At 32.0% G+C, this 57,671-nt stretch carries 50 protein-coding genes and 1 tRNA gene (2 of these 51 running past the window's edge); 30 read left to right on the forward strand and 21 right to left on the reverse strand.

Annotated features, from left to right (window positions below; translation table 11 throughout):
- Both QVZ41_RS05540 and QVZ41_RS05545 read left to right on the forward strand, forming a co-directional pair.
- A protein-coding gene (locus QVZ41_RS05540) for a GntR family transcriptional regulator (protein ID WP_302883563.1) crosses the window boundary here: on the forward strand, positions 1 to 348 show its 3' end. 669 nt of this gene lie to the left of the window's left edge; the window shows 348 of its 1,017 coding nt (coding positions 670–1,017); its start codon lies off the left edge, out of view; it ends in the stop codon at positions 346 to 348.
- A complete protein-coding gene (locus tag QVZ41_RS05545) occupies positions 329 to 526 on the forward strand; it encodes a hypothetical protein (RefSeq protein WP_302883564.1) in 198 nt (65 codons plus the stop codon). The genes QVZ41_RS05540 and QVZ41_RS05545 overlap by 20 nt, the downstream gene beginning before the upstream one ends.
- A 70-nt stretch (positions 527 to 596) precedes the next feature.
- On the opposite strand, the gene QVZ41_RS05550 is transcribed toward QVZ41_RS05545, so the two are convergent.
- The 3 genes from QVZ41_RS05550 to QVZ41_RS05560 form a co-directional block, all read right to left on the reverse strand.
- Complete coding sequence (locus QVZ41_RS05550; RefSeq protein WP_302883565.1) at positions 597 to 1,343, reverse strand: hypothetical protein; 747 nt, start codon at positions 1,341 to 1,343, stop codon at positions 597 to 599.
- Between the two features lie 91 nt (positions 1,344 to 1,434).
- Positions 1,435 to 1,944, reverse strand: a complete 510-nt coding sequence (locus tag QVZ41_RS05555) for a hypothetical protein (RefSeq protein ID WP_302883566.1) — start codon at positions 1,942 to 1,944, stop codon at positions 1,435 to 1,437.
- Positions 1,937 to 3,037 (reverse strand): DNA alkylation repair protein, encoded by a 1,101-nt coding sequence (locus QVZ41_RS05560; protein ID WP_302883567.1) that lies wholly within the window; start codon positions 3,035 to 3,037, stop codon positions 1,937 to 1,939. The genes QVZ41_RS05555 and QVZ41_RS05560 overlap by 8 nt, the downstream gene beginning before the upstream one ends.
- A 64-nt stretch (positions 3,038 to 3,101) precedes the next feature.
- On the opposite strand from QVZ41_RS05560, the gene QVZ41_RS05565 reads away from it, so the two are divergent.
- Complete coding sequence (locus tag QVZ41_RS05565) at positions 3,102 to 4,322, forward strand: glycosyltransferase (RefSeq protein ID WP_302883568.1); 1,221 nt, start codon at positions 3,102 to 3,104, stop codon at positions 4,320 to 4,322.
- Here QVZ41_RS05565 and QVZ41_RS05570 read toward each other — a convergent pair.
- Entirely contained in the window at positions 4,319 to 5,269 is a 951-nt protein-coding gene (locus QVZ41_RS05570) for a lipid A deacylase LpxR family protein (RefSeq protein ID WP_338140792.1), read from the reverse strand. The two genes, QVZ41_RS05565 and QVZ41_RS05570, sit on opposite strands and share 4 nt — an antisense overlap.
- Positions 5,270 to 5,383: 114 nt before the next feature.
- Between QVZ41_RS05570 and ppk2 (QVZ41_RS05575) the strand changes: the two genes are divergently transcribed.
- The 3 genes from ppk2 (QVZ41_RS05575) to QVZ41_RS05585 are packed head-to-tail and all read left to right on the forward strand — an operon-like array spanning position 5,384 to position 8,114.
- Positions 5,384 to 6,241 carry a polyphosphate kinase 2 gene (ppk2, locus tag QVZ41_RS05575; RefSeq protein WP_302883570.1) on the forward strand — a complete coding sequence of 286 codons (858 nt, stop codon included), beginning with the start codon at positions 5,384 to 5,386 and terminating at the stop codon, positions 6,239 to 6,241.
- Positions 6,242 to 6,245: 4 nt separating this feature from the next.
- Positions 6,246 to 7,031 carry a polyphosphate kinase 2 gene (gene ppk2, locus QVZ41_RS05580; RefSeq protein ID WP_302883571.1) on the forward strand — a complete coding sequence of 262 codons (786 nt, stop codon included), beginning with the start codon at positions 6,246 to 6,248 and terminating at the stop codon, positions 7,029 to 7,031.
- A gap of 6 nt (positions 7,032 to 7,037) precedes the next feature.
- The gene (locus QVZ41_RS05585; RefSeq protein WP_302883572.1) at positions 7,038 to 8,114 is read left to right on the forward strand and encodes a hypothetical protein; all 1,077 of its coding nucleotides are present in this window, start codon (positions 7,038 to 7,040) and stop codon (positions 8,112 to 8,114) included.
- 61 nt (positions 8,115 to 8,175) lie between these two features.
- Here the strand turns inward: QVZ41_RS05585 and QVZ41_RS05590 are convergent, their stop codons facing one another.
- Complete coding sequence (locus tag QVZ41_RS05590; protein ID WP_302883573.1) at positions 8,176 to 9,384, reverse strand: RsmB/NOP family class I SAM-dependent RNA methyltransferase; 1,209 nt, start codon at positions 9,382 to 9,384, stop codon at positions 8,176 to 8,178.
- A 172-nt stretch (positions 9,385 to 9,556) separates the two neighbouring features.
- Here QVZ41_RS05590 and recG point away from each other — a divergent pair, with 172 nt between their 5' ends.
- From recG to murA, 4 genes are all read left to right on the forward strand, one after another.
- Positions 9,557 to 11,656 (forward strand): ATP-dependent DNA helicase RecG, encoded by a 2,100-nt coding sequence (gene recG, locus QVZ41_RS05595; protein WP_302883849.1) that lies wholly within the window; start codon positions 9,557 to 9,559, stop codon positions 11,654 to 11,656.
- Positions 11,657 to 11,966: 310 nt separating this feature from the next.
- The gene (locus QVZ41_RS05600) at positions 11,967 to 14,324 is read left to right on the forward strand and encodes an ATP-dependent helicase (protein ID WP_420896122.1); all 2,358 of its coding nucleotides are present in this window, start codon (positions 11,967 to 11,969) and stop codon (positions 14,322 to 14,324) included.
- A 135-nt stretch (positions 14,325 to 14,459) separates the two neighbouring features.
- Positions 14,460 to 15,131, forward strand: a complete 672-nt coding sequence (locus tag QVZ41_RS05605) for a DUF4290 domain-containing protein (RefSeq protein ID WP_302883574.1) — start codon at positions 14,460 to 14,462, stop codon at positions 15,129 to 15,131.
- A 9-nt stretch (positions 15,132 to 15,140) separates the two neighbouring features.
- Positions 15,141 to 16,451: a UDP-N-acetylglucosamine 1-carboxyvinyltransferase gene (murA, locus tag QVZ41_RS05610; protein ID WP_302883575.1), complete on the forward strand. Its 1,311-nt coding sequence runs from the start codon at positions 15,141 to 15,143 to the stop codon at positions 16,449 to 16,451.
- Positions 16,452 to 16,559: 108 nt separating this feature from the next.
- Here murA and aroC read toward each other — a convergent pair whose 3' ends face one another.
- On the reverse strand, positions 16,560 to 17,621 hold the full coding sequence (aroC, locus tag QVZ41_RS05615; RefSeq protein ID WP_302883576.1) for a chorismate synthase: 1,062 nt from the start codon (positions 17,619 to 17,621) through the stop codon (positions 16,560 to 16,562).
- Between the two features lie 227 nt (positions 17,622 to 17,848).
- Here aroC and QVZ41_RS05620 point away from each other — a divergent pair.
- A tRNA-Ser gene (locus QVZ41_RS05620) sits at positions 17,849 to 17,933 on the forward strand.
- A 132-nt stretch (positions 17,934 to 18,065) separates the two neighbouring features.
- Here the strand turns inward: QVZ41_RS05620 and QVZ41_RS05625 are convergent.
- The 6 genes from QVZ41_RS05625 to QVZ41_RS05645 form a co-directional block, all read right to left on the reverse strand.
- Positions 18,066 to 18,221, reverse strand: coding sequence for a transposase (locus tag QVZ41_RS05625; RefSeq protein ID WP_338140793.1), 156 nt, complete (start codon positions 18,219 to 18,221; stop codon positions 18,066 to 18,068).
- A complete protein-coding gene (locus QVZ41_RS05630) occupies positions 18,200 to 18,370 on the reverse strand; it encodes a hypothetical protein (RefSeq protein ID WP_302883577.1) in 171 nt (56 codons plus the stop codon). The genes QVZ41_RS05625 and QVZ41_RS05630 overlap by 22 nt, the downstream gene beginning before the upstream one ends.
- Positions 18,342 to 18,698 carry an ISAon1 family transposase N-terminal region protein gene (locus QVZ41_RS14585; RefSeq protein ID WP_420896124.1) on the reverse strand — a complete coding sequence of 119 codons (357 nt, stop codon included), beginning with the start codon at positions 18,696 to 18,698 and terminating at the stop codon, positions 18,342 to 18,344. The genes QVZ41_RS05630 and QVZ41_RS14585 overlap by 29 nt, the downstream gene beginning before the upstream one ends.
- 97 nt (positions 18,699 to 18,795) lie before the next feature.
- Positions 18,796 to 21,348, reverse strand: a complete 2,553-nt coding sequence (locus QVZ41_RS05635; RefSeq protein ID WP_302883578.1) for a M1 family metallopeptidase — start codon at positions 21,346 to 21,348, stop codon at positions 18,796 to 18,798.
- 170 nt (positions 21,349 to 21,518) lie between these two features.
- The gene (locus tag QVZ41_RS05640; RefSeq protein ID WP_302883579.1) at positions 21,519 to 24,824 is read right to left on the reverse strand and encodes a glycosyl hydrolase; all 3,306 of its coding nucleotides are present in this window, start codon (positions 24,822 to 24,824) and stop codon (positions 21,519 to 21,521) included.
- A 338-nt stretch (positions 24,825 to 25,162) separates the two neighbouring features.
- Positions 25,163 to 26,194, reverse strand: a complete 1,032-nt coding sequence (locus tag QVZ41_RS05645) for a LacI family DNA-binding transcriptional regulator (protein WP_302883580.1) — start codon at positions 26,192 to 26,194, stop codon at positions 25,163 to 25,165.
- 275 nt (positions 26,195 to 26,469) lie between these two features.
- Here QVZ41_RS05645 and QVZ41_RS05650 point away from each other — a divergent pair, with 275 nt between their 5' ends.
- From QVZ41_RS05650 to QVZ41_RS05690, 9 genes are all read left to right on the forward strand, one after another.
- Positions 26,470 to 27,909 (forward strand): glycoside hydrolase family 28 protein, encoded by a 1,440-nt coding sequence (locus QVZ41_RS05650; protein ID WP_302883581.1) that lies wholly within the window; start codon positions 26,470 to 26,472, stop codon positions 27,907 to 27,909.
- Between the two features lie 143 nt (positions 27,910 to 28,052).
- Positions 28,053 to 28,955 carry an alpha/beta hydrolase gene (locus QVZ41_RS05655; RefSeq protein WP_302883582.1) on the forward strand — a complete coding sequence of 301 codons (903 nt, stop codon included), beginning with the start codon at positions 28,053 to 28,055 and terminating at the stop codon, positions 28,953 to 28,955.
- 11 nt (positions 28,956 to 28,966) lie between these two features.
- Positions 28,967 to 29,962 (forward strand): DUF4861 family protein, encoded by a 996-nt coding sequence (locus tag QVZ41_RS05660; protein ID WP_302883583.1) that lies wholly within the window; start codon positions 28,967 to 28,969, stop codon positions 29,960 to 29,962.
- Between the two features lie 21 nt (positions 29,963 to 29,983).
- Positions 29,984 to 31,216 (forward strand): glycoside hydrolase family 88/105 protein, encoded by a 1,233-nt coding sequence (locus QVZ41_RS05665; protein ID WP_302883584.1) that lies wholly within the window; start codon positions 29,984 to 29,986, stop codon positions 31,214 to 31,216.
- Between the two features lie 41 nt (positions 31,217 to 31,257).
- A complete protein-coding gene (locus QVZ41_RS05670; RefSeq protein ID WP_302883585.1) occupies positions 31,258 to 32,718 on the forward strand; it encodes a right-handed parallel beta-helix repeat-containing protein in 1,461 nt (486 codons plus the stop codon).
- Between the two features lie 35 nt (positions 32,719 to 32,753).
- Positions 32,754 to 33,857 (forward strand): pectate lyase, encoded by a 1,104-nt coding sequence (pelA, locus tag QVZ41_RS05675; RefSeq protein WP_302883586.1) that lies wholly within the window; start codon positions 32,754 to 32,756, stop codon positions 33,855 to 33,857.
- Between the two features lie 5 nt (positions 33,858 to 33,862).
- A complete protein-coding gene (locus QVZ41_RS05680) occupies positions 33,863 to 34,774 on the forward strand; it encodes a pectinesterase family protein (RefSeq protein WP_302883852.1) in 912 nt (303 codons plus the stop codon).
- Complete coding sequence (locus tag QVZ41_RS05685; protein ID WP_302883587.1) at positions 34,761 to 35,537, forward strand: rhamnogalacturonan acetylesterase; 777 nt, start codon at positions 34,761 to 34,763, stop codon at positions 35,535 to 35,537. Before QVZ41_RS05680 ends, QVZ41_RS05685 begins: the two co-directional genes overlap by 14 nt.
- A 79-nt stretch (positions 35,538 to 35,616) precedes the next feature.
- Positions 35,617 to 35,925 carry a hypothetical protein gene (locus tag QVZ41_RS05690; protein ID WP_302883588.1) on the forward strand — a complete coding sequence of 103 codons (309 nt, stop codon included), beginning with the start codon at positions 35,617 to 35,619 and terminating at the stop codon, positions 35,923 to 35,925.
- Positions 35,926 to 36,039: 114 nt separating this feature from the next.
- Here QVZ41_RS05690 and QVZ41_RS05695 read toward each other — a convergent pair whose 3' ends face one another.
- The gene (locus tag QVZ41_RS05695) at positions 36,040 to 37,002 is read right to left on the reverse strand and encodes a BT_3928 family protein (protein WP_302883589.1); all 963 of its coding nucleotides are present in this window, start codon (positions 37,000 to 37,002) and stop codon (positions 36,040 to 36,042) included.
- 4 nt (positions 37,003 to 37,006) lie between these two features.
- Positions 37,007 to 37,543 (reverse strand): DUF1599 domain-containing protein, encoded by a 537-nt coding sequence (locus QVZ41_RS05700; protein ID WP_302883590.1) that lies wholly within the window; start codon positions 37,541 to 37,543, stop codon positions 37,007 to 37,009.
- 154 nt (positions 37,544 to 37,697) lie between these two features.
- On the opposite strand from QVZ41_RS05700, the gene folP reads away from it, so the two are divergent.
- On the forward strand, positions 37,698 to 38,489 hold the full coding sequence (gene folP, locus QVZ41_RS05705) for a dihydropteroate synthase (protein WP_302883853.1): 792 nt from the start codon (positions 37,698 to 37,700) through the stop codon (positions 38,487 to 38,489).
- Positions 38,490 to 38,572: 83 nt separating this feature from the next.
- Here folP and QVZ41_RS05710 read toward each other — a convergent pair whose 3' ends face one another.
- On the reverse strand, positions 38,573 to 40,627 hold the full coding sequence (locus QVZ41_RS05710; protein ID WP_302883591.1) for a M13 family metallopeptidase: 2,055 nt from the start codon (positions 40,625 to 40,627) through the stop codon (positions 38,573 to 38,575).
- A gap of 38 nt (positions 40,628 to 40,665) precedes the next feature.
- Positions 40,666 to 41,709 (reverse strand): WD40/YVTN/BNR-like repeat-containing protein, encoded by a 1,044-nt coding sequence (locus tag QVZ41_RS05715; RefSeq protein ID WP_302883592.1) that lies wholly within the window; start codon positions 41,707 to 41,709, stop codon positions 40,666 to 40,668.
- Between the two features lie 225 nt (positions 41,710 to 41,934).
- Here QVZ41_RS05715 and QVZ41_RS05720 point away from each other — a divergent pair, with 225 nt between their 5' ends.
- From QVZ41_RS05720 to QVZ41_RS05740, 5 genes are all read left to right on the forward strand, one after another.
- Complete coding sequence (locus tag QVZ41_RS05720; protein WP_302883593.1) at positions 41,935 to 42,546, forward strand: DUF2975 domain-containing protein; 612 nt, start codon at positions 41,935 to 41,937, stop codon at positions 42,544 to 42,546.
- Between the two features lie 2 nt (positions 42,547 to 42,548).
- Complete coding sequence (locus QVZ41_RS05725; protein WP_302883594.1) at positions 42,549 to 42,755, forward strand: helix-turn-helix domain-containing protein; 207 nt, start codon at positions 42,549 to 42,551, stop codon at positions 42,753 to 42,755.
- Positions 42,756 to 43,064: 309 nt separating this feature from the next.
- The gene (gene pheT / locus QVZ41_RS05730) at positions 43,065 to 45,491 is read left to right on the forward strand and encodes a phenylalanine--tRNA ligase subunit beta (RefSeq protein ID WP_302883595.1); all 2,427 of its coding nucleotides are present in this window, start codon (positions 43,065 to 43,067) and stop codon (positions 45,489 to 45,491) included.
- 104 nt (positions 45,492 to 45,595) lie between these two features.
- A complete protein-coding gene (locus tag QVZ41_RS05735) occupies positions 45,596 to 46,636 on the forward strand; it encodes a quinone-dependent dihydroorotate dehydrogenase (RefSeq protein ID WP_302883596.1) in 1,041 nt (346 codons plus the stop codon).
- A gap of 9 nt (positions 46,637 to 46,645) precedes the next feature.
- A complete protein-coding gene (locus tag QVZ41_RS05740; RefSeq protein ID WP_302883597.1) occupies positions 46,646 to 47,593 on the forward strand; it encodes a glycosyltransferase family 2 protein in 948 nt (315 codons plus the stop codon).
- Between the two features lie 54 nt (positions 47,594 to 47,647).
- On the opposite strand, the gene QVZ41_RS05745 is transcribed toward QVZ41_RS05740, so the two are convergent.
- The 4 genes from QVZ41_RS05745 to dnaB all read right to left on the reverse strand — a co-directional run bounded on the left by QVZ41_RS05745 (position 47,648) and on the right by dnaB (position 51,933).
- Complete coding sequence (locus QVZ41_RS05745; protein ID WP_302883598.1) at positions 47,648 to 48,190, reverse strand: pyridoxamine 5'-phosphate oxidase family protein; 543 nt, start codon at positions 48,188 to 48,190, stop codon at positions 47,648 to 47,650.
- 70 nt (positions 48,191 to 48,260) lie between these two features.
- Positions 48,261 to 49,463, reverse strand: a complete 1,203-nt coding sequence (locus QVZ41_RS05750; RefSeq protein WP_302883599.1) for a sensor histidine kinase — start codon at positions 49,461 to 49,463, stop codon at positions 48,261 to 48,263.
- A gap of 539 nt (positions 49,464 to 50,002) precedes the next feature.
- The gene (locus QVZ41_RS05755; RefSeq protein ID WP_302883600.1) at positions 50,003 to 50,317 is read right to left on the reverse strand and encodes a YbjQ family protein; all 315 of its coding nucleotides are present in this window, start codon (positions 50,315 to 50,317) and stop codon (positions 50,003 to 50,005) included.
- A gap of 101 nt (positions 50,318 to 50,418) precedes the next feature.
- Positions 50,419 to 51,933: a replicative DNA helicase gene (gene dnaB / locus QVZ41_RS05760; protein WP_302883601.1), complete on the reverse strand. Its 1,515-nt coding sequence runs from the start codon at positions 51,931 to 51,933 to the stop codon at positions 50,419 to 50,421.
- A gap of 233 nt (positions 51,934 to 52,166) precedes the next feature.
- Here dnaB and QVZ41_RS05765 point away from each other — a divergent pair, with 233 nt between their 5' ends.
- Positions 52,167 to 52,970 carry a Cof-type HAD-IIB family hydrolase gene (locus QVZ41_RS05765; protein WP_302883602.1) on the forward strand — a complete coding sequence of 268 codons (804 nt, stop codon included), beginning with the start codon at positions 52,167 to 52,169 and terminating at the stop codon, positions 52,968 to 52,970.
- On the opposite strand, the gene QVZ41_RS05770 is transcribed toward QVZ41_RS05765, so the two are convergent.
- Positions 52,967 to 53,599, reverse strand: coding sequence for a hypothetical protein (locus tag QVZ41_RS05770; RefSeq protein WP_302883603.1), 633 nt, complete (start codon positions 53,597 to 53,599; stop codon positions 52,967 to 52,969). The two genes, QVZ41_RS05765 and QVZ41_RS05770, sit on opposite strands and share 4 nt — an antisense overlap.
- A 96-nt stretch (positions 53,600 to 53,695) precedes the next feature.
- On the opposite strand from QVZ41_RS05770, the gene QVZ41_RS05775 reads away from it, so the two are divergent.
- The 3 genes from QVZ41_RS05775 to QVZ41_RS05785 all read left to right on the forward strand — a co-directional run.
- Positions 53,696 to 54,493 carry a TrmH family RNA methyltransferase gene (locus QVZ41_RS05775; RefSeq protein WP_302883604.1) on the forward strand — a complete coding sequence of 266 codons (798 nt, stop codon included), beginning with the start codon at positions 53,696 to 53,698 and terminating at the stop codon, positions 54,491 to 54,493.
- Positions 54,494 to 54,564: 71 nt separating this feature from the next.
- Positions 54,565 to 55,797 carry a M48 family metallopeptidase gene (locus QVZ41_RS05780; protein WP_302883605.1) on the forward strand — a complete coding sequence of 411 codons (1,233 nt, stop codon included), beginning with the start codon at positions 54,565 to 54,567 and terminating at the stop codon, positions 55,795 to 55,797.
- A gap of 107 nt (positions 55,798 to 55,904) precedes the next feature.
- On the forward strand, positions 55,905 to 57,671 hold the 5' portion of the coding sequence (locus tag QVZ41_RS05785) for a RelA/SpoT family protein (protein ID WP_302883606.1). It continues 438 nt past the right edge of the window; the window shows 1,767 of its 2,205 coding nt (coding positions 1–1,767); it begins with the start codon at positions 55,905 to 55,907; its stop codon lies beyond the right edge, outside the window.

The raw sequence follows: 57,671 nt of genomic DNA on the forward strand, positions 1-57,671 counted from the left end.
TACATTGATAAAATTATTAGAGGAGTACAGCTTTTTTGCAATAAACATAAAATTGAATTTAGTATTTTATCGGGTGTTTCAAATGATGAACAATTTAAAATAGGAGAGTTGTTTATTACAATTGAAGATGGTGATTTAGTGAATTTATTAGACTGTATAAAAACAAAAGAGGTAAATAATATAGGAGTATTATCATACAATGATACTCCTTTTAAAAAACTATTAGGTGTTTCTGTAATTTCTACAAATTACACTAGAATCGGAAACAGAGCAGCCAGCATGATACTTAATCAGCAAAAAGGAAGAATAAAAAATCCTATCGATTTTATTGTTAGAGATTCTGTTTAAAAGTAATATTTTATTAAAATTAAAGGCATACTATCATAGTATAGCTGTAAGAAGTGCTTATACATGTTCAGAATATAAATCAGGATGCGATTTTAAAGTTGATTTTGCTACCATTAAAGAAAAAGCAGCAGGAAAAGAAATCACCAAAGCTTTGGTTTGGGAGATTTTAAATGATTAAAACACAAAAAAAACATAGATATTTTTATGCAAGCACCTATGTTTTTTAGTAAAAGGTTACTTTTTATAACTTAGTCTATCCTAGCCATTATATCGGTAATACTAGCGTTGTTTACAGGGTTTACTCTAGTTAATGAAAAGTTTCCAAAGTCATCAAAGGTTCCCGTTCCGTTTAATGTTCCTGCTTTTAATGTATAATTATTTCCATCAGATTTTTTTAGTGTACCTACTAAAGTTTCATGTTGAAAAATTTGATATTCATTTTGAACGTCTGTTTCTTTAAATTGATAATGTTGTCCTTTAAACTCTAAAGTAAAAGTGTTGGTACTTTTAGTGGTTTGCTTTATTGGTGTTGTGGGTACCGAAGGAGTTACAGAAGCAATTGTCTCTGAAAACTGATGCTTTTGAATGTTTGGGTCTTTTAGTGCTGCTCTCAAAGCTTCATAATAAGCAGGTTTAAATTCTTTAATTCTACTAACACCTTCTTTTGAGTTGTATACATTGTTTCCATAACAATCTGTAAAAGATATGATTACCTTGGTCGTTAAAAAACCAGATTTATCAGCATCTAAATTTAAAATATCACAAGGTTTTATGTGGTTAGGAATGGTATCACCTTGAATAAAAGCGGTGAATTCATACTTGTTTAAGTAATCTTTTAAAATGGTATTGATATTGTATTGATTAGGATTTTTTTGCAGGCTAAGCTGTTTAGGAATAGAGAGGTACTTATATTGGTTTAGTTTGTCCTGTGCAAAAGTAGTTATACTAAAAATAGTAATAAATAGTAGGGTGATGGTGATTCTGAATTTATTCATGATTCTTTTTTTATTTTTTAAAAACACAATAATAGTGCCTAAGAGATAGCCTAAATTTAATATTTTAAAATTGCTTCAGGAGGATATTTAATTATTTCCCTGTTTTAATAATTCTTTTTACAATTTTTTGAATACCAGGAGACAGAGTTTCTAGATATTGATCTTGAGAAATAAAGGCCATTTCACCCTCTAACTCTGGATATTTTTGACAGGTTTTGTGTATAAATTTAAAAGCAAGATATCTTACAGCAGGAGCTTTGGCTAGGTTTTCCCAAAGAGACATACAAATGTCAAACAATTTTCCTTCTTGCTCATCATTTAGTTTCATTTTGTCTAAAATTTTGATGGTTTCTCGTTGTTGTCCATCTTTTTGCCTGGGAATTTTTTCTATAAAATCTGAAATATAAGGAATAATACGAGGGTCATTTTTAGAAGTACAATGTGTTAAAATCCATGTAGCCCTCCAAGCCTGTGGTTGCTGATTACTTAAGGCAACTTGTATAGCACTAGCATGTACTTCTTTTTGTTCTTGAAACAATTGAATTAAGAAATCTTTGTCTAAACGACTAGAAAGAATATTGTCTAGATTTAGGTTATTCATGCAAATAAAATTCTATATGATCAAATTCTTTTCCGTTGGCAATTACCGCAATTTTATGGAGTCCAAAATGATACTTGCGAGTTGTAATGGGTCTAAAATGTTGTTTTCGCCTTATTTTATTAATGCTGTATGGAGCGTAATTTTTTTGACTGATTTGGAAAACCTTTTTAGACAAAATTCCATTTTGTTTTAAGTAATACACGGCATATTCTAAACGAATAAGCGTCTCGGTTTTGCTATTGTTGATGATGTCAAATGAAAAATGTAAATCTTGGCCTAATTGAATTTTAGTAGCACTTGTTTTTATATTTTGAACATCAATTTGTGCAGTGTTTCCAAAACCAAAAGCTTTCATAATTCTAGGTTCTGCTTGTTTTAGCAAATTCCTATTGGCGTGTTTTAGGGTCCAATCTGTTTTGTGTGTTTCTCCAATGTGCTTTAGGGTAAAAGCAATCACTATTTCTGGATGATCTTTAGAAATATCATTCAAATTGTTGGCCACGCTTTTACGTACATAGACCATTTCATCATTGAGTAAATTTTCCAAAATAGGTAAAATAGTCGATGGATTTTTTTTAAACTCAGGTAAAGCCATTGCCCATGGTAATCTGGGTCTACAACCTTCGCTAGACAGTCTACGAATATGAAGATTTGGATGAAAAGACCATTCCATCATTTTTGCCATTACATATTTTGGGTGTGCTATGATAAAAGGGCGAATTGCAAATTCACAGCTTACAAAAGGTGTAATAATTTCAAAACTAGCCACACTTTCTACCAAATAATCTTGCCCATATATTTCTACATAATCCGGTAAAAACAAATATTCAAAACCACCTGAAATTTGATGTTTTTGCAAAACAGGAATCAGTGACTTGATTTCATGTATGGCAATTCTAAAATCAGTATTTAAATGATGATATAAGGTTTTTGCAATGTGATGCATTCGTTCTTTCAGCTCCATTTGTTTCCATTCAGGAATAAAAATAGCAGCTAAAAACATCGCTTTGTCAAGCTGAGGTTTTACTTCCTCCAATGCATTTAAAAAAGCATTGAAAAATTTTGGGTTGTATGCGTTTTTAAGAGGTTCCATGTTTGCTATAAATTTAAAGAAAGCAAATCAAAATGCTATGGATTCAATTCTATATTTTTGTTAAATGCAATCACTCTTAATTATTGGCTATGTTTGGCCAGAACCTACAGCAACTGCTGCGGGTAGCAGAATGTTACAAATTATAGAACAATTTCAATTGGCAGAATATGTGGTGACTTTTGCTAGTCCTGCACAAAAACCAACTACTGCTTTTAATTTAAATTGTATTGATGTTGTTGAAGAGACTATTTTGTTAAATGATGTTTCTTTTGATGAATTTTTAAAAGACTTAAATCCTACTGTTGTTTTGTTTGATCGTTTTATGATTGAAGAACAATTTGGTTGGAGGGTGGCTAAAATTTGTCCTGATGCTTTAAGATTGTTAGATTCGGAAGATTTACATTTTTTAAGAAAAGCAAGACAAGAAGCTGTTAAAAAAGGGTTGGATTTACCAAAAGGAATGATTCTGTCTGAAGATGCCAAAAGAGAAATTGCTAGCATTTATAGATGTGATGCAACGCTGACTATTTCGGAGTTTGAAATGATTTATTTAAAAGAGGTCTATCAAATTCCAGAAACTATTTTGTGGTATTTGCCTTTTTTAGTCGAGGTTGAGAATCATCTAACTCCTTCTTTTAACAAAAGACAAGATTTTTTATTCATAGGTAATTTTATTCACGCACCCAATTGGGATGCTGTTTTGCAATTAAAACAAGTTGTTTGGCCAAAAATAAAAAAGAAACTTCCTAAAGCACACCTCCATATTTACGGAGGTTATCCATCAGATAAAGTATTTCAACTACACAATGCTAAAGATGGTTTTTTAGTACACGGTAGGGCAGAAGAAGTTGCTAAAGTAATGAAGGAAACTAGGGTTTGTTTAGCTCCTATGAGATTTGGAGCAGGTTTAAAAGGAAAATTGATAGATGCCATGCAAAATAATACGCCTTTTATTACTACAGAAATTGGGTCTGAAGGAATGTTTGGAGATTTTGATTTAAAAAACTGTATTGCCAATACTGAAGAGGATTTTATAAACAAAGCAATTCAACTATACACAGATGAAAACCTTTGGAATGTTGAAAGTAATAAGGGAAAACAGATTTTAAAAACTAGGTTTGAGAAATCAATATTTCAGAAAGCATTTACGGAAAAACTTCAAGACTTGATTTTAAATTTGAATACATACAGAGCTCAGAATTTTATCGGAAGTATGTTACAGCATCATACGTTAAAAAGTTCCATGTATTTATCTAAGTGGATTGCAGAGAAAAATAAGTCTTAAAATTTATAGCTAAACTGAAGGCTTCCGTATCGGGTGATTTTAGTTCTCATTTCTTTTACATTTCTGGTGCAGTAAATTATGTGATAGCTAAAATTTATATGTTTTGAGTTCCAATAAAATCCAAAATCATTTTGCCAAGTCCACGGTTCTAAATGAAATTCTTTTTGTGTTGGGTTTTTATCTAATTCTCCTGTAACGGTATCGTCTTTAATTTGATAGGTCGCAAAAGATTTTATTCCAAAATAACTTTCCTTGATCCATTTTTCATCACCATATTGCAAGGCAGTACCAAAAAATGTGCTATTAGATATTGGAGCTAATACAGTTTTTAAAAAATTAAATCGGATAGCGATTCCACTAGAAATATTGGTAAAAACGGTGTTTAGTTTTGCCTTGTTTGTCCAAGAGATTGAAATGGGAAGGCTTTCTTTGTAGAGTATATTTCGAGTATAATTGGCCAAGACACCTACAGCATATTTTTCTTTTACTTGTGTTTTCCATCCCTCAGAAGGATCAATATTATAAAAGGTATGAATAAAGTTTTGAGCCCATTCTGCTCCAGACTTGGTGTTGGTGACTCCGAGTGTAAGTCCTAAACTTAAAATATTTTTAGAGTTGATTAAGTGTTCTGAATAATTAGCATATAAATATCCTGCATATGGTCTTTCTTGAAACGCTACTTTGGTTACATCACTGTCTTGAGGGTTGTATATATTTTGTCCAAGGGTAAACTGTCTAATTTTTTTATCAAAGAAATTATAACCAGTATTAGTGGCTTGTTTATAAAAAAGCTCTAGACCATTGGTGTAATATTTATCTAAATAAAAAGAAACATATAAATCATTGTCGTTAATCAATCCTATTTCATGTTTGGTTTGTGCGTGAGTGTTTATTTTACACATGTAAAGGCTAACAAACAGTAAAAAGAATATTTTATTGAAATTCATTAAAATCTTGTCAAAAGTTGTCTAAAAGTACAATTATTCGCCTTGTTAAACTATGTTAAAAGCAGTGGAATATGTATATTTACTCGTCATAAAGATAAAAAATCCCCAAAAGATATGAATGAAAAAGAAATGCTAACTGCTGAAGATTTGGCTTCAGTGAGCACGAGGGCGGAGTTGGTACGCAAATTAGACGAAAAAGGAGAAGATGTTTCGGATATTCTCAATAAAATAAAATACGAAGAAGAGCTTAAGTTATTACAAATAGAGCTGGTTAAATTACAACAGTGGATTAAGAAAAATAACAAACGAGTAGCCATTATTTTTGAAGGAAGAGATGCTGCAGGAAAAGGAGGAGCGATTCGTAGATTTATGGAACATTTAAATCCACGTTCTTCTCGTTTGGTGGCTTTAAACAAACCTACAGATATAGAAAAAGGACAATGGTATTTTATGAGATACATTAAGGAACTACCCAATCCTGGAGAAATTGTTTTTTTTGATCGTAGTTGGTATAACAGAGCGGTAGTAGAGCCTGTGATGGGATTTTGTACGGATGATCAATACAATACTTTTATGGCACAAGTTCCAGAATTTGAGCATATGTTGTATGAAGACGGATTGGTAATTATAAAATTTTGGTTGTCTATCTCAAAAAGTGAACAATTGGCTCGTTTTAATTCTAGACAAGAAAACCCTTTAAAGAGATGGAAATTTAGCCCTGTAGATAAAAAAGGACAAGAGTTGTGGAGCAGGTATACTACTTATAAAGAGCATATGTTTAGTAAAACACATACCACTTATAGTCCTTGGGTAATTGTTAAAACAAACGACAAACAAGAAGCAAGACTTGAAAGTATTAGATATGTTTTATCTAAGTTTGATTATGAAGGGAAGGAACATGCTGTGGCAAATTTATTTCCAGACCCTAACGTTGTGATGCATTATTTTAGATCATCATACCAAATAGATTAATAGTATGGAGAATAATATAACACCAAATGATATTAAAAACTTAAATACCAAAAAAGGAATTCAGGCTTTGTTAACAGACAAAGAAGTGAATCTTCAAAAAGCGGTAAGAAGTATTAATTATATAAAATCATTAAAAAAACTTCAAAAGGAGTTGATTAAAATGCACGAGGAGATCATTGAAAAAAACCAACGTGTAATTGTTGTTTTTGAAGGAAGAGATGCTGCCGGAAAAGGGGGAGCCATCCGTAGAATGACCGAGCGTATCAATCCACGTCATTTTAGAATTGTGGCGTTGCCAAAACCTACAGATGAAGAACGTTCACAATGGTATTTTCAGCGTTATATCAACAAGTTTCCCAAAGCAGGAGAAATTGTTTTTTTTGACCGTAGTTGGTATAACCGTGCTGTGGTAGAACCTGTAAATGGATTTTGTACCCAAGAAGAATACGTTCGTTTTATGAACAATGTAAACGATTTTGAACGTATGATTACTTCTTCAGGGATTAAGTTGGTAAAAATATACATGTCTATTACCAAAGACGAACAAGCCAAACGATTTGATGAGATTAGAGACAACCCATTAAAACAGTGGAAAATCACTCCTGTAGATGAAAAAGCTCAGGAACTTTGGGATGAATATACCAAGTATAAAAATGTAATGTTTACCAACACCAATACAGATTATGCTCCGTGGAAAATAATCAAAGCCAATAGAAAAACGTTTGCAAGGGTAAATGCCATCAAGTATTTATTGTCAAAAATACCTTACGATAAAAACAGAGAAGTATAAAAAACTATGGATAATCCAGAGTACGAAAAAATATCTAAGAAAAAGCCCACGTATCCAATACAGTCCTTTTTTAGTCAATATTTATCAAAATATGATAGGAATGCATTAATTCCTGTTTTTTATGATGATTTGCTTCGTTTTTCTGGAGCCATAGAAGTGTATAACGAAAATGGAGAAGATACTCTTTGGGTACGAGTTTACTATCCAGAACACGAAAGAACTACTATTGATAGAGATTTAAAAAAAGTATACTCTATTTTACATGGTGATGGTTCTGACACCTCAGTTCCTTTTTTAAATATTGATGCGGTTGATTATTGTACGTTTGGAAATTCCAAGCCTTTTAGAATTAAGGTAAGGAATATTTTAAATGATAATTACACTTATATGTATGTAAAAAAAGCAGATGCTTCCAGGGTGTACGGATTGGAACTAGAGCATTTGTTATCGCCAAACCGAATTAATTTTTTGGTGTACAAAGAAACGTTGATTGAAGATCATATTTCAGGAATACCAGGAGATACTTTTATTGAAGCAGGCTTGGATGCTTATTCTATCAGAACTCAAAAACAAATTGCCAAGGAATATGTAAAGTTTAATGAACGTTGTATTGTGCGTTTGTTAGGAGATATGAGGGCTTATAATTATGTAATTGTCCCTACACATGATTTTGACCAAGTACGTTATAGAATTAGAGCGATTGATTTTGATCAGCAATGTTATGAAGGGAGATTGAGGGTGTATATGCCACAGTTTCTAAAAGAGAACAATCAGTATGTAGAAATGGTTCATAATAATTTAAGACCAGAATCTATTGAGCAGTATCAACAAGAAGAAAGATCCACCATTGCCAAAAGAATTTTATTAGGAAAAAAGAGAATTCAAGAGTTGATCAATTGTATGTTACAAGATAGAATTTCTTCTGACGATAAAATTGATCAGCTAAAGAACGACTTATTTATTTATACAAAAGATGTTGCTTTTAAAAAGTGTAAATGTATGGGCGAAATTTTAGAAACTGCCTTTAGATATGTTATTAGACACTATCAAGATGTAAATGGCCTAAAGAATATAAAGGATTAGAAATAAAAAACTCCATGAACTGTTCATGGAGTTTTTTTTATCATTAATAGATAAGGGAATTTTAACCAATTCTTTCTAATAAGGCCATGTAAAAACCATCGTAACCAGAAACAGAAGCCAATACTTTTTTATCTTTAATCAATTTAAAGTTGTCATTTTTTTCTAAAAACTTAGCTACTTGCTCTTGGTTTTCAGAAGGTAAAATAGAACAAGTAGCATACACTACTTTTCCACCCACTTTTGCAATTTTAGTATAACGCTCTAAAATATCAGATTGAATTGCTTTGATGTTATCAATAAATTCAGGTTGTAATTTCCATTTACTGTCAGGATTACGCTTTAAAACTCCTAATCCAGAACAAGGAGCATCAATTAAAACTCTATCCGCTGTATTGTATAGTTTTTTAATGGTTTTGGTTGATTCAATTTTTTTGGTTGTAATGTTAAAAGCACCTGCACGTTTTGCACGTTTTTTTAGTTCAATTAATTTACCACCATAAATATCAGTTGCAATAATAGATCCTTTATTTTCCATTAAAGCAGCAATGTGTAAGGTTTTTCCACCTGCTCCAGCACAAGTATCTACCACTCTCATTCCAGGTTCTATTTCTAGGAATTCTGCTACTAATTGAGATGAAGCATCTTGCATTTCAAACATTCCACTTTTAAAAGCTTGAGTAACAAAAACATTTTTACGCTCATCTAGTTCTAAGGCATATGGATATCCTTTAATAGGTTTTGTAACAATGTCATCTTTAGCCAGTAAATCTTGTAATTGTTTTTTAGTACCTCTTAAAGTATTAACTCTTAAAATGGCAGAAGCAGGAATGTTTTGCGCTTTTAATTCCGCTGTCCATTTCTTTTCTCCCAATTCTTTTAAACACAGTTCATCCATCCAATCTGGAATAGATTGAGAGATGGCTCTATTACTTTGTAGTTCATCAAACTTTCCTTTGATTCTTCTTACTGGTGTGTCTTCAAAATATTTCCAATCTGGCAATTCAATTCCACGTAATACTGCCCAAACAGCAAAAATTTTCCAAAGATTTTCTCTAGAATAATGATCTTTTGTTCCTGCAATTTCGTTGTACAAACGTTTCCATCGTACAATTTCATAAAAGGTTTCGGCAACAAATTTTCTATCTCTTGCTCCCCAACGCAAGTCTTTTTTTAAGGCTTTTTGTATTACTTTATCAGCGTATTCTTTTTCGTTAAAAACATCCTCTAAAGAATCTATAACGGTAAATACTAAATTTCTATGAAGTCTCATGTATTGTGAACTATTTGGCAGCAAAGTTACGTGTTTTTTACCTAGTGCATCAAAGAAATTTAATTTCTGTTGGTAAAGTCCATAATTTTCACTTCACGTCTTTTTTCTTTGATGTAAAAAGCGGTATAAACACTGTTTTAGCTTTGTTTAAAATAGTAGATTTGTGAAACCTATGTTTGATTTTGAGACTAATATTACCTACTTAACAGGAATTGGACCTGCCAAAGCATTGATGCTCCAAAAAGAAATGGGGATTTTTAATGCAAATCAGTTATTGAATCTATTTCCAAACAGATATGTAGATAAATCTAAGATGTTTACCATTCGTGAATTGCAGGCAGGAAACACCGAAGTACAGATCAAAGGAATTGTGACAGATTTAAAAGAAGTTAAGCAAAAGAGAGGTTCTCGTTTGGTAGCTACTTTTAAAGATGAAACTGGTAGTATGGAGTTGATTTGGTTTAGAGTCACCAAATGGTTAAAATCAGGAATTAAAATTAATGAGCCCTATGTGATTTTTGGGAAACTTAATTTTTTTAATGGAAATTTTAGTATGCCTCATCCAGATATGGAGTTGGAGGTTAACTATAAGAAAAACTTTATAGTTGGCTTACAGGCTATTTATCCATCTACCGAAAAAATGAGTGCTAAAGGCTTTAATAACAAAGTCATGTCTAAGGCTATTCAGCATTTAATTAAAGAAGCTTATCCGTTTATTCAAGAAACGTTGTCTGATGAAATTATTCAAGAGTATGGTTTATTGAGTAAAAAAGAAGCCTTATTGCATATTCATTTTCCTAAAAATCAAGAATATTTAACCAAAGCACAAAAACGATTAAAATTTGAAGAATTTTTCTTTATTCAGACCCAACTCATCAGAAATAAATTGGTGCGAAAAGACAAAATAAAAGGATTTGTGTTTGGACAGGTAGGTGATTATTTTAATGATTTTTACAAATCAGGTTTAAAGTTTGATTTGACCAATGCTCAAAAAAGAGTGTTGAAAGAAATTAGAGCCGATATGGCTAGTGGAGCGCATATGAACCGATTGTTACAAGGAGATGTGGGGGCAGGAAAAACCATTGTGGCCTTGTTAACCATTTTAATTGCCTTGGATAATAACTTTCAAACAGCCATGTTGGCTCCTACAGAGATTTTGGCTTCGCAACATTTTCAGGCGATTTCAGAGCTGGTTGCTCCTTTTGACATCTCTGTAAAATTGTTAACGGGTTCTACTAGAACCAAAGAACGTAGAATTATTCATGAAGGTTTAGAAGATGGTTCTTTGCAAATTTTAATAGGGACACATGCTATTCTAGAAGATAAAGTAGTGTTTAAAAATTTAGGATTGGCCATTATTGATGAACAACATAGATTTGGAGTAGCACAACGTTCTAAAATGTGGATGAAAAACTCTCTGCCACCACATGTATTAATCATGACAGCAACGCCTATTCCGAGAACTTTAGCCATGAGTGCTTATGGTGATTTAGATGTTTCTATGATTGATGAATTGCCACCAGGAAGAAAACCTATTCAAACAGTGCATAGATTTGATAGTGCTCGTTTACGAGTGTTTAAATTTATGCGTGATGAAATTGAAAAAGGAAGACAGATTTACGTAGTGTATCCTTTGATAGAAGAATCAGAAGCCATGGATTATAAAGATTTACAAGATGGATATGAAAGTATTCAACGTGAATTTCCATTGCCAAAATATAAAATCAGTATTGTACATGGAAAAATGAAACCTGCAGATAAAGAATTTGAGATGCAGCGTTTTGTAAAAGGAGAAACACAAATAATGGTGGCTACTACTGTGATAGAAGTAGGGGTAAATGTGCCCAATGCTTCGGTAATGATTATAGAAAGCGCTGAACGTTTTGGTTTGTCGCAATTACATCAACTTAGAGGACGAGTAGGACGTGGGGCCGATCAGAGTTATTGTATTTTAATGTCAGGCGTAAAATTATCTAACGATTCTAAAACTCGTTTAGAAACCATGGTGAGAACCAGCGATGGTTTTGAAATTGCTGAGGTAGATTTAAAACTCCGTGGTCCTGGAAACTTAATGGGAACGCAACAAAGTGGTGTCTTAAATTTAAAAATCGCTGATTTGGTTAGAGATTCAAAAGAATTACACATGGCAAGAAATACAGCCTTAGAAGTATTGAGAGAAGATCCTAATTTGGCTTTAGCAAAGAATCTTCCTATTAAAAGAGCTTATCAACAAATTCATAAAAGAACTAGTATTTGGGCGAATATTAGTTAAGTTTTAGCTATCCTCTCCCGAAATTTCGATACGCTAGAATCCAATAAACAAATGTGCTTTAGATGAATTGTGGAGTTTGAAGAACTGGTATTAATATTTATTAACCTTGTACAGGTTCGCAACTCAATCATTTTGGTCTTCGAGCGGAGTTGGGATGTTTTCTTTAAAACAAATAATTTTCGGTTTAGTTATTTTTTACTCAATTCACCAAAGTCACACACTTTTAAATTTCAATAGTCATCCACATTACTTAAGTCTTTAATTCATGTTTTCATTCCCTAAATAATTCTTATTTTTAGCCTACTTAAAAATGAATAGCCAAGTGTCAGATTATTTAGAAGGATTAAACCCGCCACAACGCGCTGCCGTTGAGCAAATGGAAGGGCCAATGATTATTATTGCCGGTGCAGGATCTGGAAAAACAAGAGTGTTAACCTATAGAATTGCTCATTTGTTAAAAAATGGGGTAGATTCTTTTCAGATACTTTCTTTAACTTTTACCAACAAAGCCGCTAGAGAAATGAAAGAGCGTATTGGGAAAGTAGTGGGGCAAAGTGAAGCTAAAAATCTTTGGATGGGAACATTTCACTCCGTATTTGCTAGAATTTTACGTTCCGAGGCTGATAAATTAGGATATCCATCAAGTTTTACCATATATGATTCTCAGGACACCGTTCGTTTGATGAATTCCATTATTAAAGAAATGGGATTGAGTAAAGATCAGTACAAATCAAAAGCTATTTTAAGTAGAATTTCTCAGTTTAAAAACAACTTAATTACCGTAAAAGCCTATAGAAATAATCCTGAGTTGATTGAAGCCGATACCATGGCCATGAGACCACAAATGGGAGCTGTTTACAAAGAATATGTAGATAGATGTTTTAAGGCAGGTGCCATGGATTTTGATGATTTACTGTTGCGTACCAACGAATTGTTGGTTCGTTTTCCAGATGTATTGTCAAAGTATCAAGATAGGTTTCGTTATGTGATGGTAGATGAGTATCAAGATACCAACCATTCACAATATTTAATTGTTCGTGCTTTGGCTGATAGGTTTCAGAATATTTGTGTGGTAGGAGATGATTCACAATCCATTTATGCCTTCCGTGGGGCCAATATCAATAATATTTTAAACTTTCAAAAAGATTATCCTGATGTAAAAACATTCAAATTAGAGCAAAACTACAGATCTACTAGTAATATTGTAGAAGCAGCTAATAGTTTGATTGAGAAAAACAAAACAAGATTAGATAAAACCATTTTTACGTCCAATGATGCTGGTGGTAAAATAAAAATAATGAGAACTCTTTCTGATGGGGAAGAAGGACGTTGGGTGGCCAATTCTATTTTTGAAAACGCCATGAATCTTCAAAAAACTTATGACGATTTTGCCATTTTATACAGAACCAATGCACAATCTCGTGCTATGGAAGATGCTTTGCGTAAAAAGGGAATTAAGTATAAAATTTTTGGAGGCTTGTCTTTTTATCAACGCAAAGAAATTAAAGATTTACTTGCGTATTTGCGAGTGTTGATCAATCCAAATGATGAAGAAGCTTTAAAAAGAATCATCAATTATCCGGCAAGAGGAATCGGAGAAACTACCATGGATAAATTATCGGTGGCTGCCAATCATTATAACAAATCTTTGTTTGAGATTATTTCAGATTTAGAAAGTACCGATATTAAAATTCAAGGGCCTACTAAAACCAAGTTGAATAATTTTGCAACCTTAATCCAGAGTTTACAAATAACAGCTCAAGGAAACAATGCTTTTCAGGTTGCTGACGAAGTAGTGAAAAGAGTAGGGCTAATTAAAGATTTACAAGTGGATGGAACGCCAGAAGCGGTAAATAGAGTAGAAAACGTTCAGGAATTGCTGAACGGAATGAAAGATTTTATTGAAGAAAGAAAAGAGCAAGATTTAGATAGTAGTTTAACAGCCTTTTTAGAAGATGTTGCTTTGGCTTCTACCTTTGACAATAAAGATGAAGATGATACACCAATGGTGTCTTTAATGACTATTCACTTGGCAAAAGGATTGGAGTTCCCGTATGTGTATATTGTGGGAATGGAAGAGACATTGTTTCCATCTGCCATGAGTGTTAATACACGTAGTGAGTTAGAAGAAGAAAGACGTTTGTTTTACGTGGCGTTAACCAGAGCAGAAACACAATGTTATTTAAGTTTTGCCCACACGCGTTATCGATGGGGAAAATTAATAGATTGTGAACCTAGTAGATTTTTAGAGGAAATTGATGAGCGCTATATCGAACATTTAGCACCACAACGTAATAAAGTAGTGGCCAATCGTTTTGTAGATAGTGGTTTGTTTGATGATGATGACATTCCTAGAGATAAAATTCGTTTTAGAAAACCAGTAACACGTTCGGTTAGAAATCAAGAAACACCAGAAAAGAAAACACCGTTTAAGCAACCTCAAAACCTAAGAAAAGTAACGCCTCAATTGGCACAGCAAATGAATACGAGTAAACCTGCTCAAAAATTAGCAGCAGGAAACAAAGTAAGTCATGCTAAGTTTGGAGTGGGACAAGTAATTAGTGTAGAAGGTGCTGGCGTAAATGTTAAAGCTGAGGTAAAGTTTGAGAATGTTGGAACCAAAAAAATATTACTTCAATTTGCCAAGTTGAATATTTTGGAATCATAAATCTTTATTAAATAAAACTAACTATAAATATATTTTCCTTTTAAAGGAAATAATTGTTTATTGTAAGACCAATTGTTGTAAAGGTCTATTCGTCTGAATTCACAAAAAACAACAAGTAAATACTTAAATAAAACTATGGGTTTTGATTTAGAATATAATTCTGAAAGAAGCACTTTGATTATTCCAGAATATGGAAGACACGTACAAAAGTTAGTAGATCATTGTGTTGCATTAGAAGATAAAGAAGAAAGAGAAAAAATGGCTTATGCCATTATAGATGTCATGGGGAATTTACAACCCCACTTAAGAGATGTACCAGATTTTAAACACAAATTATGGGATCAATTATTCATCATGTCTAAGTTTCAATTAGAGGTAGATCCACCTTATGAAAAATTGACAGTTGAAGAAGTGAATGCCAAACCAGAACGCTTAAATTATCCTAAATCTGCAAGTAAGTATCGTTTTTACGGAAACAATATTCAAACCATGATTGATGTGGCGTTGAGTTGGGAAGAAGGAGAGTTAAGAGAAGCTCTAATCTTAAATATCGCTAATCATATGAAAAAGTGCTATTTAAATTGGAACAAGGATACGGTTGAAGATGGTGTGATTTACAATCATTTAAATGAACTTTCTAAAGGTAAGATAGATTTAAGAGGCTCTGAGGAAGAGTTGGCTCAAAGTACAACTTTGCTACGTAAGAGTAATTCTGGTAGAATGAATGTTCAGCAAACGAAGACCCCCAATAACAACCGAAACAACGGTAGAAAACATAATAATAACAATCACAAAAACCGTAAATAATTTTACTACATGGCAACATTTAAAGTAGAAGGAGGTCACCAGTTAAGAGGTGAAATTACCCCACAAGGAGCAAAGAATGAAGCATTACAAATATTATGTGCTGTATTGTTAACTCCAGAAAAAGTAACCATTGAAAACATTCCAAATATTATTGATGTTAACAAGTTAATTGCCATTCTAGGAGATTTAGGAGTTAAGGTAAATCAACTAGATGAATCTACTTATGAATTTCAAGCAGATGAAGTTAATATTGATTATTTAAGTTCAGAAGCTTTTAAAGAAGATGGTAAAAAGTTACGTGGTTCTATTATGGTTGTTGGTCCTTTGTTGGCTCGTTTTGGTAAAGGATTTATTCCTAAACCAGGAGGAGATAAAATAGGACGTAGAAGATTAGACACGCATTTTGAAGGATTTATTAACCTTGGTGCAAAATTCCGTTACAACAAAGAAGAGCATTTTTATGGTGTAGAAGCGACTCGTTTAAAAGGAGCTGATATGTTGTTAGATGAGGCTTCTGTAACTGGAACAGCAAATATTGTGATGGCTGCAGTTTTAGCAGAAGGAATAACGACTATATACAATGCTGCATGTGAGCCTTATTTACAGCAGTTGTGTAATATGTTAAACAGAATGGGGGCCAAAATTACTGGTGTTGGTTCTAACTTATTAACCATTGAAGGGGTTGAAAAACTAGGAGGAACAAATCACCGTATATTGCCAGACATGATTGAAATTGGATCATGGATTGGAATGGCTGCTATGACCAGATCGGCTCTGACAATAAAAGATGTTTCTTGGAAAGATTTAGGGCAAATTCCACGTGTATTTAGAAAGTTGGGAATTCAATTAGAAAAAAGAGGAGATGATATTTATATTCCTACTCAGGATTCATACGAAATAGAAGATTATATTGATGGTTCTTTATTAACTGTTTCTGATGCTCCTTGGCCTGGATTTACACCAGATTTATTGAGTATTGTTTTGGTGGTGGCAACACAAGCAAAAGGAACAGTATTGATTCATCAAAAAATGTTTGAAAGCCGTTTGTTCTTTGTCGATAAATTAATTGACATGGGAGCTAAGGTGATTTTATGTGATCCACACAGAGCAAATGTTGTAGGGATGAATCACAAACATAGTTTAAAAGCAACAACGATGAGTTCTCCTGATATTAGAGCGGGAATTGCATTATTAATTGCTGCTCTGTCTGCCAAAGGAACTTCTATTATTCACAACGTAGAACAAATAGATAGAGGGTACCAAAACATTGTAGAAAGATTACAAGCTGTTGGTGCTAAGATTGAAAGAATTATAGATTAAATGTAGAGATTGACTGAATAATTTAACTCAACAAAAAAGCGTAATTCTAAATTGAATTACGCTTTTTTGTTGTTAACAACTCATAGCCATTGGTTAAGGGCTGAATAACTATATTCTTCTTGCTTTGTCTAACATAATATTATCAACAATCACCATGGCAGCTAAAGCTTCAACAATAGGAATAGCTCTTGGTACTACACAAGGATCATGACGACCTTTTCCCATCATTTTTACAATATTTCCATCTTTATCAATGGTGTCTTGCTCTTGAATAACAGTGGCAACTGGTTTAAAAGCTACTTTAAAGTAAATGTCCATCCCGTTGCTAATTCCACCTTGAATTCCTCCAGAGTAGTTTGTTTTGGTAGAACCATCAGCATTAAAAATATCGTTATGTTGGCTACCTGTCATGGCTGCACCTTCAAAACCACTACCAAACTCAAAACCTTTTACAGCATTTATTGATAACATGGCTTTTCCTAATTGCGCATGTAACTTATCAAAAATAGGTTCTCCCAATCCAACAGGTACATTTTGAATGACACAAGTAACGACACCACCAACAGTATCTCCTTGTTTTTTTATTTGACCAATATAGTCAATCATTTCCTCAGCTTTTTTAGCATCAGGACAACGAGCGATGTTGCTTTCAATCAAAGAAAAATCTAATTCTTGATAAGGAGTCTCTAAATGAATATTCCCAACAGAAGAAGTAAAAGCATTGATTTTAATTTCAGGAATGGCTTGTTTGGCAATAGCACCCCCCACTACCCAGTTGGCAGTTTCTCTAGCAGAAGTTCTTCCTCCTCCTTTATAATCTCTATGTCCATATTTTTGGCTATAGGTATAATCAGCATGAGAAGGACGATATTGGTCTTTGATGTGTGAGTAATCCTGAGATTTTTGATTGGTATTTACAATCCTAAAACCAATAGAAGCTCCAGTAGTAATTCCTTCAAATATTCCAGCCATAAATTCAACTGTATCAGGTTCTTTACGTTGTGTTACAATTTTAGATTGACCAGGTTTTCTTCTGTCCAATTCTTTCTGAATTGCATCAAAATCTAATTCTATCCCAGCAGGACATCCGTCGATTACACCTCCAATAGCAGGTCCGTGAGATTCACCAAATGTGGTGATGGTAAATAGCTTTCCAAATTTATTTGCCATAAAAAAATAAGTTTTTGCGAATTTACGGAAATTTGAAAGATTGTTGTTTGAATAATTAAATAAATAAAATGAAGATTTTTGTATGTTTTAAAAAACTTGTTTTGATTGATAATGAATGTTTTATAAAAGGAATATATTCAAGTAATAAAAAAACTCTATTATTTTTTTGTGAGAATGTAGATAAATGATATATTTGCACTCGCAAACGAGAAATCGTGAGACGCTCAGGAGAAATGGCAGAGTGGTCGAATGCGGCAGTCTTGAAAACTGTTGACTGTAACAGGTCCGGGGGTTCGAATCCCTCTTTCTCCGCAACTATTTATACCAACAAATAGCAAAACCTTATAAACTGTATGTTTATAAGGTTTTTTTATTTGTGTTGATTTGAATGAAAACCAAAATATTGGATCATGCCTAATTATTGTGTTTAAGCAAAAATATTAGTCAATCTAAAGAGGAGTATTCTAGAATTTTTACCCCTCTGAACTGAACTCTAAAGGCTTTTATTTTGGCATTGAAAGATTCAGCAGAAGCATTAGTACTTCTGTTTTTGAAGTAATTTAGGATGGCTCTGTAGTTTAGTTGTATTGTATTAGCAATTGTTTTCTAGTATCTCCATTTTCAAAAGATTCAGGAATAAAGGCTATCTTTTTCTGTTTCCATTGTTTAAACTCACTTAAATAGTCTCTATATTGTCTTTGTAGTTTCTTACCATTAAGCTTATAGAAGCTTAATGGTATGACAATCATTTGCTTTAGTATCTTTAATTTCTTTTAAAAAAGTTGCGAATTCGTTGGTCATACGAGTTCCTTTAGCTATTAGATTCCAGTCTCTTTGTATAATTTGATTGTTACTTTTATTTAACCATCTTCTACGTTTTATATGTAGGTATACAGTATTACCTCTAATAGGAAAGTCTTGTACGGTTATTTCTTTATGAAAACCATGAGCAATGATTATTAGATTGGCAAATTCTTTAGGAGCTGTTATTTTCTCTTCAAAATATAGATGAAGAGTTTGGTTAGCTTTCGTATGCTTTACTAAATCGAAGTTGTCGATTAAGAATTCAGGAAGTATAAGATTTAAAAGGTCTAAAGTAAGTTACAATACCAATAAATTTAAAACTCAAAAATAAAACCATCTTAATTCAAACACAACTTTTGAACTTAATCCTTTAATTATTCATTTTATTAAATCTGTACAATCCATCTGTAGATTGTAGTAATTTGTTTTTTAGTGTTGGATTTAATTTAGGATGTTCTTTTAAAAATGTTTCAACAATTTTAAAAGCCTCTTTTGATGAATAATTACCTACGGAGCTATTTAACCAGTTTTTAGGAAAGAAAATATCACCCGTTAACTGTATTTCTTCTAACAAATCTAAACATAAACGAAGATGTTTTATAGCTGATTTTTGTCGTAGAGGATGATGTATATTATCTAAAGCCAATAACGTCCAATATTCTTTTTCCCTGTTTGCAGGGCTTGATAAAGAAGTCATAAAAGCATCTCTAATAGATTCATCATTTGATAGTGATGGTAACATAAAATCAAACTCTTTTTGTCTGTCTATGTTTGTGATGTCGGATTTTGCTTTCTCTAAAATTTCATCAACTTTATGATGATTATAAATGGCTAGTTTGGTAGCTATGTTTGTATAATCAACTTCGTTTAAGTTTAGGTTGATTAACTTTTTAGACTTGTTCCATATGGCATATAAATAATCTTTTCCTTTTTCTGAATATGCTATGTTTTTATAGAGATTAAATATGGTTTTCTTTATTCCAGGTGTTAAATCTTTATGGAGGGAATTTCTTAGCGATTTTTCAAAAGATGGTAAAATGTTGTCTCGCTGTTCATTGGAGAAACATTTCCAAAACACATTGGATATTTCATTTACAATCAATCTAATAATAAGTTCATTCTTTTCATTTTTAAGTCCTTCTAAGAGCTCATTAAATGTTGCTTGTGGAGAAATGTTGTTGTTTAACATATTCTCATATAAATTGATAAAAGCATACCCTCGAGCAACATCATTATGAATTTGAGAGATCTTTGAATCTGAGTTTTTTAATGGGAAAATACCATAACCAATTCCATTATAATTATAAATAATTGCCTTTGGTTTAGGTAACCCAATAAGGGACTTTATGTTGGTCTTTCGATCTTTTAGTTGAATACTAGTAATGTGTAAAGAATCCTTATAAACCAAACCAATATCAAAAGATTGAGGCCAGATATTGTTACTACCATCTTCAGCTTTTTGACTGATTTGAAACGAAGTAATTTTACCATCAAAATATTCGATGTTATCAGTTATTATCGGGCGACCAGATTTATTAACCCATACAGAACTCCATTGTTTTAAATCAATATCTGTTTCTTTATCTAACAACACTACCAAATCATTCCAGGTAGCATTATCGTTAGCGTAAGTTTTTATGTAATTTCTAATTCCTTTTTTAAATCCATCTTCTCCTACAACAGCTTCTAGCTGACGCATCATAATAGGTGCTTTGTCATAAATAATTGCTCCATATAATGATCCTGCATTTTTTAAATTGTCTAATTTTTGACGAATTGGATTGGTTCCTTTTGTTCTATCTTCATTATAGGCACTAGGGTAATGGGTAACCATAAACTGTAAGTCATGATTGACATTAGGGAAAGAAGGTTTTGCAATTTTATCTGCTATAAAATTGGCAAATACTTCTTTTAACCAAACATCATTAAACCACTCCATCGTAACCAAGTTACCAAACCACATGTGTGAAGTTTCATGAGCAATTAATTTTACTCTGTTTAATTTTTGACTTTGTGTCGCGGTTGAATCTAAAAAAAGGGAAGCTTCTCTATATTGAATAGCTCCTACGTGTTCCATACCTCCGTATTGAAACCCTGGAATACTAACAAAATCTATTTTTTGAAAAGGAAATTTCTGTTGGGTGTAATCTTCTAAGAAATCAATAGACTGTTGATGTAATTTAAAAATCTCATTCAAACTTGCATTGATTTTACTTTTATTATTTTCTCTGTATAATAATTTCATTTCCATGGTTCCTGGTTTACAAACACTTTCTTCAAATACACCAGAAACAAAAGAAAATAAATAGGTACTCATCCTATCAGACGGTTTATATAAATGTCTGATATAATCCCCTTGGTTTTCTTCTAACTGTAACGGAGCTCCGCATAAGACTTTCCAGTCTTTGGGAGCTGTAATGTCTAATGTGTAAGTTGCTTTAAGATTTGGCTGATCAAAACAAGGGAATAATGTACTTGCTCTGTCAGGAACCAATAAAGTATATAAATAATCACCACTTCTATTCAGAGACAATTCTCCAGCATTAAATTTAATAGTGATGGTATTTGTTCCCTTTTTTAGATAGTCTTTATCTATAATTAGATGTTCTTTTTGATGATTGATTAAAATAATATCTCCATTCACTAACACTTTTTTTAGAAGAGATGTATCTTCATTAAAATCTAGATATAGTGGATGTTCAAAATCATGTACTTCTAAATTAATTTTGAGTTCAGATAAGATAGGAATTTCCTTTTTTAAGGGAATATTAAACTTTAAGTGATAAACAATATTGGATATTTGTTTTTTTCTGTATAAAGCTAGGTCAGTAGAAATACCATCTTCTAATAATACATTTTGTTGTGGTTTAGTATGACAAGAAAAAATACTCATCAAAATTAGAATAGAAACTATTTTTTTCATGTTAAATATTGAATAAAAGGCAAGAGATCGGTTCTGATTTTACTTTAAGGTTAATAAATATTTTCATTTTGTATTTATGATAACCTATGTTTTGTGTATAAAAAAAGCCCTTAATATTCACTTTAAGGGCTTTTTTTATTGTTGTTATTATTATAAAACGGCGTACATTATTATAATTTTATGACTTTTATAATTTTTGTAGATTGATATTTGTCAGTGATTTTTAACAAGTATACTCCTGCCTTTAAATTACTTAAATTTAATCTATTGTTTTGATTTTGTAAACTGGTTTGCATTACTAACTTTCCAGTTAGATTAAATATATTAACCTTGTATCCAAAATAATCACCTTCAAAGCTAATATTTAGGTAATCATTAACTGGATTTGGGTGTACTTTAATTTCATCTGTGATTTTTTTATTTGATAACCCGTCAGCTTCAATTATTTTAAATTCAGTAATACTAGACCAATCTCCAGAGTATCCTGATGCACCCGTTATTGTAAATCTGGCATATCTTGCGGTTACTTTATCGAAGTCATCAGAAATTGGCTGCGTAGTACTAGTATTTGTACTGCGATCTACTATGTATGAATTTGTGAAATATAAATTGTCAGATAATTCAATAGTGTATTGATAAGCTCTATTTTGAAAGGTTGAGATTCTAGTTCCAATAATAGATTTGTTTTCTCCATAGTCAATAACAGCAGTCTGAGGAAAGCCGTTAGCAGACCATCTAAAGTCATCAGCGGTATTACCATCAAGTAGATTTTTTGCTGGATTTCCAGCTTCTTCATCAGAGGCAGATATGATTATTGGATATGTTGGGTTAGGTTCACAGCTGGCCGGATATCCACCAGTAATTGTTATATAATCTATATTCCCTAAACCTTTATCAGTAGTTGCTTCTATTCTAAGGTCTGCCATTCCAATAGACGATTGAATGTTGATAGAAACTTCTGAATAAGTATCAAAACTACCTGTAGAAAGACAAGGTGCGGTAGCAACTATAGAACCATTTATTAAAATATTAGCAGGGCAATCAACAGGGGAAGCATATCTTATAGTTAATGTTTCTATTCGGTCAGACATAAAGTTGATTTTATAATCAATACCACTTCCTATTGCATTTGTAGTGTTCGAAAACCCTGTACCTGTATGAGGGTAGTTACTGTCTATACTACCATCTAATGCACAAAAACCAGGTTCGTTTTCTTGAATTGTTTTTGTTGATACAGTGTTATAGAAGTCTTCAGTATAAGCCATTGTAGATACCTGATCACGATATGCAACTCCTGCAGGGTATAATTCTCCGTTTCCGGAGTTTGTCATTCTTAACGTTTCATTACATCCATCCCACACATAATATCTTTCTACAAATGGAGCGTCTTCTAGCATTTTTATAAATTCTTGAATAACCTGTCCGTTTTTTTCTGCGGTAGGAGCATTACCATTATATGTCCAGTTACAGCCATTGTTGAATTCAGTAATCCAAATAGGTCTTCCTGTTCTGTTATGCACAGCAAGTAATTGATTGTATAGCTGTTGAGCAGTATTATTAGCTCTATAGAAATGCCAAGGAACAAAGTCTACTCTATATCCTAATGCATCACATCTATCAATAAATTCATATGTCCAATTTAAACCACCATCAGTTGTTCCAGGGGCTCCTAATCTTAATCCTGATTCCATCATTTTTGGCCATTCTCTTATAGCGTCATCTACCGAGCTAAAACCATCATCTACTGAATTATCAGGCTCATTATAACCTAAGGCATGAGTACTACTGAATTTGTCCATAAAATTCCCATAGCTGTTCCAGTTAGGATTATGTCTCATCGGAACATATTCTATATCAAGCGTACCATAATCTGCATTGTTGTAATCATAACTAGAACCAGCATTAAATCTAGAGCCTCCACTAGAACTACCTCTCCATCCTTTCTTTGTAGTCCATCTCCATTGTCTTACTACTACCATAGATATACTGTTCGATAAGCCTTCAGGCATTTCATCTATAATTAAATCTGTATCATCAGCTATATATACTCTACTTCCTCCTGTACCATTTTCATTAACAGCAAATGTAGCCATGTAACCTCTTTTTAATATAAAGGACTCAATGTTATCTTCCATATCATTAAGTTCACTAGCTCTGTAGTGTTTATTAATTGAAAAATCCATTGATGTTCCTTTTTGATTGGTTTTATCAAACGCAGTAAGGGCAGTATATGTACTTGAATGTGCCATAACCATAGCACCTTTTAAGTAATTGGTAACTCTAATGTTAGAACCAATTACTGCTTCTTGAGTATTAACAGTAATACTAGATAAGTATGTGCTTGCTACTTCTGAAGGAAGTGTGTTTTGGAAATAAATCCAAGTATCTGGTGTTGCTATATCAATGGCACTGTCCATAATAGGGTTAGTCGATGATGTGATTGTTATTTGACCTTTACCTGTTAATTTGATGTTTTGGTTGTTAAGTGATGTGTAGGTCGCTGTATGATTATTGTAAGTAACAAGATTAGCCTCGAAAATAGAAGTATGTACTGCTTCAATAGCTAAACTTAAATTGTCTTCACCAGTTAAAATAGCTTCCGCATTAGCTGCTTGATCATCAAGGGTAGCTTGTTCATTAGTAATGGCTGTTTGCAAATCTGAATAAACTGTAGATCCATTAGGTACAGGTTTTGGTGTTGCAATCATGACCTTTGCTGAATCTATCAGTTTTTGTAGGTTTACCTTAGTAACAGGATGGCTGATAAGTTTGATATAATCAACAAATACTCTTGCGTTTGAACCGGTACCAGAATTTGCTCCTCTGACACCTACGTGAACACTACCAGTAGTTTCTGAGGGAAGTCTCAAGGGAATGATAGATGTGTTCCATGTTCCTAATGTTTGGCTGTTTGTAAAAGCAGAAAACACCGAATTGCCGTCGTTTCCGACCCATCCAGTTAAGTTTGCTTGAATAGTATTATTACCCTCAAATGCACTACTGACTTCTATTGAGTATAAACCAGCAGGAAGAGTCGCTTGTTGTTGATAGATAAGATCTCCACTCCATCCTACATTAATTCCAAGAGCTCCTTGTTCTGATCCACTTAATCCATTAGTATCTGTTGCAGGTAAAGAACTCCCATTAAAACTTCCGTTCCAACCAAATTCAAATGTAGATGCAGCTCCCCAGCCTTTATTTTCAACATCGGACAATGTCCATCCGTAAACTTCAGTAGTGTTAGGTGGTCCTGCTGATGAAATAGTTTCGCTTCCACCTGTTAAATAGTTACAGTTAATATCAAACCCTGCGTTATTTAGATGCGTTTGGGTTATATCTACATCTTGAGCCTGAGCCTGAATATTAAAAGCTATGTAAAAAAGCAAAAAAACTTTAGATATGTGTTTAGGTTTGCTATTTATTGTTGTAAGATTTATTCCAAAGAAGAAAAGTACTTTAGGTAGTTTGTTAGTCATCGATTTTAGTTATAATAATCAGTTAATAAATGTTTTTTCGAATATAAACATGATATTTTTATTTCCTAGGGGGTAAATTTGTTAAAAATGAGGGGTAAATCAGTCGTGTTTTAAAGGTTTGATAGTTTTGGCTATCGACAGTCGTAATTTGTGATAAAAGGACCTTGTTTTTAGTTAAGAATATTGTGGGGTTAAGAGCGGCATTTATCGGTAATTTCTTTGTTGTTTTTAGTTGATTATTACTTATATCAATTTTTTTTTAATATAATAAGTAAAAGAAATAGTATATGTAAATAACGGATTGATATTATTTTTTCATATGAGGTGAATAGATAAGGTTATTTAGAAGGGTTTTGCTTAGAAGATGATTTCCTAATAATTAATTTAGGTTCTAATACTACTTTTTGTTCAACATGCTTTTCTTTATTTTTTATTTGTTGAATAAAAACACGTGCTGTCGTTTTTCCCATTTCTACAGGAGATTGGTCTATGGAACTAATTGAAAGTTCCATGAATTTAGTAAATGGTTCGTTACTAAAACCAACCACACATACTTCTTGTGGTATTTTAATTCCCTGAGATTTTAATTCTTGAATAGCTCCTAAAGCACTAAAATCACTTGAAGAAAAAATAGCATCTGGAGGGTTTTGTAGTTTTAGTAATTTCTTGGTGGCTTCTTTTCCTGCTTCAATATTACTTTTTGTCTCAATAACCAAGCTTTCATCAAAAGGAATGTTATTATCGCTTAAGGCTTGTTTGTATCCTAAAAAACGATCCCTAAAAATCTCAAAATTTCTATCAACAGATAAGTGAGAAATTCTTTTGCATCCTTCATCAATCAAATGCTGTGTAGCTTTATAACCAGCAGAAAAATCATCAATAGTAATAGAACTAATTCCGGGAATGGATTTTTTTCTATCAAAAAATAATAAAGGAATTTTTTTGTTTAACAACTTTTTAAACATAATGTTTTTATCAATGTTTATATTGGAAATAGACATTAAAATTCCATCAACTTGAGCATTTAATAAGGTGTTTATATTTTCTGCTTCCATTTTCTCATTATTATTTGTTTGACAAATAATAACATGGTAACCATGGTTAAATAACTCTTCTTCTATTCCTCTAATAATAGATGCAAAAAAGTTTGAGTCAATTCGTGAAACAATGACACCTACATTATAACTTTTTCCATTTTTTAAGGCTTGAGCAAGTTTATTTTGCTCATAGTTCATTTCTGTAGCAGTTTTTAAAACCAACTCTTTTGTTGCATCGCTAATTTTAGGATTTTTATTTAAGGCTCTAGAAACTGTTGCCGCAGTAATATTTAGTTTTTTAGCAATGTCATATATTGTTGTTTTTTTTGTCATTCTAGAGGTTTTAATGTAACGCAAATATACTCCGATTATGGATCAAATAAATAATATTTACACTTAGTGTAATCGATGATAATTGCTAAAAATATAGAATATTTCTTTAATTTTATAAGTATTTAATAAATCTGTAGTGTTATTTTGTTAAATAATTAGAAATTATTGAATATTGTTGACGATATCCTTGTGATTGTTAACAATATTTTATATAATTGTAATCGATTGCACAGTGTGTTGCAGTGATTTAATTCTAACAAGTATTATTTATTCATATGAAAAGAGAATTGGTTTTAAAGTTTTTTAGAAAAGTGCCGTTATTGTCAACTGTTCTTTTGTTGTCTATAGTGTCATGTAAGGAGGTTTCTAAAAAGAAAGAAAATACTCCTTGGGATAAGATGACAGAGATTATAAAAAACGTTAAAGAGCCTATTTTTTTAGATAAAACATATAGCGTTGTAGATTTTGGAGCTGTTCCTGATGGAGAGGTTAAAAATACAGAGGCTTTTAAAAAGGCAATTACCACCTGTTCTGAAAATGGAGGAGGCGTTGTTTTGGTTCCTAAAGGAAAATATTTAACAGGACCAATTCATTTAGAAAATGATGTGAATTTACATTTGGAAGAAGGAGCTGAAATTCTTTTTAGTACTGATGTAGAAGATTATCCAATAGTGATGACTTCTTATGAAGGTGTTGAGGTTATGAATTATTCTCCATTAATTTATGCAAAGGACAAAAAAAACATTGCTGTTACAGGTAAAGGGGTGTTAAATGGACAAGGGAGTAATAAATATTGGTGGTCTTGGTGTGGAAGTAAAAAATACGGATGGGAAGAAGGGATGCCAAGACAAAAAGATAGTTTAGGAATTCCTATGTTGATGGACTTATCAGATAGAGGGGTTCCTGTTGTAGAAAGAATTTTTGGAGATGGACATTATTTAAGACCAACATTTTTTGAGCCTTTTAACTGTGAAACGGTTATGATTCAAGGAGTAAAAATAATAAATGCCCCATTTTGGGTAATACATCCAACAAGATCTACTAATGTTATTGTAGATGGTGTTACGGTAAATAGCCATGGGCCTAACAACGATGGTTGTGATCCAGAATATTCTAAAAATGTAATCATTAAAAATTGCGTATTTAACACAGGAGATGATTGTATTGCTATTAAAGCGGGGAGAGATGCAGATGGACGAAGAGTGGCTATTAAAAGTGAGAATATTGTTGTTCAAAACTGTAAAATGATTGATGGTCACGGAGGAGTTGTGATAGGAAGTGAAATGTCTGCAGGAGTAACCAATGTATTTGTAGAAGACTGTGAAATGAATAGTCCTAATTTAGATAGAGCCATCAGAATTAAAACGAATACAAGAAGAGGTGGTGTTGTAGATGGTGTTTATGTTAGAAATCTTAAAGTGGGTCAAGTAAGAGAGGCTGTCTTAAAATTAAATATGCACTATGCTATTTATGGTGATCAAAAAGGAGATTTTATGCCAACCATTCAGAATGTATTGTTAGAAAACATAGAAGTAGAAAATGGAGGTAAATATGGTATTTTAGCAAAAGGGTATGAGGAATCTCCAATTAAAAATATCACACTCAATAATGTCAACATTAAAAAAGTTGATGAAATTAGCTCTATCGAACATGTAGTAGGTTTAAAATATATAAATACATATATCAATGGTTCTTTAATGGAGAATCCAAAATAATATAAAAAAGTGTTTCTAGTTTTTATAGTTTAAGTTAGTTAGTAAAGTAGGTCTTGTTTTTAACAGACCTACTTTTTAAATAACCCTAATCATTTATGATGTCTGTTTTAAAATGTTTTTTTTCTTGTTTTTTTCTTTTAAATATGGTTTTTACAGAAACTGTATTAGGGCAAGAGGTTAAAAAAGATACGGCGTTTACGGTTTATAGTACTTTTATAAAAGAAAGAAAAAAATATCCAGAAATATCTATAGTAAAATTAAAAGAGTATAAAAATGTAATGGTAAAAAAAGCTATTGTTTATAAAAGTATAGACAATAGAAATTTACTGTTAGACGCTTTTTACAATACCTCAAAATTAAATCCAGCAGTTATACTAATACACGGTGGAGGTTGGAAGTCTGGAAGTAAAGAACACATGCAGCCCATGGCGGCTAAAATAGCATCAAAAGGATATGCTTGTTTTGCAGTTGAATATCGTTTGTCTGATGAAGCGACATATCCAGCAGGAATTATTGATGTTAAAAATGCCATTCAATTTATAAAATCAAATGCTAAAAAATATCATATAGATACTACGAAAATAGCTGTTTTAGGATGTTCTTCTGGGGGGCAAATGGCAGCATTGGTTGGAACGACTAATGGACATCAAAAATTAGAAACTACTAAAAAAGGAATACCATCAGCATCAGTACAAGCAATTATTGATATTGATGGTGTTTTGGCATTTAAACATCCAGAATCCAAAGAAGGTGATATGGCCAGTTGGTGGTTGGGAGGAACGTATGAGGAGATTCCAGAAATATGGAATCAAGCTTCAGCATTATATCAAACAGATAAAAACACCCCGCCTATTTTGTTTATCAATAGTCAGTATCCTCGTTTTCATGCAGGTAGAGATGATATGATTAAAATACTAGATGAATACAAGATTTATAGTGAAATAAAAAACATACCAAATTCTCCTCATCCATTTTGGTTGTTGCATCCGTGGTTTGAGACCACTACAAACTATATTATTAAATTTTTAGACAGAACTTTTAAATAAAATAAATAAAAATGAAAAGAATAAAAGTAGCTCTTAGTTTTGCAATTTTAGCATCAGCAATGATTGCTTGTAAATCGAAAAAAATATCCGAGGTTACAAAAGAAACTCATAATAAAACATATGCCGAAATTTCCATTGCAGAAGGTGGAAAATGGATAGATGGATCAAGAGGACATAAAGAATATGATGGAGGGACATCATTTAAAAATGTAACGTCATTAAAAGTACCAGAAGAACATACAGATCACTCTTGGTATATTAGATACGAAGGTCCAGGTTGGGAAAGTAATAAAGTTGGGTACAGATTGTATTTAGATTGGAGAAATGCCATTGATATTTTCGGGAAAACAACAGATAGTTTGGTGTTGTCAAAAGTTGGTCAAGATGGTTTTGATTCATACCATGAAAAACAATCATGGGGTTCAGATATTTTAAAAGTAGGAAAAGGATTAGGTATTGGATCTATAGGAAGAGAAATAGATCATAAAATGTTTCACTTTAAAGAAGTTGATTCAACCTTTGCTTCTGTAAAAAACACTACTAAAAGTTCATCTGTTTTGGTGAATTATTACGGTTGGAAGACAGCTGGTGAAAAAGTAGATTTAACATCAGAGTTGGAAATCTATCCTGATAAAAGATATACAAAACACACCATTCAAACATCAAAAGAATTTGAAGGAATTTGTACTGGAATTGTAAATCACGGTGTAGAATATTTTGAAAAAGATAGTGAAAACAACAAATGGGGATATATTGCTACTTATGGAGTGCAAACTTTAGTTCCAGATAATTTAGGAATGGCAATTTTTTATGAAAAGGCTACAGCAGAGGTTAAAGAAGGAGCATATGATTATTTGGTAAAGTTTAAACCAACAAAAAATCCTGTTACATTTTATTTCTTAGGAGCTTGGGAGCAAGAAAAAGATGGAATTAAAACTCAAGAAGAATTTTTAAAGTATTTAGACAATCAATTAGAGATTTTAAATAACAACAACGTTTTAAATTAAAAAATACAACTATAAACAAGCATGACTAAATTAAAAACCATCGCAAAAGCATCTGCAGGATTATTAATTGTTTTAGGAACAGTTAGCAGTTGTAAATCAGAAAAGAAAAAAGAAGAAAAAACAGAAGTCGTTAAAGAAATGGCTATTCCGGCTAGTTTAAAATGGTCAGAAAGATTGGCTTTAACTTTAATGAAACGTCATCCTGAATCTTTTCAAATAGATGATAGAGATACTCCAAAATGGGATTATGTTCACGGATTGGTATTAACGTCTATTGAAAAATTATACGAAAAAACAAAAGATGAAAAATATTACGATTATGTAAAAGGTTACGCAGATGCTACCATTGAAGAAGATGGTACAGTTCCAACTTATAAGTTTGAAAAGTATAATATTGACATGGTTGTAGCAGGAAATATTTTATTTAAATTATATGATAGAACCAAAGAAGAGAAGTATTTAAAAGTACTTCAGTTAATTAGAAAACAATTAGCAGAACAACCAAGAACGCCACAAGGAGGATTTTGGCATAAAAAAATATATCCAAATCAAATGTGGTTAGATGGTTTGTATATGGGAGAACCTTTTTATGCACATTACACCACCAAATTTGAAAATGGAGAAAATTTAAACGATGTAGCTAAGCAATTTCAATTAATTCAAGAGCACGCTCGTGATGAAAATACTGGATTGTTATACCACGGTTGGGATGCCAGTAAAAAAATGGACTGGGCAGATAAAAAAACAGGAACTTCTCCTAATTTTTGGTCTCGTTCTTTAGGTTGGTATGCAATGGCTTTGGTTGATGTTTTAGATTATTTTCCAAAAGATCATCCTAAACAAAAAGAATTGGTTGGATATTTAAATCAACTAGCAGAAGCTTTGGTAAAACAACAAGATGCATCAGGATTGTGGTATCAAGTTACCGATATGGGGGATAAAGAAGGAAATTATTTAGAAGCTTCTGGAACGGCAATGTTTGCTTATTCTCTGGCAAAAGGAGTGAACAAAGGATATTTACCAGAAAAATATAAAGAAGTGGCGTTAAAAGCGTTTGATGGAATGACCAGAGATTTGGTAAAAGTTACTGATGATGGAGAAGTGGTAATTACACAAGCTTGTGCGGTAGCTGGTTTAGGAGGAAATCCTTACAGAGATGGATCTTTTGAATATTACGTAAACGAACGTAAAAAAGACAACGATCCAAAAGCAACAGGGCCTTTTATTTTAGCTGCTTTAGAGTTAAATAAATAGTATATAGTCCAGTTGACTAAATTCATAAAATATAAGTACAGATGAAATTTTTTAGACTAAATTATTTATTACTTTCCTTGTTTTTTTTGGCGTGTTCAAAAGACAGTGTTGGAGAAGATATTAAGGAAGTTGAGGTATTGGTAACAACTGTTAATATTACAGGTGCTGATATTACTGAAGGTACAACTAGCCAAATGAATGCGGTTGTAATTCCTGAAAATGCTACAAATAAGTCTATTTCATGGAGTATCTCAGATACTTCCATAGCAGAAATTTCCTCGGGAGGTTTAATCACAGCAAAAAAAAATGGAACGATTACAGTAACAGCAACTGCATTAGATAAAGGAACTGTAAAAGGAACCAAAGAGATAGTAATATCTAGTTTTACTCCAGAAGAAAATTTAATAGAAAATGTTACACAGTTAAAAAGTGCATTATCGTCAGTAAAAGCAGGAGAAACGATTTTAGTAAAAGGAGGAACATATGTTATGAATTCTAAAATTACTTTAAGTGTATCTGGAACTGAGAATAATAAAATAGAATTATTAGCAAAAGAAGGAACGGGAAGAGTAAAGTTAGATTTTTCTTCAATGTCAGAAAATTCATCTAACCAAGGAATTGTATTAAATGCAGATTATTGGTACGTTAAAGGAATCGATATTTTCAAAGCAGGTGATAATGGATTACAGGTAAGAGGGAGTAATAATCTGATTGAATTTTGTTCTTTTTCTGAGTGTTCTGATACAGGTTTACAAATAGATAATGGAGGAGCAAATAATACTATTTTAAATTGTGATTCATTTTATAATGCAGATTCTACCAACGAAAATGCAGATGGATTTGCGTGTAAATTAACTGCTGGAACCGGAAAAAAATTTATTGGTTGTAGAGCTTGGCAAAATTTAGATGACGGTTGGGATGGTTATTTAAGAGGAGTTGATAATATTTTAACAACCTATGAAAATTGTTGGGCTATAAAAAATGGATATAACAAACAAGGAGTTGTTGGTATTGGTGATGGAAATGGTTTTAAAACCGGAGGAAGTGATGATAAAAAATTAAAGCACAATGCAAAGTATACTAATTGTATTGCAGTAGGAAATACTGCTGATGGTTTTGATCATAACAGCAATAGAGGAACTGTTACTATTTATAACTGTTCTGCTTATGACAATGGAAGAAATTATAACTTTAGCGGTAGCAGTAATCCATTAGAGAAATTAATTATAAAAAACTGTAATTATTTAGGTTCTTATGGAAGTACTAATGCAACTACAACCGATATTACTAATAATAGTTGGCAAAATGGAATTACAACTACTCAAGAAGATTTTGTAAGTATAGATTATCTTCAATTATTAAACGAGAGAAAGGTAGATGGTAGCTTACCTGATGTTACATTTTTTCACTTAAATGCTGGAAGTGATTTAATAGATGCGGGAGTTGATGTTGCTTTGCCTTTTAATGGAACAGCACCAGATTTAGGTGCTTTTGAGTTGTAGAATACAACTCTTAATTACACAATAAAATATAAAATATGAAGTATTTTAAACAATTATCAATCATTACATTTTCTATCTTATTCTTTGTGTCTTCATTGATGTCTGCACAAGTTTTGAATAAGTCTTGGCAAAAGATAACAAGAATGGATGATGGCGAATGGTTTGCCTCAGATGAAGCCAAAGCAGTTGCAGAAAATGTACTGCTTTATCAAAGAGAAATTGGAGGATGGCCTAAAAATATTCAAATGCAAAAGCCTCTTTCGACAGAGGAAAAGCAAGAATTACAAGCTTTAAAATCTACAGGAAAAGGAGCAACAACAGATAATGGAGCTACCATCCAGGAAATGGTTTTTTTGTCTAAAATGTACAGACAAACTAAAAATGAAACTTATAAAAAAGCTTTTTTAAAAGGAGTAGATTATGTGTTAGAAGCACAGTACGATAATGGAGGATGGCCTCAGTTTTATCCTCTAAAAAAAGGATATTATACGCATATCACTTATAATGATAATTCAATGGTTAATATCATGGAGTTGTTAAAAGAACTTAGAGATGATTCTGGAGTATATGCTATCAAACCAGATTCAAAGACTATAGAAAAAATCAAAGTTGCTTTTGACAAAGGAGTGGATTGTATTATTAAAACACAATACAAGCAAAACGGTGTATTAACAGCATGGTGTGCACAACACGATGAAAATACTTTTGAACCTGCCAAGGCTAGAGCTTATGAATTACCATCGTTAAGTGGTGCGGAATCTGCTAAAATAGTATTGTTATTAATGTCCATTGAAAATCCATCAGAAGAAGTAATCATTGCTGTAAATGCAGCTCATGCTTGGTTTAAAAAAGTAATGATTACTGGTTTAAGAGAAGATAGAGAATATAATGACAAAGGAAAGGTTAGTAAAAAAACAATGGTTAAAGATCCTGATGCAAAACCTATTTGGGCTCGTTTTATGGAATTGGACGACAATAAACCTTTCTTTTGTGATAGAGATGGAATTAAAAAATATGATATTTCAGAAATTGGAGAAGAACGTAGAAACGGATATGCTTGGTATGTAAATGAGCCAAAAGAGGTGATGAAAAAATACGATAGATGGAGTGATAAGTACAACGTAAAAAAAAAAGACTAAAACCAATTGATGAGTACAATGTAGTTGTTGCTAAAGATGGTAGTGGTGATTATACGAGTATTCAAGAAGCCATTAATCATTCAAAATCTTTTCCATATCAAAGAGTTGTGATTTCTGTTAAAAACGGTGTGTATCACGAAAAGATAAAAGTACACGAATGGAATACAAAAATCACTTTAATAGGGGAGGATAAAGACAAAACTATTATTACTCACAATGATTTCTTTGGAAAGATAGATTTAGGTAGAAATAGTACTTTTTTTACATGGACGATGTTGGTAGAGGCTAATGATTTTGTGATGAAAAATATAACGGTAGAAAATTCATCAGGAAATGTAGGGCAAGCCATTGCGCTATCTGTGGTGTCTGACAGAGTCGCTATAGTGAATTGTAAATTATTAGGAAATCAGGATACTTTATACGCTTCAGGAGAAGGAAAACAATATTATAAAGATTGTTATATAGAAGGAACTACTGATTATATTTTTGGAGAAGCCACAGCTCTTTTTGAAAATTGTGAAATTTATAGTAAAAGCAATTCTTATGCAACTGCTGCTTCTACAACACAAGATTCTAATTATGGTTTTGTATTTAAGAACTGTAAGTTAACAGCGGCCAAAGAGGTTACAAAAATGTATTTGGGGAGACCTTGGAGAGTATACGCTAAAACTGTTTTTATCAATTGTGAATTGGGAAAACATATTTTACCAGAAGGTTGGCATAATTGGTCTAAAAAAGAAGCCGAACAGACTACTTTTTATGGGGAGTATAAAAATACAGGCGAAGGGGCACAACCTGGAAAAAGAGTAAGTTGGTCTCATCAATTAAAAAAATCAGCAGCTAAAAAATATAGTATAGAAAATATTTTAGGAGAGCATAAAAAATCAATAAATCATAAATGGTATGAAAATTTATAAAATTTGTTTAATAGCATGTTTCATTGTTTTACAATCGTGTAAAAAATCAGAGGAAACCAAATCAGAAAATAAAGAAACTTCACACATTACAATCTATGGAATTGGAGATTCTACCATGGCTGATAAAAAGAACCCTGAAACCAACCCTGAACATGGTTGGATGCAAGTATTGCCTACGTTTTTTAATGACAATGTAACAATTGAAAATCATGCCGTGAACGGAAGAAGTTCTCGTAGTTTTATTGGTGAAAAAAGATGGGAGAAAGTTTATACTAAATTAAAAGAAGGAGATTATGTGGTGATTGAATTTGGACACAACGATCAAAAATTTAAATCTCCAGATCGTTATACAAATCCCTATACAGGATATAGACACAATTTGATAAAGTTTGTAGAAGAAACTAGAAAAAAAGGGGCACATCCTATTCTATTAACTTCTATTGTAAGAAGAAACTTTAATGAATATGGAACGTTAATCGATACTCACGGAAATTATCCTTTAGTTGTGCGTTTGGTAGCACAAGAGTATAATGTTCCTTTGGTAGATTTGCAATATTTAACAGAAGTTTTAGAAGAGTCTTATGGAGTAGAAGATTCTGAAAAATTACATTTACATTTTGAGCCTGGAGAAGTAGATTATTATCCAAATGGAAAATCAGATGACACACATTTGTCAAAATTAGGAGCTACAGAGGTTAGTAAATTATTTGTACAAGATATTAAAAGTAAAAACTTGCCTTTGGCAAAGTATATTAAGGAATAATTTTTTTAAAACATTGTATTAACTTATTTTTTTTGGTTCGAAAGTTGTATTGAAAATCATGAATTAAATAATAATGTTTATGAAAAAAATTACTTTATTGATAGCTGTTTTGTTTATCACTACATATATAAATGCACAAAGTAGTCAATACAATATTGACGAAAATAAAGTGGAGAATGTTCAAGAAAATCCAAAAAGTAACAATGCTAAAATTCCAGGAGCTAAAGTTAGTGTAGTGAATGGAGGGGTAAAGGTAGAAGGAGCTAGTTTGTTGGCTATATATAATGTTGTTGGGCAAGAGGTTAAAAATAGAGATTTGGCTTCAGGCGTTTATATTGTAAGGATTTTTAAAGATGATATAATAGCATTGGTAAAAATAGCAATCTAAAATATTGATTGTATATACATAAAGAAGAAAAGGCTTTCATAAATTCATGAAAGCCTTTTGTTTTTTGTGCTTATTAGTTTTTAAAATGATATTTAAAACTATTTAAAAGTTTAATTATAATTGAATTTTATCAATCTTTTTCCAGTTTTCTTTAGCGGTAACGGTAGCGTTTTCTATAACCAAAATTCCAGGGTTGGCTCTTACCATCGTTTTTAAAGTAGTAGCATCGCAGAATAATATTTCGAAGGGTAGTTTATGGTCTTTTATCGTTTTTTTTACCAAAACTGAACTACTGCTTGAGATTCCATAAACCAAATATCCTTTTTCTTTGGCTTTATTGGCCAACTCAATAATACTTGACCATGATTCTTTATCAGTTTGTTCTAATTTATTAGCAATTATCAAAAGAGCTTTTGGAGCGTTTAAAATGGTTTCAGATAACTCATCGGTATCTGATTCTAAATAAAAATCATGTACAGGAGGAATATCTCCATCTTCGTTATATTTCATTCCTTCTTTGATGTTTTTTCCAACAGCATAAGGTCTAAAATCAATAAGCGGTAAATAAGTTAGTACGTGATAAACCACATACAACGATGAAAAAACAGACAAAAATACCAACCACTGATTGATGTTTTTACCAAACAAAGGTTTGATATGTTTTTGAGTAAATAACATCCAAAGAATTAAAGTGATAAATACTACATTTTTATAAAAGGTTTCCCAAGGTGTTAGTTTTACAGCATCTCCAAAACAACCACAATCGGTGACTTTATCATAAAAAGCAGAATACCAAGTTAGGAATAGAAATAAGGTGGTAATTCCTAATAAACTCCACAGTGTGATTCTAGTTTTGTAACCAAGTAATAAAGCAACTCCTAGTACCAGCTCTACAATAATTAGTAAAATGGCAAAAGGCAATGCAAATGGAATTAAAAATTCTAAGTTTAAAACATCAGACCCAAAATATTCTTCAAATTTATAGGCAGAACCTAATGGATCTACCAATTTTACAAAGCCTGAAAAAATAAACAAGGCTCCTGTAAAAAGTCTAAAAAGCTGGGTGATGAATTTCATAATGTTATAAAGTTAGGTGAATTAAAGCAAAAACGGCATAATTAATCATGTCTTGGTAGTTGGCATCAATTCCTTCTGAAACCAAAGTTTTTCCTTTGTTGTTTTCTATTTGTTTTACACGTAACAATTTTTGTAAAATTAAATCTGTTAAAGAACTCACACGCATATCTCTCCATGCTTCACCATAATCATGATTTTTATTCATCATTAATTCTTTGGTAATTTTGATGTGCTTTTCGTATAATTCAACCGCTTCTTTGGTGTTTACATCTGGCTGATCTGCAATTCCTTTTTCTATCTGAATTAAAGCCATCACACAATAGTTAATAATTCCAATAAACTCAGAAATCTCTCCTTCATCAACCTTGCGAATTTCGTTTTCTTGTAGTTGTCTAATGCGTTGCGCTTTGATAAAAATTTGATCTGTTAAGCTCGGTAATCTTAAAATTCGCCATGCACTACCGTAATCACTCATTTTTTTAGTGAATAAACTTTGGCAGGTTACTATTATTTTATCGTATTCTTTGGCTGTGTTAGACATTGTGGGTATTTTTTTTTCAGTATTTTCGATATCGAAAACGAATTTAATAAACAATTACGAATCTTAACGATTATATAAACATAAAAGTATTTTGAAAATCAAAACTAGCATTAATTGTAAAGGACATCTTATCGATTTATCTACTCCAAAAGTCATGGGGATTTTAAATATCACTCCTGATTCTTTTTTTGATGGAGGGAAATACAAAGATGAAAAAGCCATTTTATTACAGGTAGGCAACATGTTAAAAGATGGGGCTACTTTTGTGGATGTTGGAGCGTATTCTTCTAGACCAGGAGCCAAACATATTTCCGAAGAAGAAGAATTGAGTAGAATTATTCCTGTGGTTGAATTGTTGGTTGCTCATTTTCCAGATATTTTAATTTCTATTGATACGTTTCGCAGTCAAGTAGCCAAAAAATGTATTGAAGCTGGAGCGGCATTGATTAATGATATTGCTGGAGGAGATTTGGATGATAAAATGTTTGATGTAGTTGCTAATTTACAAGTGCCTTATATTGTGATGCACATGCAAGGGAATCCACAAAACATGCAAGAAGCTCCAAAGTATGAAAATATAGTGACCGAAGTTTTTTATGAACTGTCTAAGAAAGTAGAAAAATTAAATACTTTACATGTACATGATGTTATTTTAGATGTAGGTTTTGGTTTTGGAAAATCAGTAGCACATAATTATGAATTGCTAAAGAATCTAGATTATTTTCAGCAAATGGAATTGCCTGTTTTAACAGGAGTTTCAAGAAAATCTATGTTGTATAAACCTTTGGATATTACATCACAAGAAGCGTTGAATGCGACCACAATTGTAAATACAATTGCATTACAAAAAGGAACACAAATTTTAAGGGTTCACGATGTAAAGGAAGCAGTAGAAGCTGTGAAGATTTTTGGGTTGATGAATGCTGGTTCTGAATTAGATAAGTAGGTAAATATAAAATATTTATAAAAAAAATCGAGAATGTTTATATAAACATCCTCGATTTTTTTGTTGTAGTAAGTTGTTAATTATCACCAAATTTTAACTCTCTTATCTATAGGTAAATACATACTATCTTTCTCAGTAATATTAAAAGCATTGTAAAATGCATCAATATTTAATAAAGGTTGAGTAGCTCTATACATTCCAGGTGAATGTGGATCGGTTTTTACTCTTGTTTTTAATGCATCATTTCTCATTTTAGTTCTCCAAACATTTGACCAACTCATGAAAAAACGCTGATTTTGAGTGTATCCATCAATTTTACCTAGTGCTCCGTGTTTTTGTAAGTGAATTTGTAGAGCATCAAAAGCTGCATTTACGCCTCCTAAGTCACCAATGTTTTCTCCCAAAGTAAATTTACCGTTGATAAAAGTTTCGGGTAAAACTTCAATAGCACTAAATTGTTCTGCTAATTGATCTCCTAAAGCATTAAATTGCTCTAAATCTTTGTCTGTCCACCAATTAATCAAGTTTCCATCAGCATCAAAATCAGCACCGCTATCATCAAATCCGTGAGAAATTTCGTGACCAATTACGGCACCTATTCCTCCATAGTTAATAGCGGGATCTGCATTAAAATCAAAGAAAGGTTTTTGTAATATAGCAGCAGGAAATACAATTTCGTTATATGGTGGGTTATAGTAGGCGTTAACTACTTGTGGAGCCATATACCAAGTACTTTTATCAACAGGCTTGTTTAATTTTAATAGATCTTCTTTAAAATTCCACTCGGTAATATTTTGAATGTTGGTGTAAAAATCTCCTTCTTGCTCTGGTGATTTTACTTCCACTTGGCTATAGTCCTTCCATTTATTAGGATATCCTATTTTAATAGTTACTTTTTCTAACTTTTCTTTTGCTTTCTCTTTCGTAGTATCATCCATCCAAGTCAAAGCATCAATTCTAATCTTATATGCTTCAATTAATGTTTGAATCATCTCTTCAGTAATCTTTTTCGCTGCTGGAGGGAAATATTCTTTAACATAAAGTTTACCTAATGCTTCTCCTATAGAATTGTTAATTACTCTTACAGCTGTTTTTTCTTTAGGTTCTTGTTTTACAGCTCCGTTAAGTGTTTTGCTATAAAAATTCCAGTTTTCTTTCTCTATTTTTTCAGATAATTTTGAAGCAGCATTTCTTAAGATAAGCCATTGTGAATAAGCTTTCCAGCTATCAATTTGGTTCTTATTTAAAAGGGTAGTTAAATCTTTTAAGTACTGAACGTCTGAAACAACAACTGAATCTAATTTTTGAATACCAACTTTTTTAAAATGTTCGCTCCAATTGATTGATGGAGACAATTTTTGAAGATCTGTAACACTCATAGGATTATATGTTTTTTTAGGATCTCTACGCGCTACTTTGTCTAATCTTGCAGCAGCCATTTCAGTTTCAAGTGCTACGACATTTGCAGCCATTATTTGTGCTTCATTATTTTCAATATCTAAAAATTGAAGCATTTTAGCAATATGAGATTCGTATTTGACTTTTTTGTTTTTAGAATCTTTTTCTTCAGAAATATAATAGTCTCTATCTGGCAATCCTAATTGTCCAGGACTAATATATAGCACGTTTTTGTTACTGTCTTTTGCATCAGCATCCACATAAATAGAAAAAAAATTAGAAGAACCTTTTACTTGTGATTCGGAAATATAGTTTTGTAAACTTTTTAAATCTTTAATTTCATAAGTTCTTTTAATATTTTCTGAAATGGGTTTAATGCCTAACTTGTTTCTAGCATCTGTATCTATAATTGTTTTATATAGATTAATGGCTTTTGCTTCATCAGAAGTAGGGTTTAAAGTATCTAAATCAATGGCTTTTTTTATGACTGACAATACATTTTTATCGGTCTGTTCTCCTAATTCGTTAAATCCTCCCCAAACTGTTTTGTCATCGGGAATAGTAACACTGTCTAGCCATTTTCCATTTACAAATCGGAAAAAATTTTGGTTGGGACTTATGGTAGAATCAACATAAATTAAATTAATATCAGCGTATTGTTTTTCTAAAGTCTGTTTTTGTTTACAGGAGATACTTAGAGCAACGGTGACAAGACTTAGTAGTTTTACTTTATACTTCATAGATAGGTTGTTTTATGATAAATATATTGATGGTTTTTTTATTCTTTAAAAGTAAGTTTTGAAATTCTTCCTGCTCCTGAAGCATAGGCAGTGGTATCATTTAAAAAACGAATGGTATAAAAACTTTCATCACTTATGTGTTTCCAAGATTCCCCAGCATCATTGCTAAAATCAATTCCGTTAAAACCAATAGCAACCAATTCTTTTCCTTTTTTGTTTGGTATGTATTGCACGCAACTTCTAAAATTGGGTGTTTCATTTTTAGCTACCAAATTCCAAGTTCTTCCTCCGTCTGTTGTTTTTATTTTGTTAAAACTGTTGTCTTTTGGTTTAGTGTAATCTCCACCAATAGCAAATCCGTTATTTTCATCATAAAAATCAATGCTATAAATGCCTTCTGTTTCTTTATTTTGAATGATAGGGGTTTTTACAACCTGCCAAGAAACCCCTTTGTTTTCGGAATAATATACATTACCATTTGAAGTAGCAATCCATGTTTTATTTCCGATGGTTTTAATATTGGTGTTGCTGGCAGCAAAAGCATTTTCGTTGGTTTCTGATTCAGGTAAATTTTCACAAGCTATTTTTTTCCAGGTTTGTCCACCATCCCTAGTAATAATAATAGATAAACACCCGTTCATACTATCTCCAACCGCAATCCCTTCGTTGTCATTCCAAAAAGTCATAGCATCATAAAAAACATCTTTGCTTTCTTCCTTGTACACTAATTCCATGTTTTCTGTGTCTGTAGACTTAAATAACAAAGCAGGATTTTCAATGGTAATCATAAAAAAATCTTTATTCGTATGAGCGATGGCTCTAAAATGTAGATTTAGGGAATTGTATTTTTGAATAGTTGTATCCCATATTTTTGTTTTGGGGTTATAAAATCCATAAGCACTATTATTGGCAGCAAAAGCTACATTTTTGTTGTCTAATATTTCAATTGCTCTAATGCTTAATAAAGAATCTTGTAAAATATTTTCTACTTCTACTTTATTAAAATTTCTAATTTTTTCTTGATTTTTATTACCGCAGGAAAATAGCAAAACAGAAATGGTTACAAATAAAATATATTTCATGGGGAGGTTGATTTATAGCCAAATATACTAATAGTGTTTTTTATAGATAGTGTAAAAACTTTGTTGATATGCTGCGATATGTTTGTTTTGATGTTTTATGTGATAGTTAACTGAATCTTTCTATATTTGTTGATAAGGAATTATTTTTTATTGAAAAACAATAAATAATTATTGTTTTGTGGTTTTTTGTTAGTATGTTTGTGGTACTAAAAAAACTAAATTGTTATGAAAAAGAACACACTCCTTAGTATTGCTATCGTTATTTGTAAATTTATTCGCGTATTATATGTTTTGATATTTTTAATTTTTGCAGGATTCTTTGTGCATTTGCAAATAAACCCATCATATTACAATAAAATAGGTTTAAGTAATAAGTTGGATTTTAAGAATAATTCCTTTGTAACTTCATATAAGGTTTCTAATGGGATACATATAAATACACGTAGAACTTATAAATATGAAGGAGAGCAAAAAGATTCTGACGTGTTTACATTAGACCAGTTAAAGAAAACTTCTCTATATTTTAGTTTTATTAAATACTCTGTCGTATTATTTCTTGGTTTTTTATGTTTCGGTGAATTTCAAAAAGTGATGGAATCTGTTAAGGAGGTAAAAACATTTCAAGAAAATAATGTATTGTCATTTAGAAGAATAGGCAAGTATTTGTTAATTATTTGTGTATTAACATCCTTTTATTATCATGCATTTCAAAGAGGTGGAATTAATGGAGTTAACATTACTCCAAATCTTTTAATTCTATCTTTACTGGCATATATTATGGCTGAAGTTTTTAAAGAAGGAAATAATTTAGAGGAAGAAAACAAATTAACTGTATAACGATGGCAATTATTGTAAACTTAGATGTAATGATGGCAAAGAGAAAAATCTCTTTGTCTGAACTTGCAGAAAAAGTAGGAATTACCTTGGCAAACTTATCCATTTTAAAAACCAACAAAGCCAAAGCCATTCGTTTTTCTACTTTGGAAGCAATTTGTGAAGCTTTAGATTGCCAGCCAGCAGATATATTAGAGTATGGTAAAGATTAATTTGTTAGAACGTTGTCAATTCGAGTGAATTTTAGAAGCGTAGCGGATAAAATTTGTATCGAGAATGTGTTAGCGATTGAAAGGGTGATCTCTTTTCTTGTGGTGTTAAATTAGTTTTCATAACGACAGGAAAAGCGAGTGCTGAAAACATGATTATCCAGAGCTTTCGTGAAGGGAAACACTCTAAATATTTAAAATAAAATAGATTTTTTTTTGTAAAGTGTACAAAGAAAAAAAATCACAAACCCTAATTCGTAATTCTCAATTGAGAGTTGTAAATTTGCGCACTTAAAACAGAATTTTAAACAGATGAAAATATCATACAATTGGTTAAAACAATTTATTAAGATTGACTGGGAAGCTGAAAAGACGGGTGAATTGTTAACTGATCTAGGTTTAGAAGTAGAAGGAATAGAAAAGGTAGAATCTATCAAAGGAAGCTTGGAAGGAGTTGTTGTTGGAGAGGTTTTGACTTGTGAAAAACACCCTAATGCTGATAAACTGAGTGTTACTACTGTAAATGTTGGAGGAGAATCTCCTATTCAAGTTGTTTGTGGTGCTCCTAATGTAGCAGCGGGTCAAAAAGTGCCTGTTGCGACCGTTGGAACTACCTTGTATGATGAAAAAGGAGAAGGGTTTAAAATTAAGAAAGGAAAAATTAGAGGTGAAGAAAGCCATGGAATGATTTGTGCCGAAGACGAGTTAGGTTTAGGGAAAGGTCATGATGGGATTATGGTTTTAGCCGAAGATTTGGTTCCTGGAACTCCAGTTGCTGAGGTATTTAATATTGAGGTAGATGAAGTTTTTGAAATAGGATTAACGCCTAACAGAGCCGATGCCATGAGTCACTTAGGAGTGGCAAGAGACTTACGTGCCGGATTGATGCAACAAGGGATTCAGAAAGAATTGGTTACGCCATCAGTGAGTGATTTTCACGTGTATGAAAGAGCTTTAAAATTTGACATACATGTAAAGAATTTTGAGTTGGCTCCTAAATATGCAGGAGTTGCTATTAAAGATGTAAAAATTGGAGATTCTCCAGAATGGTTGCAAAACAGATTAAAAGCTATTGGAGTAAAACCTATTAATAATGTAGTAGATGTTACCAATTATGTATTACATGAATTAGGACAGCCATTGCACGCTTTTGATGCTAATAAGATTTCAGGGGGAAAAGTAGTGATAACTACGTTAGAAGAAGGAACTAAGTTTACCACACTAGATGGTGTTGAGAGAACTTTAAGTGAAGAAGATTTAATGATATGTGATGCTGATGAAAATCCATTGTGTATTGCAGGTGTGTTTGGAGGTGCAGAATCTGGCGTTACAGAAAATACAACTGCTATCTTTTTAGAATCGGCTTATTTTAATCCAGTGTCTATTCGTAAAACAGCCAAAAGACACGGTTTAAATACCGATGCTTCTTTCCGTTTTGAAAGAGGAATTGATCCCAATGGAACAAAATACGCGTTGATTAGAGCTGCTTTGTTAATAGAAGAAATTACAGGAGGAAAAGCTGTTTCTGATGTGGATGTCGTATATCCAAATAAGATTGAAGATTTTGAAGTTTTTATGTCTTATGAAAATGTAGCAAGAATCATAGGTCAAAGATTACCGAATGATACTATTAAAAATATTTTAGCTTCTTTAGAAATTAAAATCAATAGTGAGACCGAAGGTGGTTTAGGATTGGTAGTGCCTGCTTACCGAGTAGATGTACAAAGAGAAGCGGATATTGTAGAAGAAATTTTACGCGTATACGGATACAATAATATTGAGTTTTCACACAAACTAAATACTTCTATTGAACCTTCAAAGTTCGATGGTGTAAAAACTGAAAATACCATTGCAGAGCAATTAAGAGTTCAGGGTTTTAATGAAACCATGGCAAACTCTTTAACCAAGCCTTCTTATGTTGAATTGTCAGAGAATTTAAACCCTGAGAACAATGTAGAAATGTTAAATCCTTTGAGTGGTGATTTGGCAGTAATGAGACAGTCTTTGTTGTTTAGTGGTTTAGAATCTGTAAGTTATAACATCAATAGAAAAAACAACGATATTAAGTTTTACGAGTTTGGTAAAACCTATCATAAATACAATGATAAGTACGAAGAGAAAAAACACTTGACTTTATTTGTTTCAGGAAATAGAGATAAAGAAGCATGGAATGCTCCAAAAAAAATCACAGATTTTTATTATATCAAAGCCCTTGTTAATGGTGTTTTAGAAAGATTGGGACATAAAAACGTTAAAGTAACGCCAACCAAAAACGATGTGTTTTCTGAAGGAATTACTTTTGCTTTAGGAAAAATGAAATTGGTAGATGTGGGAATGGTAAGTCCTAAAATATTAAAAGAATTCGGAATCAAACAAGAGGTTTTTTATGCCGATTTTGATTGGGATACTATTTTAAAAATATCACAAAACAATAAATTAAAAGTAACGGCATTACCAAAATATCCTTTGGTAAAAAGAGATTTGGCTTTGTTATTAAACAAAGAAGTTGCTTTTAAAGATTTATACAATGCTGCTTTTCAATCGGAAAAACAATTGTTAAAAGAAGTAGATTTATTTGATGTGTACGAAGGAGATAAATTACCAGAAGGTAAAAAATCTTATGCGTTAAGTTTTGTATTACAAGACGAAAACAAAACTTTAGAAGACAAACAAATAGAAAAAATTATGACCAAGCTTCAAAACTCGTTTGAAAAACAGTTTGACGCTTCATTAAGATAATCTAAAAGCCTTTGAATTTTCAAAGGCTTTTTTTTGAGATTCGTTTCACATAGCGAATGAAATAAAGTTCGTAAATTTGCGACCAACAAACAAAGACAAAAACTATGAGTCTATACAAGGCTGTTATCCGTCCCATCTTCTTTCAATTCGATCCAGAAAAAGTACATTATTTTACTTTTGATATGATTAAATTCATGTCTAAAATTCCAGGAGTTTCTGCTTTGACAAGAAGTGTTTTTAAAGTTGAAGATAGAAGATTAGAGAGAAATTTGTTTGGCATTACTTTTCCAAATCCAGTAGGATTGGCAGCGGGGTTTGATAAAAATGCAGTGTTGTTTAATGAATTGGCAGATTATGGTTTTGGATTTATAGAAATTGGAACGGTAACACCAAAAGCACAGGCTGGAAATCCTAAAAAAAGATTGTTTAGGTTAAAAGATGATCAAGGAATTATCAATAGAATGGGATTCAATAACAATGGAATTGAAGCAGCTATTGAGAATTTAAAAAAGAATAAGGGGAAAGTAATTGTTGGGGGAAATATTGGGAAAAATACAGATATTCCTACCGAACAATATACACAAGATTATTGTGAAGTTTTTGAAGCTTTACATCCTCATGTAGATTATTTTGTACTGAATGTAAGTTGTCCTAATGTTAGTAGTCATGCCAAGTTAGGAGATAAAGACTATTTGTTGGAGTTAATTGCTGCGGTACAAAAGTTAAATAGTGACAAAAAAGAGTTAAGGCCTATTTTATTAAAAATTGCTCCAGACTTAAACTCACATCAATTAGATGAAATTATAGAGATTGTTGCAGAAACAAAGATTGATGGAGTTATTGCTTCAAACACTTCTGTAAACAGAGAAGGGTTAAAAGTAACAGAGGAAAGATTGGCTGAAATTGGAAATGGGGGATTGAGTGGAAAACCTATTAAAGATAGAAGTACCGCTACCATTCAATATTTGGCAGACAAATCAAATAAAGCCTTTCCAATTATTGGAGTAGGAGGAATTCATTCTGCTGAAGATGCTTTGGAAAAAATAGCGGCAGGAGCAGATTTGGTTCAGGTGTATACCGGATTTATTTATGAAGGACCTTCGTTGGTTAAAAAAATCAACAAAGCGATTTTACAATCTTCTTAAAGAGCCATTATGTTTTCTTTTATCATTCCTTTATACAATCGTCCAGAAGAAATTGATGAATTATTGTTTAGTTTAACCAAACAAAATTATCCCAAACCTTTTGAGATTGTTATTGTAGAAGACGGATCTGATAACAATGCTAAAGAGATTGTAGAAAGCTATAGAGATCGTTTAAATATACAATACTTTTTAACGCATAACAGAGGAGCTGGAATGGCCAGAAATTATGGAATGTCTCAAGCTAAAGGAGATTATTTCATTGTGTTAGACTCCGATGTTTTGGTGCCTGCGAATTATTTAAAAAAAGTTAAAAAAGCCTTACAAGCCAATTATACCGATGCTTTTGGAGGTCCCGATGCAGCGCATCCTAGTTTTACATCTTTACAAAAAGCCATTAATTTTTCTATGACTTCTATGATGACCACTGGAGGTATTAGAGGAAAGAAAAAAGGTGTTGGAAAATTTCAGCCTAGAAGTTTTAATCTTGGAATTTCAAAAAAAGCATTTGAAAGTACAGGAGGATTCTCTTCTATGAAAATTGGGGAAGATATTGATTTGTCTTTTAGACTTTGGGAACACGGATTTGAGACTCAGTTGATAGAAAAAGCTTTTGTGTATCATAAACGTAGAACCTCTATTGAAGCTTTTTACAAACAAACTTTTAAGTTTGGAAGTGCAAGACCTGTATTGAACAAAAAATATCCTGGATCGGCTAAGCTTACCTATTGGTTTCCTAGTGTGTTTATCACAGGATTTATAGTGTCTTCTATTCTTTTTATGTTGGGGAGTTGGGAATTGATAACCCTTTATTACTTATACTTTATGTTGTTGTTTATGTCTTCTTTAATCGTGAACAAAAACATTACCGTAGCATTTTTGTCTATCATTACTACTTTGGTACAAATGACAGGTTACGGTTTTGGTTTTTTAAAATCGATGTTTTTTAAAAACTGTTGAGAAGTTTAGTTGTTTAGCTGTTGAATTGCAGATTCGATTTTTGGATTTTACTCACTACTCAAGAATCCTGGTTTCAAAACCATCAATACTCACAGTGTTTTTTTCTTCCCAATAAGTTTCAATTTTTTCTTGACCTTGTTTTTGAGCCCAATCTTTTAAAACAGTTCTGTCTTCTTTGTAATCCATAAAAGGAACTGCATAACCGCAAGAGGTTTGTACCAAATCTACTTCCATTTCAATCACTTGTCTAGAACCTGGTGTTTCAGGAAATAAGTCAATAAAATTTTGATATTCTTGATCTCTAGGATGATAAATTTTAGCAGTACCATACAATCTTAAAATCATAGGTTTTCCTTCAAAAGCACAAAACATAATGGTCATTCGGTTGTTTTTTAACAAATGAGCAGCAGTTTCATTTCCGCTTCCTGTAAGGTTTAGCCAAATTATTTTGTTTTTATTTATGACTCTAAAAGAATCCATTCCTTTGGGAGAAACATTTACATTTCCTGTTTCTGCAGCTGTACCCACAAAAAAAATCTTTTGTTCTTTGATGAATTCCTGTAGCTCAGGAGCTATTTCTGTGAATTTTTTCCCCATAATGATGATTAAGAGGTTTAAAAGTACAAAATCTTTATAAAAAAGATAAGTGTTTTATGTCCTATGAATTTTAGCCAAGTTTGTAAGCAGTTTTTATTTGTCCTGAAATATTTAGAGGCAAAGTGAATTTAAAATCACTTCCTTTTCCTTCTTCACTTTCAACCCAAATATGTCCCCCAAGTTTTTTAACAAATTCTTTACAAAGCACTAAACCTAATCCAGAACCTTTTTCGTTCTCTGTACCTGGAGATGATACATGATTGGATAAGTTGAAAATAGTATGAACTATTTTTTCGTTCATGCCAACACCATTATCGGAAATAGAAATTTCAAGATGATCTTGATTGATAGTTGTTAAAATCTTAATTTGTCCTCCTTGGTTTGTAAACTTTATCGCATTAGAAATTAGGTTTCGTAGGATGGTTCCTAAGATATTCTCATCTGTATATAATTCTAGATCATCTGTAGGAGAATAATGAATGGTTATGTTTTTAGCTTTTGCCACAGAAGTTTTTAGTGCTATCGTTTCGTGTATAATTTTTGATAGCATGATTCTTTCTAAATTTAAACTTAGCTCTTCTGTTTGAGCTCTTGCCCAACACAACAAGTTGTCAAGTAATATAAGTGTGTTTTGAGCTGTGGTGTTAATAATATTTAGATATTCTTCAGATGCTGAAGGAAATGATTTGCTTCCATTTTTTAGCAATAATTCAGAAAGTCCTAATATATTATTAAAAGGACTTCTTAAGTCATGTGCAATTATTGAAAACAACTTGTTTTGGGTTTGATTTAATTTTTCTAGTTTAAGCTGATTCTGTTGAATGATTAAATTTTTTTTAAGAATTGTTTTTTGATCTATTTCTTTCAACAGCATGATGAAACCTATGTTCGTAGCACTGATGACAAAAGTGGAAATAATGAGTAACCAATTATTCATTGTAGAAACCTCGAGTATACTGTGGTTAGCACCTGTTTGGTATATGTTTAAAGCACGAATGAGTTGAAATAATGAATATATTAAAAGAACCACACCTAAGAGGGTTGAAAACTTATATTTGTCTTTGTGATGATACAGATAAAATCCCCCAATTCCATAGAAAAATGAGCAGGAAATTACCCTTATCGTAGTAACTAATACAGGGTTTTGTTCAGTTATCAAAATAGCGGAAAAAAAAAGAAAAACAAAACCTGAGAGAAGCCACAAAAGATTTTTTCGGACTTTGCCATCAAAAGAAATAAGACCAATAGAGGCTATGGCAAAACTTGAAATCATCAACAAGTTGTTAATTCTTAATTTATATAAGTCAGATAAAATATCGTGATTACTGTACAGAAAGATGGCAATTGTTTGTAAAAAAATAGAGAAAGTAAGTAGCAACAAATACCAATGTTTGTGATGGTAAAAATATTGATAGACAAACAGAACAATAATAAATAAATTATTAATCGCTAAAAAAAAGAATATAGAAGCGTAATCTAAAGTCATATTTATCCTTCTTTATTAGTTTTAACTTATTTATTGAGAGCTATTCTGAATCTTTCCAAAAAAAATCAGTACTTAGTAAAGATACGTAAAATAGTGTAGTGAGGAAATAGTTTTTATAAACTTTAGAAAGTGTTTATACTGTGTTTAGATTTGGTTTTGCTTATGAATTAAGAATTTTCATATAATAGTTTTAGTTATCTCTCTGTTCAAAATCTTCTTTGCCTTTGTTTTGAATTCGTTTGATAATTAAGTAAATAATAATCACAACGGTAAAAATTAAAAAAGTAATATATAGACAAAGCATTAAAGACCCCATATTTTCCGTTTTATTTTAATTTAACAGCTGTTCCGTAAGCTAGTATTTCTGAAGCTCCTTGAGTAATGGTAGAAGTGGTAAGTCTAATGTTTACAATGGCATCTGCTCCCAGTTTTTGAGCATCTTGAGTCATTCTTTGCAAGGCCTGTTCTCTAGCTTGAGCTTGTAGTTTTGTATATTCATCAAGTTCTCCTCCAACAAAGTTTTTTAAACCCGCCATAAAATCACTGGCTACGCTTTTTGCTCTCACAGTACTTCCTCTCGCAATTCCTAAAATCTCTGTAATTTCTCTATTTGGAATGTTTTCAGTGGTGGTAATAATCATGTTGTCTGTTTTAAATTAATAACATTTAAATATAAACAAAAAAGCCTCTTCTATAATGAAGAGGCTAACTGTGTGTTTACTCAGTTATATTTATATGTTTTTTAAAAAGGGACATCGTCATCATCTGGTTGTACAGGAGCATCAAAGGCATCTGCTGGGTTGATGTTTCCAGACAAGTCATTAAAGTTCATTGACGATTCTAATTGACCACCGAAGTCATCTTCTAAATCTGAGAATTTAGCCAAGTGACCTGTAAATTTCAATCTAATATTATCCAATCCACCGTTACGATGTTTGGCAACAATAAATTCTCCTTGTCCTTCACATGGTGTGTGGTCATCATCATCCCATTCTGTCATTCCGTAATATTCCGGACGGAAAATAAATGATACAATATCGGCATCTTGCTCAATCGCTCCAGATTCACGTAAATCAGAAAGTAAAGGACGTTTACTACCTCCACGAGTTTCTACCGAACGAGATAACTGAGAAAGTGCAATGACAGGAATGTGTAATTCTTTTGCCAAGGCTTTTAAGTTACGAGAAATCATAGAAATTTCTTGTTCACGGTTTCCTCCAGCTGCTCCACCCGCAGTCATTAACTGCAAGTAGTCAATTACTATAATTTTAATATCGTGTTGAGATTTTAACCTACGAGCTTTTGCACGTAAATCAAAAATAGAAAGTGAGGGTGTATCATCAATAAAAATAGGAGCTTCCGATAAGTTTTTTACTTTTACGTTTAGCTGTTCCCATTCATGAGGTTCTAATGTTCCTTTTCTTAATTTTTCTGATGACAATCCTGTTTCCGAAGAAATCATACGGGTAATTAACTGTACCGATGACATCTCTAGAGAGAATACAGCAACACCGTGGTTAAAATCAATGGCCATGTTTTTAGCCATAGAAATTACAAAGGCTGTTTTACCCATACCCGGACGTGCCGCAATAATAATTAAATCCGAAGGTTGCCAACCAGAAGTTAAGGCATCTAGCTTTGTAAAACCAGTAGCATATCCAGACATTCCCTCTCTACCTCCTAATTCTTCAATCTTTTTTAAGGCCTGTCTTACCAAAGAATCTGAAGTTTCAGAACTCTTTTTTAAGTTTCCTTGTGTTACTTCAAAGAATTTGGTTTCTGCCATGTCTAACAAATCAAATACATCGGCAGTTTCATCATAAGATTGTTCAATAATTTCACTAGAAATACTAATCAATTGTCGTTGAATGTATTTTTGTAAAATAATACGAGCATGGAACTCAATATGGGCAGAAGATGAAACTTTTTGGGTTAACCCAATCAAGTAAAAATCTCCTCCAACCATGTTTAGTTTTCCGTCCTTTTTTAATTGGTTGGATACTGTTAATAAGTCGGTTGGTTCAGAATTTTGGAACAAAGTATGTATGGCGGCATAAATAGCTTGATGTTGCTCTCTGTAAAAAGCATCAGCATGTAAAATATCAATAACGGTATCAATCCCTTTTTTATCAATCATCATGGCTCCTAGTACGGCTTCCTCCATATCCACTGCTTGTGGTGGGATTTTTCCATGTGCCAAATTGATGATTTTACTCTTGTCAATTTTTTTTCCCGAAAAGCTTTTAGTTTGTTCCATAGAAAGGCAAATTTAATCGATATTCTGATTTTTTAATAAAAAAATAGAAGTTAATTTTTCTACAAAAACTGTTAACAACTTTTATTTTGTTGATAAGTATTTTGGAAATCTAGCAAGAGTGCTTTCTTTGACGTTTTTCTTTGTTAGAATCTTATTTTTAATGAATTTATATTGGCTAGGGTGACGAAAGGCAAAAGTGTACCTTTGCATTGTGAAACATAAAGCAACAAAACATGGATTTATCTAAAGTAAAACTGATTGTAACAGACATGGACGGAACCTTATTAAACTCCGAACACAACGTAAGCAATTTGTTTTTTGAACAATTTGAAATCTTAAAAGCAAAAAACATAAAGTTTGTGGCTGCCAGTGGAAGACAATACCACAGTATTTTAGACAAGCTAAAAAGTATTAAGGAACACATTACCATTGTTGCCGAAAATGGAGCTTATGTGGTAGAAAATGAAACAGAACTTTATGTAAACGCTATTCATAAAAAAGATATAAAGATTTTAATAAAAATAGCGCAGCAAATTCCAGATACACATATAATTCTTTGTGGTAAAAAGAAAGCTTACTTTTTAAAAGATTCTGGAGAGTTTAAAAATATTGTTATAGAATATTATAGTGAGTATGAATTGATAGATTCTTTTGAAGAGCTGCCAGAAGATGATTTTTTTAAGATTACTTTGTGTAATTTCGAAAGTTCTGAAAAAAACATTTATCCTTATTTAAAAGATATTGATGGAGATTGGCAAATAAAAGTATCAGCTAAACAGTGGGTGGATGTTGCTTTGCCATCCAACCATAAAGGAAACGCTTTGACTCGTATACAGGAACAATATGGTATTTCTGATGAAGAAACTATGGTTTTTGGAGACTATCAAAACGACATAGAAATGTTAAAAAAAGCAAAATTTAGTTTTGCAATGGAAAATGCCCACAAAGATGTTCAAGAAGTGGCAAACTATAAAACATTGTCTAATGATAATTTGGGGGTAGAAACAATTATAGGGAAGTTAATCGATAGGTTTTAGAGATATTGATGAATTAAAAAATGAAAAATATTTTCGTTACTATTGTAGGTGTTTTTTAAATGATTCCAAGTAGTATTTCCAAATTCAAATTTGTTTCCAGAGCTATCACTATAAACCCATTTGTTTTGAAAATTTTTACTTAGAGTAGCTTTTTTATTTTTAGAGATGTATTCTAAAGCTCCGCTTAAGTTTGTTTTTATAGATGTTTTTACTTCATTGTTTACTTCTTCATAAGTATTGTTTCCAAAAATATCTTTTCCTGTTTCTATTTTATTATTTCTATTGTCTTTAATAATTTCATTATTAAAAATGTCAATGGAATAAGAAATAGTATAGTTTGCTTCTTTTTTATATTCACAAATTAAATGTTTAAAAAACTGTCGTTTATGGTTTTCGTTATTTAAAACTTCGGGAAATTTTAAGTCAAGATATTTTTTTTCAAAAGTGACTTTGTTTTTATAACTATCTGTAAAAACAAGATCCTTAAAAATATTTTGTTCTAATGTTGCTTTATAGTTGTTTTTACGTGATTCGTAGTTTAGGTTGTTAAAAATATCAAGTTCTATATGTTGTGCGTTTGTTTGGAAATAGAAAAACGCAAGCAATAAGTAAATAATTTTATTTTTCATAGTCATTTTTAATAGGGCTTCTTCAAAAAGCAAACCAAAGAGATCAAACCTATTAAAAAATAGTATTTTTGATTCTTTAAAATAGTTAATAAAAAAATGCACAAACAAATAAGCAGTGTTCAGAACGGAATCATTAAATCTTTGGTGGTTCTTGGTGAAAAATCAAAAGCACGAAAACAATCTGGAACTTTTATTGTTGAAGGTAGAAGAGAGTTAGGGTTGGCTATGCAGGGAGGCTATAAAATTCAGGAAGTTTTTTATTATCCAGAATTATTACCTCCTAATTTTGACATCACTCAATTTGCTGCAGATAGTTATATTGAAGTCAGTAAAGAAGTGTATGAGAAAATTGCCTACAGAACTACTACCGAAGGAGTTTTGGCAGTGGTAAAAGACAAATCAATGCAATTGAGTGATTTGCAATTCAACACCAAAACACCCTTGATTTTGGTAGCAGAAGCTCCTGAGAAACCAGGAAACATTGGTGCGATGTTAAGAACTGCTGATGCCGCAAATGTAGATGCTGTTTTGATTGCCAATCCTAAAACAGATATGTATAACCCTAACATCATCCGTTCTAGTGTAGGTTGTTTGTTTACTACACAAATTGCTACAGGAACTACGCAAGAAATATTAGCCTATTTAAAAGAAAACAATATTGTTACTTATGCTGCTGCTTTAAAAGAAGATTCAGAATATTACCATGAACAAGATTTTACCAAAGGAACAGCCTTAGTAGTAGGTACAGAAGCAGTGGGACTTTCTGATGAGTGGCTAAATAAAGCCAATAAAAAAATCATCATTCCTATGTTAGGGAAAATAGATTCTATGAATGTATCTGTAGCGGCAGGAATTTTAATGTACGAGGCCAAAAGACAACGTAGTTTTAAGTAATTAGTAATGAGTACAGAGTATCAAGTAAAACAAGTAAAAGTATTTATTTGATTTAACCAATAACCAAAAACATGACAGGAACCCTTTTATTTACCATCATCATCGCTTTAATTGTCATCAATTTTATTAAAGATGAAATCATTAGTTATGTAAACGCTTTACATTTTAACGACCCTATTCCAAAGGAACTGAAAGATGTTTATGATGCGGAAGCTTATGAAAAATCTCAAGCTTATAAAATGGAAAATTATAAATTTTCAACCCTATCAGGCTTGTTTAGTTTTGTCATCACATTGTTGTTTTTTCTTTTAGATGGAGTTGCGTTGGTAGAAAAATGGTCTTTACAAATTACTTCAAATTCCATTTTACAAACCTTGGTGTTTTTTGGAATTATAGGTTTGGTGAGTTCTATCATTCAGATTCCATTTGGATATTATCACACTTTTGTAATTGAAGAAAAATTTGGTTTTAACAAAAGCACCAAAAAATTATTTGTGATTGATAAAATCAAAGGACTTTTAATGACTTTGGTTTTAGGAGGAGGGTTGTTACTATTGATTACTTGGTTGTATAGTAAAATGGAACAAAATTTTTGGTGGTACGCTTGGCTGGTTTTTGCAGTATTTACCCTTTTTTTAACGATGTTTTACTCGAGTTTAATCGTCCCTCTATTCAACAAGCAAACGCCTTTAGAAGAAGGAACTTTAAAAGATCAATTAAAAGCCTATGCAGCAGGACAAGGTTTTAAGTTAGATAATATTTTTGTGATTGATGGCTCTAAACGATCTACCAAAGCCAATGCTTATTTTACGGGTTTTGGACCTAAAAAAAGAATTGTGTTATATGATACTTTGGTCAATGATTTAAGCGAAGAAGAAATTGTAGCAGTATTTGCACATGAAGTAGGGCATTACAAGAGGAAGCATACTATTTTTAATATGATTGCTTCTTTGTGTTTAACAGGTTTCACTTTGTTTATTTTAGGAAGATTGTTGGGGAATCCTTTATTGGCAGATGCATTTGGAGTAGAAAACAGTAGTTTTCATATAGGAATGTTGGCTTTTGGAATTTTATACAGTCCTATTTCAGAAATTACAGGAGTGATTATGAATTTTATTTCCAGAAAGTTTGAATATCAAGCAGATGATTTTGCCAAAGAAACTTACGAGTCAAAGTATTTAATTTCATCACTTAAAAAACTATCTAAAAACAGTTTAAGTAATTTAACACCTCACAAATGGAATGTGTTTTTTCACTATTCACATCCCACCTTATTGCAACGAGTATTGAATTTGAAAAAATAGTCGTTTATCGTAGAAAAAATAGTATATTTATTAAGAAGATACATAGCAATTTACTGGTGGCATTTTAAAAATGGCATCGGTATTTTTGTTTTAAAAAGAATCGGTTTATGGGCTATATAATTGATGCAGAAGCGGAAAACAAAGAAATTACGCGTAGGTATAAAGACCTTTTGAAAGACAGCTATCAGTATTTGTCAGATGATGATAAAAAACTGATACGTAAAGCTTTTGATGTTGCTGTTGAGGCACATAGTGAGCAAAGAAGAAAAACAGGAGAGCCTTATATTTATCACCCTATTGCTGTAGCTAAATTGGTGGCAGTAGAGATTGGATTGGGAGCCATTTCCATCGCATCGGCTTTGTTACACGATGTTGTAGAAGATACCGATTATACCATAGAAGATATGGAACGCTTGTTTGGTGAAAAAGTAGCCAAAATTGTAAACGGATTGACCAAGATTTCTAGAATGAGTAAAGACCAAATGGCCTCTATTCAAGCAGAGAACTTCCGTAAGATGTTACTGACTTTAAATGATGATGTACGTGTTATTTTAATAAAAATTGCAGATCGTTTACACAATATGCAAACGATGGATGCTATGCCTCCACACAAGCAAGTAAAGATTGCCTCAGAGACTTTGTATATTTATGCTCCTCTAGCTCATCGTTTAGGTTTGTTTAATATCAAAAGCGAATTAGAAGATTTAGGATTAAAGTATACAGAACCTGAAGTTTATAATTCTATAGAGAAAAAGATTATAGCCAATAAAGATAATCAGTTAGACTACATTGAAAACTTTTCTTCAAAAATCAGTCAAGCACTAGAAAAACAAGGATTTAAGTTTGAAATTAAAGGAAGAACCAAGTCTATTTTTTCTATCCGTAAAAAAATGCTTTCGCAAGGAGTAAAGTACGAAGAGGTGTATGATAAATTTGCCATTCGTATTATTTATGACTCCGAAGGAGAAAACGAAAAGTTTGATGCTTGGAAAATATACTCCATTGTTACAGATAATTATAGACCTAACCCTAGTCGTTTAAGAGATTGGATTTCTCAACCCAAATCTACTGGTTACGAAGCCTTACATATTACGGTAATGGGACCAGAAGGACGTTGGGTAGAAGTGCAAGTTCGTTCTAAAAGAATGAATGAAATTGCCGAAAAAGGATATGCAGCTCACTTTAAATACAAACAAGGAGAGGTTAACGAGAGTGGTTTAGAATCTTGGTTAAACAGATTAAAAGACACTTTAGAAAATCACAGTATGAACGCTGTAGATTTTGTGGAGGATTTTAAATTGAACCTATATTCTAAGGAAATATTTATTTTCACCCCTAAGGGAGATATTAAATCTTTGCCTAAAGGAGCTTCTGCTTTAGATTTTGCTTTTAGCATTCATACCGATATTGGTTTAAAATGCAGAGGAGTAAAAGTCAATGGGAAATTAACACCTTTAGATCGAGTTTTAGAAAGTGGAGATCAGGTAGAGGTGATTACTTCAGAAAACCAAAAACCATCAGAAAGGTGGCTGACTTTTGTGGTAACAGCAAGAGCAAGAGCAAAAATTCGTCAAGCTTTAAAAGAAGAAGAACGCAAAGTTGCTGCAGATGGAAAAGAGTTGTTAAGAAGAAAATTACGCCATTTAAAAATCGAACCTTCTGATAAAAACTTAGGGGCGATGATTTCTTATTTTAAGTTGAAAACTACTTTCGATTTGTTTTATAGAGTAGGAGTTGGAACGATAGATAACACTCAAATAAGAAATTTTGCCAATCAGCAAACTAGTACTTTTGCCAAATTGTTCCGTAGAACAAAATCAGATCCATCTAAAATTGAAAAGAAAGAAGAACTTTCTACCAATTATGATTTGCTT

It is taken from the genome of Wenyingzhuangia gilva, assembly GCF_030519655.1.
GTDB classification, from domain to species: domain Bacteria; phylum Bacteroidota; class Bacteroidia; order Flavobacteriales; family Flavobacteriaceae; genus Wenyingzhuangia; species Wenyingzhuangia gilva.

Bases quoted from the DNA above. Each gene is read 5' to 3' on its own strand.
- QVZ41_RS05550 (WP_302883565.1), bottom strand. From the start codon at position 1,343: ATGAATAAATTCAGAATCACCATCACCCTACTATTTATTACTATTTTT.
- QVZ41_RS05555 (WP_302883566.1), bottom strand. From the start codon at position 1,944: ATGAATAACCTAAATCTAGACAATATTCTTTCTAGTCGTTTAGACAAA.
- QVZ41_RS05560 (WP_302883567.1), bottom strand. From the start codon at position 3,037: ATGGAACCTCTTAAAAACGCATACAACCCAAAATTTTTCAATGCTTTT.
- QVZ41_RS05565 (WP_302883568.1), top strand. From the start codon at position 3,102: ATGCAATCACTCTTAATTATTGGCTATGTTTGGCCAGAACCTACAGCA.
- QVZ41_RS05570 (WP_338140792.1), bottom strand. From the start codon at position 5,269: ATGAATTTCAATAAAATATTCTTTTTACTGTTTGTTAGCCTTTACATG.
- ppk2 (WP_302883570.1), top strand. From the start codon at position 5,384: ATGAATGAAAAAGAAATGCTAACTGCTGAAGATTTGGCTTCAGTGAGC.
- ppk2 (WP_302883571.1), top strand. From the start codon at position 6,246: ATGGAGAATAATATAACACCAAATGATATTAAAAACTTAAATACCAAA.
- QVZ41_RS05585 (WP_302883572.1), top strand. From the start codon at position 7,038: ATGGATAATCCAGAGTACGAAAAAATATCTAAGAAAAAGCCCACGTAT.
- QVZ41_RS05590 (WP_302883573.1), bottom strand. From the start codon at position 9,384: ATGAGACTTCATAGAAATTTAGTATTTACCGTTATAGATTCTTTAGAG.
- recG (WP_302883849.1), top strand. From the start codon at position 9,557: ATGTTTGATTTTGAGACTAATATTACCTACTTAACAGGAATTGGACCT.
- QVZ41_RS05600 (WP_420896122.1), top strand. From the start codon at position 11,967: ATGAATAGCCAAGTGTCAGATTATTTAGAAGGATTAAACCCGCCACAA.
- QVZ41_RS05605 (WP_302883574.1), top strand. From the start codon at position 14,460: ATGGGTTTTGATTTAGAATATAATTCTGAAAGAAGCACTTTGATTATT.
- murA (WP_302883575.1), top strand. From the start codon at position 15,141: ATGGCAACATTTAAAGTAGAAGGAGGTCACCAGTTAAGAGGTGAAATT.
- aroC (WP_302883576.1), bottom strand. From the start codon at position 17,621: ATGGCAAATAAATTTGGAAAGCTATTTACCATCACCACATTTGGTGAA.
- QVZ41_RS05630 (WP_302883577.1), bottom strand. From the start codon at position 18,370: ATGATTGTCATACCATTAAGCTTCTATAAGCTTAATGGTAAGAAACTA.
- QVZ41_RS05635 (WP_302883578.1), bottom strand. From the start codon at position 21,348: ATGAAAAAAATAGTTTCTATTCTAATTTTGATGAGTATTTTTTCTTGT.
- QVZ41_RS05640 (WP_302883579.1), bottom strand. From the start codon at position 24,824: ATGACTAACAAACTACCTAAAGTACTTTTCTTCTTTGGAATAAATCTT.
- QVZ41_RS05645 (WP_302883580.1), bottom strand. From the start codon at position 26,194: ATGACAAAAAAAACAACAATATATGACATTGCTAAAAAACTAAATATT.
- QVZ41_RS05650 (WP_302883581.1), top strand. From the start codon at position 26,470: ATGAAAAGAGAATTGGTTTTAAAGTTTTTTAGAAAAGTGCCGTTATTG.
- QVZ41_RS05655 (WP_302883582.1), top strand. From the start codon at position 28,053: ATGGTTTTTACAGAAACTGTATTAGGGCAAGAGGTTAAAAAAGATACG.
- QVZ41_RS05660 (WP_302883583.1), top strand. From the start codon at position 28,967: ATGAAAAGAATAAAAGTAGCTCTTAGTTTTGCAATTTTAGCATCAGCA.
- QVZ41_RS05665 (WP_302883584.1), top strand. From the start codon at position 29,984: ATGACTAAATTAAAAACCATCGCAAAAGCATCTGCAGGATTATTAATT.
- QVZ41_RS05670 (WP_302883585.1), top strand. From the start codon at position 31,258: ATGAAATTTTTTAGACTAAATTATTTATTACTTTCCTTGTTTTTTTTG.
- pelA (WP_302883586.1), top strand. From the start codon at position 32,754: ATGAAGTATTTTAAACAATTATCAATCATTACATTTTCTATCTTATTC.
- QVZ41_RS05685 (WP_302883587.1), top strand. From the start codon at position 34,761: ATGAAAATTTATAAAATTTGTTTAATAGCATGTTTCATTGTTTTACAA.
- QVZ41_RS05690 (WP_302883588.1), top strand. From the start codon at position 35,617: ATGAAAAAAATTACTTTATTGATAGCTGTTTTGTTTATCACTACATAT.
- QVZ41_RS05695 (WP_302883589.1), bottom strand. From the start codon at position 37,002: ATGAAATTCATCACCCAGCTTTTTAGACTTTTTACAGGAGCCTTGTTT.
- QVZ41_RS05700 (WP_302883590.1), bottom strand. From the start codon at position 37,543: ATGTCTAACACAGCCAAAGAATACGATAAAATAATAGTAACCTGCCAA.
- folP (WP_302883853.1), top strand. From the start codon at position 37,698: ATGGGGATTTTAAATATCACTCCTGATTCTTTTTTTGATGGAGGGAAA.
- QVZ41_RS05710 (WP_302883591.1), bottom strand. From the start codon at position 40,627: ATGAAGTATAAAGTAAAACTACTAAGTCTTGTCACCGTTGCTCTAAGT.
- QVZ41_RS05715 (WP_302883592.1), bottom strand. From the start codon at position 41,709: ATGAAATATATTTTATTTGTAACCATTTCTGTTTTGCTATTTTCCTGC.
- QVZ41_RS05720 (WP_302883593.1), top strand. From the start codon at position 41,935: ATGAAAAAGAACACACTCCTTAGTATTGCTATCGTTATTTGTAAATTT.
- QVZ41_RS05725 (WP_302883594.1), top strand. From the start codon at position 42,549: ATGGCAATTATTGTAAACTTAGATGTAATGATGGCAAAGAGAAAAATC.
- pheT (WP_302883595.1), top strand. From the start codon at position 43,065: ATGAAAATATCATACAATTGGTTAAAACAATTTATTAAGATTGACTGG.
- QVZ41_RS05735 (WP_302883596.1), top strand. From the start codon at position 45,596: ATGAGTCTATACAAGGCTGTTATCCGTCCCATCTTCTTTCAATTCGAT.
- QVZ41_RS05740 (WP_302883597.1), top strand. From the start codon at position 46,646: ATGTTTTCTTTTATCATTCCTTTATACAATCGTCCAGAAGAAATTGAT.
- QVZ41_RS05745 (WP_302883598.1), bottom strand. From the start codon at position 48,190: ATGGGGAAAAAATTCACAGAAATAGCTCCTGAGCTACAGGAATTCATC.
- QVZ41_RS05750 (WP_302883599.1), bottom strand. From the start codon at position 49,463: ATGATTTCAAGTTTTGCCATAGCCTCTATTGGTCTTATTTCTTTTGAT.
- QVZ41_RS05755 (WP_302883600.1), bottom strand. From the start codon at position 50,317: ATGATTATTACCACCACTGAAAACATTCCAAATAGAGAAATTACAGAG.
- dnaB (WP_302883601.1), bottom strand. From the start codon at position 51,933: ATGGAACAAACTAAAAGCTTTTCGGGAAAAAAAATTGACAAGAGTAAA.
- QVZ41_RS05765 (WP_302883602.1), top strand. From the start codon at position 52,167: ATGGATTTATCTAAAGTAAAACTGATTGTAACAGACATGGACGGAACC.
- QVZ41_RS05770 (WP_302883603.1), bottom strand. From the start codon at position 53,599: ATGAAAAATAAAATTATTTACTTATTGCTTGCGTTTTTCTATTTCCAA.
- QVZ41_RS05775 (WP_302883604.1), top strand. From the start codon at position 53,696: ATGCACAAACAAATAAGCAGTGTTCAGAACGGAATCATTAAATCTTTG.
- QVZ41_RS05780 (WP_302883605.1), top strand. From the start codon at position 54,565: ATGACAGGAACCCTTTTATTTACCATCATCATCGCTTTAATTGTCATC.